This is a genomic window from Candidatus Endomicrobiellum agilis (assembly GCF_020328115.1).
Classification (GTDB): Bacteria; Elusimicrobiota; Endomicrobiia; order Endomicrobiales; family Endomicrobiaceae; genus Endomicrobiellum; species Endomicrobiellum agilis.
Genome location: NZ_JAIXMW010000006.1, coordinates 115,343 through 159,282 on the forward strand (window position 1 = coordinate 115,343; position 43,940 = coordinate 159,282).

Sequence of the window (43,940 nt, forward strand, 5' to 3'; positions counted from 1 at the left end):
TTGGATTTCTTGCAGACGCCTTATATCCCCGAAAATTGCAGACACGTTTTCCATCAATACACAGTAAGGATTTCCGCCTCTGAAAGAAAGAAATTTATTGACTATTTGTCCAATAATGGCATAGGAAGCGGGATTTATTACAATACTGTATTATATAAGCAACCATTTTATAAACAGCTTGGATACAGAAGCGGATTGTGCAAGGAAGCGGAAAAAGCTGCAGGTGAGGTATTATCGCTTCCGGTTCATCCGTCTCTTTCAAAGTCCGATACTGATAAAATAATTGAGGTAATAAGGGGTTACAAAAAGTGAGTGTGAGGACTGCTGTGATTGGAGTGGGATCGTTGGGACAGCATCATGCAAGAATTTTAGGACGACACCCTAATTCGAAGCTTGAATTTGTTGTCGATACGGATGAAAAAAGATCTCGAAAAATCGCAAAAGCAAATAAAACGAGTCATTTGACGGATTTTAGTGTGCTTATAGGGAAAATTGATGCGGCAGTGATTGCGGTTCCGCCGTCGTATCATTATCAAGTGTCAAAGCCGCTTTTACAAAACGGCATACATTGTCTTGTCGAAAAACCTTTTACTTTAAGTGTTGAAGAATCTGAAGAACTTATAGAAATGGCAAGAGCTAAAAATTTAGTTTTGCAAGTAGGACACGTCGAGAGATTTAACCCTGCGATTGTTGCCGCTGTGCCATTTATAAGTGATCCAAAATTTATTGAGGTTAACAGGCTCGGTCCTTATGATCCCAAAAATAATTATATAGGCGTAGTGTTAGATTTGATGATACATGATTTGGATATTTTATTTTCTCTTGTAAAAGATAAAGTTATTTCTTTTGAAGCGCACGGGGCAAAAATATTTTCAGACACTGAAGATATTGCAAAAGTTAGGTTGAGATATGTAAACGGCTGTGTAGCGGACGTATCTGCAAGCAGGGTTTCAACGGAAAAATACAGAAAAATGAGAATCTTTCAGTCCAATAGTTATGTTTCTATAGATTGCGCGGGAAAAAGTCTTAAGGTTTATAAAAAAAAAGAGGGGAAGACAAAAATAACTTCTTTTTCTGACATAGATATTAAAAAACCTAAACTGCCGTCGAATGAACCGCTTTTTTATGAACTTGATAATTTCTTAAGCAATGTTATTGAAGGAAAAAAATCTGCTGTTTCGGGCGAACATGGGAGAGATGCTGTCGAACTGGCACTAGATATTCTGAAGAATATGGCGTTTTGATAAAAAGTGAAAAGTTGGTTGCAATAATGAATTTTGCGTCAGCTCTCAAAATAAATTTGCTCGTAATAAGGTAAAAATGGCAAATGATAAAATCTTTGTTTCTGCCGGAGATATTTCCGGCGAAATACACGCTTCAAATCTTGTAAAAGAAATAAAAAATATCAATCCTTCATGCCATATTTCAGCCGTAGGCGGCGACAATTTAAAATTAATTGCCGATGAATTTCTTGAAGATATAGTAAGCATAAATGCCTTTGGCTTTTTACTTGTGAAGCAGTTTTTTTATTTGAAGAGAGTCTTAAAAAAACTTGCGGATCATTTTAGTAAAAAGTGTCCCGATAAAGTTATACTTGTGGATTATTATGGGTTTCATATATTTGTCGCAAGACTTGCAAAGAAATTAAATATTCCTGTTTACTATTATATAAGTCCGCAGGTGTGGGCATCGCGCAGCGGAAGAATAAAAAAGCTTTCCAAAACAGTAAAAAAAATGCTTGTAATTTTTCCGTTTGAAGAAGAGCTATATAGAAATAACGGTGCTGATGTAGTCTTTGTCGGGAATCCTCTAATAGATAGAGTTTCGGAAAAGCGGAGTTTCAGGATATCAAATCCGACTGTTATAGGTTTATTTCCGGGAAGTCGTGCGAGTGTGGTTAAACGCCATGTGCCGATAGTACTTGAAACTGCGAAAATACTTAAAGAAAAAATAGGCGCAAAATTTGTAATGTTTAGCACTGGCAACAATATTGACTTCAATTTGCCTGAATATATTAGGCTTGAAAGTTCGGAAGATTTTGAAAAAAGAAAATCTGTAGATTTCGCAATTTGTCCGTCGGGGACCGTAAGTCTTGAAAATGCTTTAATGGGAATTCCGATGGTTGTGATGTATAAATTGGCATATTTTGACTATTTTTTTATGAGAGCAATAATGAAGATAAAATACATAACTATGGTAAACATTTTAGCCGGCAGAAAGATTGTCCCGGAATTTATACAATTTAATGCAAAACCGCAAAAAATTGCATTGTCAGTGTTAGAGCAGTTAAACGCGGGAAATTATATGCCGAAAGTTAGAGAACTGCTTGCTTTCAGAAAAATGCTGGGAACGCCGGGGGTGAGCAGGAGATCCGCTGAAATTATTTTAAAGAGCGCTTGTAAACAGTAGAATATCAATTTCAGATATTGGCAATTAAGTGCTACAATAAAAAAAGGCTATAGCAAATTTTGTAATTGAAGAATATTAGCAAAAAAACTCTTTAAAATACCTGCGATAAAAAGATGGAAATATGAAGAGATGGAACTCCAAAAAACTCTTTCTTTTGTTTAAGTAAAAACATGCAACGAATTAAAGGTGGTTATTGAAGAAAGTAATTCTGTAAGAAAATCAATACGATCATCAGAAATTTTTATTCAAATATATCCTTGTAAAACAGACTCTTTATCGTTTTTCATAAAAAAGTTTTGTATTATTTTCTTTATTTCAGTTTTTATATTGCTTTCTTGACTTTATTCGATTTAATGCAGGACGTGCAGACGTATTCGCGAGCTTTTTTGCCGTTAAGCATAATATTTAAATTCTGAAGATTGGGTCTAAAAAGCCTTTTTGAAGCTTTATTTGAATGACTAATTGTATTTCCCGATGCTGAACCTTTTCCGCAAACTACACATTTGTAAGACATTTTTTTGCGCTCCTTCGATAATACTAGTATTTTGGAATTATACATTATCAGATGTTTATAGTCAAATTGGTTTTGAATATTTAAAACCGTTGCCGAGACTCACAATGAGAGGAGGCTGATTTATTATAATAATATCGCTATGTTAAATTTAGACAGTGGAATACAATATTTGAAGGGAATCGGACCTAAACGTGCGCTATTGTTTGAAAAACTTGGTATAAAAACTGTTGATGATATGCTGACTTTTTTCCCTATTCAATATCAAGACAGAACAAAAATTGTTTCTATAATAGACATAAACGCCTATAATCAGTCGCAAAGCTGTATATTTGGCAGAATAGGGAAAATGTATGAGAAGCAACTTTCAAAGGGACTTTGTATTTTAAGCATAGAAATATTTGACGGCGTTTATTTGACGTATGCCCGTTTTTTCAGAAAGAAAAACTCTTATTTCGACATAGATGTTTTTGCTTCTATAAAGAAGGCTTTTAAATTCGGAACTTTCGCTTATATTTACGGCGGTGTAAAAGTGGAAATCGGCGGCAATTTTATAGATGTAGACGACTATGAAATCGTTAAAAATAAAAAAGACAACCCTTTATCATTTAACAGAATTATACCCGTATATCCGGCAGTTGAAGGATTAAATCAAAAATTTATAAGAGAAGCGGTTAAAAACGTTTTGGAGTTGTTTTGTAAATCATATCCTGACATATCAGGTTTGATACCAGATTTTGACGGTATTCCTAAATTAAACTCTTCGCTTGCGATTCAAAAAATTCATTATCCCGATAGCTTAGAGAATGCCGAAAATGCGAGGAGATCTTTTGCTTTACAGGAATTTTTTATTTTGGAATTAGCCTTTTCATTGTCGCGAAACAATATCGAAAAGAATCGTAAAATACAAAAATATGAAATACAAAAAACGCTACTTACGACTTTTAAGAACAATTTAAAATTTGAATTTACGAAAGACCAAAAAAAAGCAATAAATAATATTTTTTCTGATATGCAGAGCATGTATCCCATGAACAGAATGCTTATGGGAGATGTGGGTTCTGGGAAGACGATTGTGGCGTTGAGTGCAGTTTTGCTTGCAGTGGAAAATGGCTATCAGACAATGATTATCGCTCCAACTGAAATTTTAGCCGAACAGCATTATCTCACGGTGTCAAATATGCTTGCGGGTCTTGATGTTGAAATTGTTTTGGCAACTTCTTTTACATTGAGGAAAAAAAGCGAAAGAGAAAAAATATTGGCAGGATTTGAGAATGGCAACATAAAGATTGCAATCGGCACGCATTCGCTGATAGAAAACAAGATAAGATTTAAAAACTTGTCATTAGTGATAGTAGATGAGCAGCACAGATTTGGAGTTATGCAAAAATTTGCGGCGTTAAGTAAAGCGCGATCGCCTGATATTTTAATGATGACGTCGACGCCTATTCCAAGATCGCTTGCAATGACTGCGTACGGCGGAATGGATATTACTACAATTAGGCAATTACCGCCCGGAAGAATTCCTATAAAAACTTATTCTTCAAGTGAACAATTCGCTTATATAAATACGATAGAGGAACTTAGAAATGGAAATCAGGCATATGTTGTGTATCCTCTCGTAGAGGAATCAGACAAACTTGCTTTGAAGTCTGCGGTACGGGAATCAGAAAGATTATCGCAGACTTGGTTCAAAGATTTTAAAGTTGGTTTGTTGCACGGGAAAATGAAACCGTCAGAAAAAAATGAGATAATGCAGAAATTTAGAAACAAAGAATTTAATGTTTTAATATCTACGACTGTCATTGAGGTTGGAATAGATATTCCTGATGCCACGGTTATGATAATCCAAAATGCCGAAAGGTTTGGATTGTCGGAGATCCATCAGCTTAGGGGAAGAATAGGCAGAGGTTTTAAGCAGTCTTACGCCTATCTCATAGCTGATTTAGGAACTGAAAGTGTTCGCAAAAGACTTTCAGTTGTGACTTCCACAAACGACGGTTTTAAAATTGCGGAAGAAGACCTTAAGATGAGAGGTCCCGGAGAATTTATGGGGACGGGACAGCACGGTTTCCATAAATTTAAAGCAGGTGATTTAATAAAAGACGTCAATATTATTGAATTTACAAAAGATTTTGCCGTTAAAGTTGCAAAAAGCGACCCCTATCTTTCCAAAGATGAAAATGCTGTATTAAAAAAACTGCTGTACAAACGTTTCTCGAATAAGATGAAGCTTGTAAATGTAGGTTAGAATGATTATGAGCGTTTCTGTTTTTATGTATATATAATTGTGCATTAGACATAGAAGTTAAGTTAACTCTTAACATTGCTGTAAAAAAAGCGCAAAGAATGAAGCTTGTCCGGCAAATTTAAATTGTTAAGTGCTAGATTATGATATTTTAGCTGGTTTTTTAAGAATCGGATTTAGCGAGAGGTTCAATCATATAACAATATCTATGGAATTTATGTAGTTTTGTGCGATAGCATTATTTTTTTCAGAGTATGGGAAAATGACAATTATCTGCCAAAAAATGTTCGCTTTTTTTATAAGCTGTTCTTTGATTGCGTATTTTATTCCGTTTAGCTCATAAGTTCCTTCTAGAAGTATGCCTTTATTACCTTTAATTTCGTTGTCCATTGTTTTGTAGATAAAATTATTATCTTTAAACGTATTCACAATTGATTCTGTTCCGCTTTTGAGATTTACTTCGCGGTGATATTTTACATGTACAATAGTATATTCGATTTTTTTATATTTTGCTTTGTAAAAAGATATTTCATGAATCTTGTTGTTTGATGTGTTTTTTGCTAGATGTTCATTTTGGATGCTTTTTTTCATGGGTGGTGCTATTATAGCAATGTAAGCGTCGTCGAATTTCTGTAAAACGGGCGCATTCTTTTTTTCTTTTACTTTGTTTAAAATAAAAATTGCAAAGAAAACAACTACAAGAACTGTCAATATAACCAATAAAAATTTTTCTTTTTTCATTTTTGGTAATTCCTGTCGCTTTTTTTAGTATAATATACAACAAAAATTAAATAAATACAAAGGTAATTCATGCTTAAAAATGAAAATCTTTAACGGCGTAAACAGAGTGGATAGTGCCTTAGCTGTTTGGAATTTAAAGAAATAATCGTTTTTTTTGGGTATTGTTCCATTTTAATGGCAAAAATAGATGAGTAAAAATTGTAAAGTGGACATATGCCAAATAAAAGAAAATATGTGAAGAGACGTCCAAATTATGGAGATAAGAAATAATTGGCGATTTCTTTGACAGCTATAGTTTTAAGAAGTAATGCGCAACTCTTAATCTTAAATAGTAGCGGAGTCTGTATTTTACTGCAGTGATATCTGAAATATTAGATATATAGCGAAAGCTCTATTTTTTTGAGTGTTGACAAAGTGGCAATCAACATTTATAATCTAAAGAATTATTATGAATGGGTTAATTTTAAGTTTATCTGATTTTTTGAAAACGAATGCTGTTGAAATTAGAACGGATGAATATAAAGTCAACATAGGTTGCAAGTCCGATATTTACGTATCGTTTAGAGCTGTTAAAATATCTGATGATAAAATATATGTAAACGGAAAAATAAAGGGTTTGGTCTATCTTGAATGTTCCCGCTGCCTTTTTGTTTATGGACATTCTATGGAAATTGTCATAGATATTGTTGTGGATGTTGTCAACGGATATTTTAACGTCGGTGAAGAAGTGCGTCAGCTATTAGTGCTTGAAATACCGATGAAGCCGGTATGCAGTAGAGATTGTTTAGGGATATGTAAAGCTTGTGGTAAGCACAATAAAAAGAATGATTCATGCTCTTGTGACGACGGCGATGGCGAATTTATACGTGAAAGATGGAAAGAATTGTTAATAAAAGCAACTGGAGGGAGTGAAAATGCCAAATCCAAAAAGAAAACATACTCCTCATCGCAGGGATTGCAGGAGATCGGCAAACTCAAAACTTGATGTGCCGAGTTTGAGCAGGTGTTCAAATTGCGGTGTAGCAAAGTTGCCGCATAGAATATGTCCTGAATGTGGGTTTTATAATGGTAAACTTATTTCGCTTAAAAAGGCGGGAAAACCTGCTAAGACACAGCAAGAGGCTGATAAACAATGATAATTGCGCTTGATGCAATGGGCGGCGACTTTGCACCCGTTTCAACGGTTGAGGGCGCAATTTTTGCGGCTAGAGAATCTAGGCATAAAATTCTGCTTGTAGGTTCGGAAAAGATTATAGCAGAAGAACTCTTAAAACAGAGCAAACAATATAGTTTCGTATCACTTGATAATATAAAAATAGTAAATGCGACAGAATTTGTCACTATGGATGAACATCCTGCAAAAGCCATTCGTCAGAAAAAAGATTCTTCTTTATCTGTTTGCGCAAGACTTGTGGCAGAAGGTAAAGCTGATGCTTTTGTTTCTATGGGCAATTCCGGAGCTGCTATGTCTGCGGCGCTTTTCTATTTAAAAAGAATAGAAGGCGTTTTAAGACCCGCAATTTCAACGGCTTTTCCAAGCGTTAATGGATATTGCATAATTGCCGATATGGGCGCGAATGTGGATTGTGTTCCCGAATATCTTCTTCAGTTTGGAATAATGGCGAGTCTGTTTTGTGAAAAAGTTACCGGTGTAAAAAATCCTAGAATTGGTTTGGTTTCAATTGGGGAAGAGCCTACGAAAGGCAATGAACTTACTTTGGCGGCTTTTGATCTTCTTAGGAAAGCAGAGATAAACTTTATAGGGAATGTTGAGGGCGGAGATATTGTCAAAGACAAAGTTGACGTGGCTGTATGTGACGGATTTGTGGGAAACGTAATATTAAAATTCGGTGAGGGACTTACCGAAATGATGCTTAAACTTGTGAGAAAGGAAGTAAAGCAACATCCTATAACATGGGCGTCGCTTCCTTTTTTATGGCTTGCGATAAGAGATTTAAGGAAAAAAGTTGACTACAGCGAGTCAGGCGGAGCGCCACTTTTAGGCGTTGACGGCGTATGTATAATAGGACATGGAAAGTCAAACGGAAAAGCAGTAAAAAATGCTATTCTTGCTGGAGCAAGAGCAGCAGAACACAATCTTGCGGTTGAAATTAAAGAAGCTATAGCAAGGTATAATAACAAGGTCATGTAAATAAATGAATAAAAAAATCGGCACAAAAATTTTAGGTACAGGATCATATTTCCCTGAAAAAATTCTTACGAATGCGGACTTGGAGAAAATGATTGAGACTTCCGATGAATGGATACGCACAAGGACTGGAATTAAAGAAAGAAGGGTGTCAGAAAAGGACGAACCGACCTCGGAGCTTGCTTATAGAGCTTCAATTGAAGCTTTAAAATCCGCAAATATTTCACTTGAACAGATAGACTTGATACTTGTGGCAACAATTACTCCTGACATGTTATTTCCTTCAACTGCATGCTTCTTACACGAAAGACTGGGACTTGCTAATCCGGTGCCTGCGTTTGATTTATCCGCAGCGTGTAGCGGCTTTATCTACGGAATTTCAATGGCAAAGGCTTTTATCGAGTCTGGATTGTATAAAACGATTTTGTTAGTTGGCGCTGAAGAACTTACAAAATTTACAGATTGGACTGACAGAAATACGTGCGTTTTGTTTGGCGACGGGGCTGGGGCTATGATTTTGTCAGCTTCTTCGGAAGATAATGATATTTTATCTGTATTTCTCGGAGCCGATGGCTCGTATTCGGGTTTACTTGATTTGGCTGCGTGCGGGACAGCTTGTTATAAAAAAGCAAATATAAATGGACGCAAAATAAAGATGCAGGGTAGAGAGGTTTTTAAGGTTGCTGTGCCGAAAATGGCGCTTGCTGCCGAAAAGGCGCTTAATTTTTCGGGGAAAGAACTTAAAGATATAAAACTTTTTATTCCGCATCAGGCAAATATGAGAATAATTGAAGCAGTTGCCAAAAAATTGGGCATTTCTATGGACAGAGTTTTTGTAAATATTCATAAAACGGGAAATATTTCATCTGCGACAACAATTACGGCTTTAGACGAAGCCGTAAAAACCGGCAAATTGCAAAAAGGCGATCTTGCGGAACTGATAGCATTTGGCGGCGGGTTTACATGGGGTGCTGCAGTAATTAAAATGTAGAGTGAAATATGTGCGAAGTCGAAACTAACAGTTCAAACTGCTTTTTAAGAGGTGTGAGATGTCAAAAATAGCGTTGATGTTTCCCGGACAGGGAGCGCAAGCGGTCGGTATGGGGAGAGATCTTTATGATAAGTATCCCAAAGCCAAAGAGATAATAAATTTGGCAGGCGATGAGCTTAAAGAAATTATTTTTGAGGGACCTGAAGAAACTTTGAAGCTTACTAAATACGCACAGCCCGCAATATTTACAGTAAGCATGGCAGCTTTTGAAGTTTTTAAAGAATATTGTGATGTTTCAGTTAACGAGTTTGTTGCAGCAGGTCATTCTTTGGGTGAATATTCTGCTTTATGCGCGGCTGGATTTTTTAATTTTAAAACTGGCTTGGCCATGGTCAAAGCAAGAGGGGAATTTATTCAAAAAGCATCTGAAAAAACGCCCGGTGCGATGGCAGCAATTATAGGTATAGAAAAATCTGACGTTGAAAATGTGTGCAAACAGGCTTCAAGTACAGGCATTTGCGAAGCGGTTAATTTTAATTCTCCTAAACAAATTGTTATAGCCGGAACTGTGGCAGCTGTAAATAAAGCGCTTGAGCTTGCCGTGGCTGCGGGAGCAATAAAGACCGTTATTTTAAATGTTTCAGGACCTTTTCATTCTTCTCTTATGGCGTCGGCTTCAGATGATATGTCAAAAGAACTTGAGAAGTATGATTTTAATATGCCGTTTTTTGGCGTGTACGCAAACTGCGACGCCTTATTGATGATGGATGCTTCAACTGTGAAGGAAAGACTTGTAAAACAAATCAAAAGTCCCGTGAGATGGAATGAAATTATACAAAATATTATTGCAGCGGGTTGTGATAAGTTTGTGGAAATAGGTCCCGGAAAAGTTCTGTCCGGACTTTTAAGAAAGATAGACAGATCGAAAAAAGCATTAAGTTTAAATATAGAGGATTCAGCAAGTTTACGAAAAACATTGGAGGAACTAGGTAAATGAAACTTCAAGGTAAAACGGCAGTTATTACGGGTTCGGCGCAGGGTATAGGAAGGGCGATAGCGGATATTTTTGCATCGGAAAGATCACAGCTTATAATTTCCGATATAAATGAAGAATCGGCACAGAAAGCGGCCAGTGAGATAAAAGCAAAATATGGTGTTGAAACTATCGCAGTTGCCGGGAATGTTTCAAAATTAGAAGACTGCGAAACTTTGGTCAAAACGTCTCTTGACAAATTTTCTAAAATAGATATACTGATTAACAATGCGGGAATAACAAAGGATAATTTGGTTTTAAGAATGAGCGAAGCAGAATGGGATGCGGTTATAGCAGTTAATTTAAAAGGTGTATTTAATTGTATAAAGGCAGTAAGCAAGTCGATGCTTAAACAAAGATATGGCAGAATAGTGAATATAGCTTCTGTTGTAGGACAGATGGGAAATGCTGGGCAGATAAATTATTCCGCATCAAAAGGCGGTGTAATTGCAATTACAAAAACCTGTGCGAGAGAGTTTGCTTCAAGAAATATTTTGGTAAATGCTATTGCTCCCGGATTTATACGCACCGCAATGACGGATAAATTGACTGAAGGGCAAAGGCAGGCAATGACTTCGGTAATACCTCTTGTAAGACTTGGAGAAGTTTCCGATATAGCAAAAGCGGCGTTATTTTTGGCAAGCGATGATTCGTCTTATATAACGGGACACGTTTTAGCCGTCAACGGCGGAATGTATATGTAGCGGCGCAGTTTGGAGTTTTAGGAATTTGAAGAGTGAAATTGACGGTAGAAAGTAAGAAAGGATATTTGTTATCTACTCCATTTTTCATCATAACTTTTATGGTGGGAATAAAAAAATATTGTTCAGACTAAAATAATAAAATAATAAAGAAGTAAAGAACATCAAAGGGGGACGTACGAAAATGGCAGATTTTGAAGCTAGAGTGAAGGAAATTATTGTTGAGCAGTTAGGTGTAGATCCGGCTGAAGTTGTACTAAGCGCATCATTTGTTAATGACTTAGGTGCGGATTCTTTGGATACCGTAGAGCTTGTTATGGCTTTTGAAGAGGAATTTGGCATTGAAATCCCAGATGAAAAGGCAGAAAAAATTCAAACAGTGGAAAATGCAATAGATTATGTTAAAAAACACGCCGCAAAATAAGGCATTAAAATGAATAAAAGAATAGTTATCACCGGAATAGGTGTTGTTACTCCTATAGGTATCGGTAATACTGAATTTACAAAAGCTTTAAAAGAAGGTAAATCGGGTGTTTCTGCTATTGAATTATTTGACGCGAGCGCGTATAGCACAAGATTTGCGGCTAGTATTAAAAATTTTGATCCTGAAAAATTTATTGACAAAAAGAGATTAAAAAGAATGGCAAGGTTTACGCGACTTGGTGTCGCTGCGGCTAAAATTGCTGTTGAAGATTCAGGACTTGATACTTCTAAGGAAGATTTATCGAGAATTGGCGTTATAACTGGAACTGGAATCGGTGGCTTAGACATAATTGAAGAGGAAGAACAAGCTCTTTTGGCAAAAGGTCCCAGAAGAGTAAGTCCTTTCCTTATTCCTATGATAATCACGAATATGCTTCCTGGCGAAATAGCTATTAATTATGGCTTTACGGGTCCTAATTATGCAATTACAAGCGCATGCGCATCTTCTAATAATGCTATGGGCGATGCTTTAAGGCTGCTTCGTAGCGGCGATGCAGACGTAATAGTTACTGGCGGTTCGGAGGGAGCAATCGTTCCTTTAGGCGTTGCAGGTTTTTGTTCGATTAAAGCGCTTTCGCAGAGAAACGACGAACCACAAAAAGCGTCTAGACCTTTTGATAAAACCCGCGACGGTTTTGTCATAGGCGAAGGCGCCGGCATAATTGTGCTTGAGACTTTGGAACATGCGCTAAACAGAAGAGCAAGAATATACGCTGAATTTGCAGGATATGGAGCGTCTGATGACGCTTACCATATTACCGCTCCCGAACCTGAAGGCAGAGCTGCTGTTTTGGCTATGGAAAAAGCGATAATCGACGCCGGTATTTCTAAAGAAAAAGTTGACTATATCAATGCGCACGGTACGTCGACTATTTTGAATGATAAGACGGAAACTTTTGCCATAAAGAAAGTTTTTGGCGAAAGAGCGTATAAAGTGCCAGTTTCGTCGACAAAATCAATGATAGGACATCTTTTAGGCGGCGCGGCTGGTGTAGAACTTGCGGCTACGGTTCTTGCTATGCAGGAAGGTTTTATACCTCCTACGATAAACTATGAAATACCCGATCCGGAATGCGATTTAGATTATGTTCCAAATACCGCAAGAATCCAGCAGATCAACTGCGCTATTTCAAATTCTCTGGGTTTTGGTGGGCATAACGCGACCGTCGTAGTAAAAAGATATGTCGAATAAAAGTCGGGAGAAACTTCAAGAGATTATTGAGTACAGATTTAATGATATTGAAGTTTTAACGACGGCCTTGACGCATAGATCTTATGCGACTGAAACCAGCAGAAAAAATTGTAATGAACGTATGGAATTTCTAGGGGATAGTATTCTTTCAGCGGTTGTTGCAGAAGCCCTCTATTTGAGATACCCATATGAAAACGAAGGAAAATTGTCACAGCTTAAATCTCAAATTGTTTCAGCTCATAATTTAAGTGGTTGGGCTAGAGAGGTTGATTTAGGTGATTGTGTATATTTAGGTAAAAATGAAGATACAAAAGAAGCAAGGCAGAGAGAAAGTCTGTTATGTGATGTGTTTGAAGCTGTTACTGGAGCAATATATTTAGATGGTGGTTTTGAAAATGTAAAAAAGTTTGTTTTGAAATTTTTGGACAGTCGTAAAGAAATAATAATTACAGACTATAAAAGCAGACTTCAAGAAATCATACAATCGATTTATAAAGAACTTCCTGAATATAAAATAATAAAAGAATCCGGATATGATCATAGTAAAAAGTTTGAAGCTGCTGTGTACATAAAAAATAAGCTTTTAGGCAAAGGCATGGGAAATTCCAAAAAGGAAGCCCAACAGTTCGCTGCCAAGCAAGCAATGAAAAATATAGTAAAAACAGAGTGAAGTGAGGAGTAACCTGTAGAAACGTATTTTAAGTGAATTTTAAAGTGACAGTGAAAAAAGGAAATCAGAATATGTCATTTCTAAGCTTATTTCTTGAGTCTGTAGTTGACAGTTATTTTTTTTATTCTGTTTTTTCATGATATAAACTTGAAATAAGATTAAGAGGAGTTTTAATATGGTAATGGATTATAGGTTATCCGAAGAAGAACAGATGATGGTTGAAACTGCAAGAACAATTGCGGTTAAAAAAATGAAACCATTAAGGGAACATTATGACGAAAGAGAAGAATTTCCTTGGGAAATTGTAAAAGAATTTGCACAGGCTGATTTGTGTGGAGCATATATACCGGAAGAATACGGCGGTTTCGGCAAAGGCATTATGGGTCTCGTGCTTGTCGTCGAAGAATTGTGTAAAGTTGACGGAGCAATTGCTTTGTCGCTTGCCGCAACGGCGCTGGGAACTCTGCCTATTCTTATATCTGGCAGTGAAGAGCAGAAGAAAAAATATTTGCCTGATATTGCGTCTGGTAAAAAGTTGGCAGCTTTTGGTTTAACGGAAGCGGGAGCGGGTTCAGATGCGACCGGAATGGATACAACTGCTGTCAAAGACGGCGATTATTATGTGTTAAACGGAACAAAATGTTTTATAACTAACGGTGGAGATGCCGAAGTGTATACCATTTTTGCTAAAACAAATCCGGGCAGAGGCGCAAGAGGCATTTCATGCTTTATTGTGGAGAAAGGCACGCCGGGTTTTGAATTTGGCAAGAAAGAAAAAAAGATGGGTATCAGGGCGTCGTCTACAAGAGAACTTATATTCACTAATTGCAAGGTGCATAAAGATCAGTTGCTCGGGAAAGAAGGACATGGTTTGATGATAGCGCAAGCGACGTTAGATAATTCTCGTCCGGGTGTTGCTGCGCAAGCGCTTGGTATTGCGACGGGGGCTTTAGATGAAGCTGTTGAATATGCGAGAAAGAGAGTTCAGTTTGGGCAGTCTATAGCTTCTTTTCAGGCGATACAGCATATGCTTGCGGAAATGGCAACTGAAGTTGAAGCTGCAAGAGCATTGCTTTATGCTTCTGCAAGAATGATTGATTCTGGAATCGTCAAACGCACCAGCAAGGAATCGGCGATGGCAAAGCTTTTCTGTTCGGAAGTGGCAATGAAAGTTACCACAAATGCGGTGCAGATATTCGGTGGATACGGATATACGAGGGAATATCCCGTAGAAAAGATGATGAGAGACGCAAAAATCACGACGCTTTATGAAGGGACAAGCCAAATTCAGAAAAATGAGATAGCGCTTAACCTTATTAAAGAATCGGCGGCAAAGTCTAAATAGCTTTCTTTGTCTTTTAAGTTCATGCCCCTTTATCATAATATTATCGTAAGATTAATGTAAACAAGTTAAGAGGTTGGAATGAAAAGATTATTACCTGCTTTGTTAATGAATTCTTGTGCGCTTATTTTTAACGGGACGAAGCAGGATGTGTCTATAAAATCGATGTCGCAGAATAGTGAGATTTATGTTGTGGCGGTAACAATGTTAGCAAAGGTATGGTTCCTATCGCATTAGCTCGAGGAGATAACCATGCTGTTATAGTTAAAAAAGAAGGTTATGTAACTGAAAGCATTGATAGGAAGTATCGTTCGGGCAGGTTGGGTTATTTTTGACGTACTTTTCAATTGTGTTGCATTTTTGACATATATGACAACCGGAGCTTGGTGTAAATTTAATATGCCAAATATAACAGTAGATTTTGAAAGTAAAAAAATATTCGCATTGTTATCAGATTGGTGTTTATTAATTACGAATCCGCGATAGTTGCAGTTTTTAATTTGTGATCAAAGTGAGAATGATGGAGAAAAAAATGAATATAATTGTTTGTATTAAGCAGGTACCTAACACGATGAATGTGCAAATCGACCCGGAAACAGGACGACTTAAAAGAGATGGCGTGGAATCGATAATTAATCCTTTTGACGAATATGCTATAGAAGCGGCTGTGAGAGTTAAGGAGAAAATCGGTGGAAAAGTTATAGCTATTACTATGGGACCTCCGCAGGCTGAATCCGCTTTAAGAGAAGCTATTTCAAAAGGTGCAGATGAAGCTGTTTTGGTAAGCGACAGAGCTTTTGGCGGGGCGGATACTTTGGCAACGTCTTATGCTTTATCGTCGGCAATAAAATTTATTGGCAATTATGATATTGTTATTTGCGGAAGGCAGGCATCTGACGGTGATACTGGACAAGTCGGTCCAGGAATTGCGGAAATGCTCGATATACCGCATATAGCCTACGTTAAGAAAATAGAGTCGATTGATGATAAATCGATAAAAATTGAAAGAATGATGGAAGACGGATACGACCTAATAGAAAGTCCGATTCCTGTTCTTTTGACGGTTGTAAAAGAAATAAATACTCCCAGAGTTGCGTCTCTTAAAGGCAAAATGGCTGCGAAAAAAGCGGTTGTTAAAACTCTTACCGCTGCCGATATAGGAGCCGACACTAAGAGGACTGGTCTTAACGGATCTCCTACGCAGGTTATGAAAATATTTGTGCCGACGCAGAGAACCGGTGGCGAAAAATTCAGCGGTGAAGCGAAAGAAATTGCTGCTGCTTTGGTTAAAAGGTTGTCTGGTGTCGGGGTCATATAAAAACGGAGTAAATTGTGAAGAGCAGGGTTAAATGTAAAAATTTTTTGTGCATCATTACGGACGTGACTGCAGAACCTGCCTTTGTTTTTTAATAATTGATGCTGAATTGAGTTCGGAGTGACGTTTTGAGTCTATTTGGGAAAAGACGGCACAGAAACTTTGACAACATAAGTGCCGGTCGTTATGGTCGCAATCTAATCCGGAAACTGTTTTTTTATTGTTGAAGGTATTCTGACATCCTGCGTTAAACTTTTATTTGGGGAGTTATTTTAAATGGCAAATAGTATAAAAGTATTGACTGACAAATGTATGGGATGCAAGGTATGTGAAGACGTATGTCCTTTCGGCGCGATTTCAATGGTTGAAAGACAGGAGCATCCTAAAAAATTAAAACTTGCGGTTATTGATTTAAATAAATGTGCATATTGCGGCTCTTGCGTCCAGTCTTGCAAATTTAATGCTATAGAACTTAAAAAAGAATCGCTGCAGTCCGGAGTTGATAAAAGTCTATATAAAGGCGTGTGGGTTTATGCCGAACAGAGACGCTGCGAAATATCGGGCGTTGTGTATGAACTTTTAAATGAGGGAAAGAGACTTGCAGAGAAGCTAGGAACTACTTTAAGTGCGGTTTTAGTAGGCAGTAATATTAAGTCAAAAGCTCAGGAACTGATTGACAGAGGTGCAGATAAGGTTTATGTTTGCGATGATTCTATTTTTGCCGAATTTCAAGATGATCCTTATACCAGCGTTTTAACACAGCTTATAGAGAAAGAGAAACCTGAAATTGTTTTGATGGGTGCTACGAATATGGGATGTTCATTTGCTTCAAGAGTTGCGACAAGAATTCGTACGGGGCTTACGGCGGATTGCGTTTCTTTAGAAGTAGATCCTAAGACGAGAAATCTCCAGCAGACAAGACCTGCTTTCGGCGGAAACATTATGGCGACCATTTTGACACCGGAGCATCGTCCGCAAATGGCTACTGTAAGGCATAAAGTTTTTAAGGAAGCGAAAATAGAACAGGGAAGAAAGGGCGAGATTATTGAATATAAAGTTAATGTGCAGACTTTGCTGAACAGAACAAAGTTCTTGAGTTCTATAAAAGATACAAGTGCCGTCGTCAATCTTGATGCGGCAAACATTATTATAGCCGCCGGAAGGGGACTGGGTAAGCGGGAAGGTTTTAAGCTTATTGAAGAACTTGCGGATCTCTTAGGAGCGGCAATAGGGGCATCAAGAGCTGCGGTTGATTCGGAATGGATACCTTATTCTCATCAGATAGGACAGACAGGGAAAACAGTTGCTCCGAAAGTTTATATTGCCTGCGGAATTTCAGGACAAATCCAGCACATGATAGGCATGAGTTCGTCCGACATTATTATCGCAATAAATAAAGATGCATCGTGTCCTATGATGCAGTCCGCAACTTATGCTTTGGAAGGCGATATATACGAAATTATTCCGTGTATAATAAGAGAGATAAAGTCTTTCAAAGGCGGTTAAAAAAGGCGCGTTCGCGCTGAAGAAGCCTTTAAGAAGATAATAGAATTGTGTTTTGTAGTTAAAGGAAACGTAAAATGTCAGAAACAAAAACAGAAGGTATTGAAACTTCAGAAAAAGATGTCGGTTCAACGACATTGATTGATAGTCTCGAAACCTTGAATGTGCTTATTGATCGCGTGAAAAAAGCTCAGGAAATATATTCGACTTTCAATCAAGAGCAAGTTGACGCGATATTTAAAGCTGCGGCAATTGCAGCAAACCGTGCGAGAATCCCTCTTGCAAAAATGGCTGTTGAAGAAACAGGTATGGGAATTGTTGAAGATAAAGTTATTAAAAACCATTTTGCTTCCGAATATATTTATAATAAGCACAAAAATGCTAAAACCTGCGGAATTATCAGCGAAGATAAAGCGAACGGAATAAAAGTTTTTGCCGAACCTGTTGGTGTTATAGCCGGTATTATTCCGACTACGAATCCTACTTCTACGGCAATTTTTAAAGCTTTGATTGCTTTAAAAACGAGAAATGCTGTAATTTTTTCGCCTCATCCGAAAGCTAAAAAATCTACGGTAGCAGCAGCTAAAATTGTTCTCGACGCGGCGATTAAAGCTGGTGCTCCGGCAGATATAATTGGATGGATTGACGTTCCATCGTTGGAATTAACTAATTTGCTTATGACGCATAAAGATATAGCCACTATCCTTGCCACAGGCGGACCGAGAATGGTTAAAGCTGCTTATTCCTCAGGGAAGCCTGCTCTTGGCGTTGGCGCGGGCAATACCCCCGCTATTATCGATGAGACCGCTGATATTAAGATGGCAGTTTCTTCAATTCTTATGTCAAAAACTTTTGATAACGGCGTGGTTTGTTCGTCTGAGCAGTCAATTATAATCGTGAAAGATGTTTACGATGAAGTTGTTAAAGAGTTAAAATTTCGCGGGGCGTATATTTTAAACGAACAGGAAAAAGAAAAAATAGCAAAAATAATAATTATCAAAGGCAACTTGAATGCGGCAGTTGTCGGACAGTCTGCCTACAAGATCGCTTGTATGGCGGGAGTTGAAGTTCCTTTAGATGCAAAAGTTCTTGCGGGTGAAGTTTCTGAAATTAGTTTGGAAGAGGAATTTGCGCAAGAAAAATTATCGCCGGTAATAGCGATATACAAAGCTGGGAGCTTTGAAGATGCGCTTGATAAGGCTTATCGTCTTGTGGAGTTGGGCGGAGCGGGACATACGTCTGTGCTTTATACCGATGAAAGAAAACAAACCAGAATTAACGCGTTCGGAAGTAAATTGCGTACCGGTCGTATTCTGATTAACACGCCGTCTTCGCAAGGCGCGATTGGCGATTTATACAACTTTAAACTGGAACCTTCGTTGACGCTCGGATGTGGTTCGTGGGGGGGGAATGCCGTGAGTGAAAATGTCGGTATAAAACACTTATTAAACTATAAAACGGTTGCGGAAAGACGAGAAAATATGCTGTGGTTTAGAGTTCCGTCGGAGATTTATTTTAAAAGAGGTGTTACGGATCTGGCGCTGCGCGAATTGCGAGGCAAAAAACGCGCGTTTATCGTTACGGACAGATTTCTGTTCAATTCCGGTATAATTCATAATATTACGAAAGTGTTGGAGGAAATTAATATTAATTACCAGATATTCTTTGATGTTAAACCGGATCCCACTATTTCTACAATAAATGAAGCGTTAGCGATAATTAGGACTTATGAGCCTGATTTGATTATTGCGTTTGGCGGAGGCTCTCCAATTGACGCTGCGAAAATGATATGGTTGATGTATGAGCATCCTGAAACCGATTTTAAAGATATTGAGATGCGATTTATGGATATCAGAAAAAGAATCTGTAAAATTCCCAAATTGGGAAATAAAGTGCAGCTGGTTGCAATTCCCACTACTTCCGGCACAGGTTCAGAAGTGACGCCGTTTGCGGTGGTTACTGATGATGAGACTCATGTCAAATACCCTATTGCAGATTATGCGCTAACTCCGAATATGGCGATTATTGACCCTGATTTTGTTGATTCTATGCCAAAAAGTTTGTGCGCGGCATCAGGTATTGACGCCTTAACTCATGCGATTGAGGCTTATGTGTCTACATTTGCTACAAACTTTACAAATCCGCCTGCTTTAGAAGCGGTGAAATTGCTGTTCAAGTATCTTCCGCGTTCTTATGCGAAAGGAAAAGAAGACCCGGTTGCAAAAGAAAAAGTTCATTATGCGTCAACTCTTGCGGGTATGGCTTTTGCAAATGCGTTTCTCGGTTTATGCCACTCGGCGGCTCACAAGCTTGGAGCGACGTTTGACCTGTCGCACGGAATTTCAAATGCTTTGTTTATCAATCAGGTAATCCGCTATAATGCGACAGATCGTCCCGGAAAACAAGCTGTATTCCCGCAATACAAGTTCCCTAATGCTAAGGCAAAATACGGGCAGATTGCTGACGAATTAAATCTTGGTGGCAAAGACGACGACGAAAAAGTAAATTTGTTAATTAGCGCAATAACAGAACTCAAAAGAAGTATTCAAATCCCGCTTTCAATAAAAGATGTGGGGATATCGGAAAAAGATTTTTATGATAAATTGGACAAACTTGCAGAACAGTCGTTTGATGACCAGTGTACCGGAGCAAATCCCGTATATCCATTAATATGCGATATTAAAAATATTTTTATTAAGGCTTATAACGGAGAAGTTTAAATAATTTTCGGGAAATAGCTGTTTTTTTGTATATAAGCGCGGCTTAGTGCCGGTCGTCCGAAGCTGGCGTAAAGTGACTCTCTGTTAAGTCGTTGCCATTCTAGGAAGTGACAGTAGTGACTTTGAAACGATTGTCTATCGGCGTGATAGATAAAGCGTAATCTCAAACGGATGCGGCTAAAACGATATTCATAAACCTAAGCAACAACTTTGCGTTCTTCAAGCTTTTTTTCTTTTGCTCTACAGTGTGAATGAAGCTAACATTGTGTATACACATAATAAAAGGTTATCGTAACACCGAGAGATAGTTGTTGTCATCGCGTTTGCATGGGAAATCATGTCCGACTGCGTTACTGTAACGCTGAAAATGATAGCCGTTATCGTCAGCGAACAGCTCAAAAACGTTTTCCGCGCCGACTCAGTGCGCAATCATTGTTCTCCTCCCGATGTTTGAGGACAGAGTTGATGTCGAATTCTTTATACATTTACAAAAAAACATTGTCATAAAACCGCTCTTTTTATGTTAACCTCAGATTCGGGATATTTTCAAGAGTGTACTCCTTTTCTTGTTCTAATTATTATTTCGCTGTGAAAAATAAGCGTTCGTTTTTCATCGGAGTAGCGACAAAAATTATAATTTTAACCAATATAAAGATAAAAAAGATTCTCCGCAAGAGAAACAAGCGGTAATCTAAATCAAATTTGCAGCAATAAACTGAGTAGCGAATAAATGATCACCGCCTTTCCTATTTAGCCATAATTTTCAATTGTGGTGATTATACCGTTTCTCCAACTTTCTCCTTTATTGTCTTGTCCATAGCTTCTTAACCGTTTGTTCAAACAAATGTATATATTGCAGTTGTTTGTTCCGCTGTTGCGGCGGCAGTTTATTTTTGCTTTAAAAACGCCATACTTCTTTGGTTGTTATTCTCATCCCCGCTTTATGTGTTTCTTCTCTATCTTTTCAAGAAATATCAAAATTTTCCTGAAGTCTTTTAATCATCAAAACATTTTATGGCATTCAAGATAATTTTGCTGCTTTTGTCTTAATGTTTTACCAATCGCTCAAGCCCTTTTCTACTCGCATTTTCTTTTGCATACTTGTGCGCAACCGCTATTTTCTACAAATTTCTGAAATTCAATATGATTTCTCTAGACTTGTTGTGTCGTGATGCAAGTCTATTGTGTATCATTTGCTGTTTGATACTTATCTCTTCTCTGCGCGTGGTTTTATCAATATTATTCAAATTTTTTTCTAAACTTCGCACCATATCTTTGCTTCAGTCTGTTTTCATTAAATAGTCCAGCAGTGTCTCTTTTACGTTCCAAGCGCTGCTATTTTATATTTACCTCTAAATTTTGAGTATTGAGTTGATTTATAGTAGTAAGGAGAGGCGAAAAAATGATAAAATGGGCTATGACAAAAGAGGGAGTATTTTCTAAATTTGGTTTAAAACTGTCGTTGAAAAAATATCCGCCGATAACGAATAAAATGTCAAATGCTCATTGGTGATTTTGCGTTAGGATAATTTTAACGAATTTCAGATTATAAAAAGAAAACTAAGAAAATGAACAACAATAATCAAGAGATACATTTAAAAAAAGAGGTTTTAGAAAGAATTATAAGAGCGTTTTTTTCGCGTGATTTTAAAGAAAACGTGCGGCTTATTCCTTTTGATATGCGACCGAAAGGCAGTAAGGTTTTATACAGGTGTTGTATTTATAAAGAACGCGCAGTCCTGAAAGACCGTGTTATAGCTGGCTTGGGCTTTGCAATAGAGGACGATGATAAAGCGATTGACCTGTCAAATTATGCGCAAGAAGCTCTTGAGCGCAAAAAACCTGAAGAAAATCCTCTTGCGGTCGTCGAAGCTGCCTGCAAAGGTTGTGTTCCCCGCAGAATTTACGTAACGGACTTATGCCAGGGCTGTGTGGCGAATCTCTGTTCTAAGTCTTGTAAATTCGGTGCGATAAGCATAATTGGCGGAAAGTCGGTAATTGATAGCAGTAAATGTAAAAATTGTAGAATGTGTATTACAGCCTGTCCGTATAATGCTATTGTAAAAATAACCGTTCCTTGCGAAGATGCATGTCCCGTCGACGCAATCAAAAAAAATGAAAATGGTACTGCGCAAATAGATTACAAAACCTGTATATATTGTGGTAAGTGTATAATGAGTTGTCCGTTTGGTGCTGTTCACGAAAAAAGTCAGATAATTGACGTTTTAAAAAATATTGTTTTCTGCAAAAGAGTTATTGCATTGCTTGCTCCATCAATTGTTGGACAGTTTACGGGGAATATTTATCAGTTAAAATCCGCAATAATAAAAGCCGGCTTTTCAGATGCGTATGAAGTTGCGCAGGGCGCGGACGCAACCACAATAAATGAAGCAAGGGAGTTCAAAGAGAGAATAAAATCCGGCGAGACTTTTATAACAACTTCCTGCTGTGCGAGTTATTATCAACTTATAAAAAAACATTTGCCCGAAGCAAAACCGTTTTTTTCAAATACTAATACGCCTCTTTACTATATTGCGAAGAAAGTTAAGAGCGAACACAAAGATGCTATAGTTGTTTTTATAAGTCCTTGTGTTTCAAAGAAAAAAGAGGCGCAGGAAAACGGCAATGTTGATTATGTAATAAACTATGAAGAGCTGATGGCGTTGTTTAACGTGAAAGATATTGAAGTTCAGGACTGTAAAGAAGAAAAATTTGATATTGAAAGTTCAAGACAGGGACGCGGTTTTGGCGTTACAGGCGGGGTCGTAAGCGCTGTGTCGAAACTTCTTGAAGGGAAAGATTTGGCAAGACCGTATGTAATTAACGGTTTGAATAAAGAAACAATCAAACAGTTGAAAAGAATTGTTAAAGATAAAAAATGCGCAGAAGGAAACCTAATCGAAGTGATGGGTTGCGAAGGAGGCTGTGTCGGCGGTAATGCAACGGTTTGCGCTTCAAAAGTTGCTGGGGAGGCTATAAAAGTTTTTTTGGAAAAGAGCGAAGATATAGTTGAAAAATGAAGATTTGCCTTAGGAATACGGCTTTAAGTAAGGTAATTTGTAGCCGATTGCCCTTACAAAGACTGGTTAGCTATATATGATTGAACGAGGAGCGGATGTTAAAAGTTTTGGTTACGGGTGCAAATGGTTTTGTAGGAAGTCATGTTGTTGAGAGGTTGCTTGAAGCGAAATGCAGCGTTGTGTGTGCCGTAAGAAAGACATCGAATTTGAGGTGGATAGAAAATCTACCTATAGAATATAGATATGGCGATTTAGGCGATAAAGAATTTTCAGAGATAAGTGTTAAAAATGTTGATGTTGTTGTTCACTGTGCGGGAGTTGTGCGCGCGTCCAGAAAAGACGAATATTTCAAGGGGAACGTTGAAAACACTAAAAATCTATGCAAGGCAGTTCTAAAATTAAATCCAGCTTTAAAAAAGTTTATATTTATTTCTTCGCAAGCCGCTATGGGACCGTCAATATCTGCAAGTGTTAAAAATTTTACGAATAAAGAAAATCCGGTTTCGGATTACGGTTTGAGCAAACTTGCAGCGGAGTCGGAGATTAAAAGAATGCTCTGTGGAAAAGTTCCATACACAGTTTTAAGACCCGCCGTTGTTTATGGTCCGAGAGACAAAGATATTTTTATATTTTTTAATTTGATATACAAACACCTCAGACCTGTGACAATTACAAAAAGATTGTTACAACTTGTCTATGTGAAAGATGTGGCCAATGCCGTGACGGCGTGTTTAAGAAACAAAAAAACTGATAATAATACTTATTACCTTGCGAATTCCGCTGCATATACATGGTCGGAAATAGGCAAAATTATATCGTCTTCTATCGGTGTGAAAACAATTCCTCTCCCTATTGCGGATTTTATTTTTAAATTTGTAGGAATAGTGGCGGAGTCTTTATCTTATATAACTAAAAAGCCTGCGGTGTTAAACAGGCAGAAAATTGCGGAAATGCTTCAGAAGTATTGGATTGCGGTCACCAAACCTGCCGAAAATGATTTAAATATTAGGTTTATTTCTCTTGAAGTTGCTTCTGAAATAACATATAATTGGTACTTGAACAATAAATTTTTCTGAAACTGTTTTTGCGAGATGAAAAATTTTAAGCGAACGCTGATATTTTCAAAAAGTGTTTTAGTTTGCGTGCTGCAAATAATCTTAAAAAAGCAGGATAATTGCTCATATTTTTAGAAAACTGAGTCGGCAGAACATAATGCAGTTTTAATTTTAAGCGGATTGATTATGCTTTAACTATGGACGATTGCTGTTTATCTTTTGCCGCAATAGCAGAAGCCGTCCGCCGCCAGATTTTAAAAGACAGTTTGAGTAGAAGGGAAGGGATTAATTATGTTGAGTCGACGGAATTTTTAAATGCGGATAGTGATATTGTAAGTTTCCGAGAAATTTCAAGACTTGCGGGGAAGTGCGAAACGGTGTTGTTTGTTGGCGAAATACGTTCTTATGCCGTGATGGGTAAAGTCGGTGAAGTAGTCGAAAAGCGTTTCGACTATGGAATAATATTGATATCTCTAAGGCTATGGCTTTTAAACTCTGGTTTGCACCGGCGGTTAAATAAAGCTGGAATTATCAACTATTAAAAATATAACGCGGGGGCTGTAATTTTTTTACGATACAAAACTTCTATATATTCTATGCTTTAAGTAAGATGAAGTTGTTTTTTTACAAGTTATACTTTTAAGCTTTGGAAATGGTTTGGTCGCTTTAAAATAAAATGCTGAGGGTATTTTTCAGCGAAAGCGTGTTTACTTTTCCCGCTGGCTCCCACAATTCCAGAAAAATAGGCGATAATAAGAACGAGCTATGGCGATTGTTCATTCCGTCGGTGACTGGTTCTATTCTTGAAAATTTAAAAAAAATTATAGAATAAATTGACGCAGCAGTTTAAATATATAAGAGGAAAATTGCTGAGTGCATAAAAATAAGATGAAAATAGTTAAAGTAGATGTTCGAAAACAGTTCAAACAGTTTGTCCGATTCCCTTGGAAAATTTATTCAAAAGACAGCCCATGGGTAGCGCCTTTAATTTCAGATGCCGCAAATATACTTTCTGAAGGTAAAAACTCTTTTTGGATGCACGCGAAAAAGCAGCTTTTTTTGGCTTATGATGATAATGGCAACGTCGTCGGCAGAATTGCGGCAATAATAGATTACAACTATATAACTTTTCAGGGCGATAAGCGAGGCTTTTTTGGTTTTTTTGAATGTCATGATGATATTGAAACGGCAAGATCTCTTTTCTCCGCGGCGGAAAATTGGCTTAAAGAGCAGAATATATACAAGATGATGGGACCTATGAATCCGTCGACGAATGATGAGTGTGGATTTTTGTCGGAGGGATTCGATATACCGCCGAGTCTTGCGATGGCTTACACTCCGAAGTATTATTTACGTCTTGCTGAACAGTGCGGTCTTAAAAAAATAAAAGAGCTTTACGCTTATGATATGGACATTACGAAAGATTCAAGAATTATCAGACTTGAGAGAGCTGTCATTTTGGCGAAAAAGAGACTTCCGACGTTAGAAATAAGAACTATGCGAAAAGATTCGTTTGAAGAGGATTTGAAGATTGCGATGTCAATATATAATCGTGCGTGGGAAAAAAACTGGGGCTTTGTACCTTGGACAAATGAAGAATTTGCTGAGCTTGCCTTAAAATTAAAAAAGTTTATAAAACCGCAAATGATAATAATAGCTACGGTAGGGGGGACGCCTGTAGGGATACTTATTTCTTTTCCTGATTACAATTATGTGTTAAAAAAACTTAACGGCAGACTTTTTCCCTTTGGAATTTTTAAATTCTTATATTACAAAAATAAAATAGACAATTTGAGACTTATGGTTATGGGCGTTATAAAAGAATATAGAAATAAAGGCATTGAAGCCATTATGTATGAAAAAGGTTTAAAAAATGCTCTTGAAATGGGCTATAAACACTGTGAACTTTCATGGATACTTGACGACAATATAATGACGCAGCGTAGTGCGGAAATGATGAAAGCCAGAATTTATAAAAGGTATTTGATATACGGTAATTAGAGTTTTTTTAAGTATGTTTGTGTGTATTGCTCCGCTGATCTTTTTAGAAAACTTCGACTGTTTTAGAAGTTGCGCGTTTATATGTCCAAACCGGATATGACCGGCAAGATTATATAAAAATATGTGATTAGAGAGCGGTTGTGTTCAAACATATCGCGCGATTTTACGGGTTTTTATCGATATCCGATGTCTCAATTTGATATATGATGTTGTCGCGTGAATTATTGAATTATTATATCCGGACAGCGTCGTTTGGAAAACGGGAATGAGGAAATGTGAAGTATGTTAAAAGAAAAAAGTTGTCTATGCAAAAATTGGGGTAAAGCGTGTTTGGTCTCTGCTGTTGCCTGTTCGGTTTTTGTTCTTATTAAGGTTTTTTGTAAAGATAAGGATTGTGATGATTATCAGAAAAAATTGAGACAGGATTATGAAGAACTTTCATCTGAAGAATATTGAGTATAAGTTCTGAAGTTTAGAAAGCGAAGAATCTGAATCGTCTGCGTCTGTGGGGAAATAATATAATGCACTTAAAGAAAGTGGAATTGTGCGGTTTTAAATCGTTTGCCGACAAGACGGTGTTAGATTTTGAACCTGGTATTTCTGGTATTGTAGGTCCTAACGGTTGCGGCAAGTCCAATATATCGGATTCTATACGCTGGTGTCTTGGGGAGCAGAAAGCGAAGTCAATGAGAAGTTCCAATATGCAGGAAGTGATATTTGGCGGTACGCAGACGAGAGCTACTACCGGAATGGCTGAAGTTTCCCTTACTTTTGACAATTCGCAGAATGTTTTGCCTATAAATTATTCTGAAGTTACTGTGACGCGGAGATTGTTCAGAAGCGGCGAGAGCGAATATTTCATAAACAAAACGCAGTGTAGGCTTAAGGATGTAAGAGATATGTTTTTAGATACCGGTATAGGACATGACGGCTATTCAATAATCGAACAGGGAAAAGTTGACTTTTTGACTACGGCAAAACCTGAAGACAGAAGAGAAATGTTTGAAGAAGCCGCCGGAATAGCAAAATATAAAGCGAGAAGAGAAGAAACTTTAAGGAAACTTGAAAAAATTGATGTTGATATGTCTCGTTTATCGGATGCTCTTATAATCCACAACCAGCAGATAACGGCTTTGGATTCGGCTGCGAAAAAAGCAAAGCAATATAAAGAATGCCGTGAAAACCTTGCAAAATACGAAACCATTTCTTTAGTGCGGCAAATAACCTGCGACATCAGCGAAATAGAAAGAATAAAGAGAGAGCTGAATCCTAAAATAGAAAAGTTTGAATCAGATAATGCTTTTATGATGCGGCTTGATGCTGAAATTCAAGAAATGCATCTTGTTTTGGACACAAAAAATGAACAGTATGTGAATATAAATAGAGATTTAAGCGAAGTAAAAACGCAGATAGGTATTGCCGACCAAGTAATACAGAATGCGGCGCAGCGCGAAACCGAAATAAAGACCGAGCAGGAAAGACTTGAACGGGAGCTTATAACGAACCGCGATAAAGTTGTTCAGATGGAAGAGCAGCTTAAAACTTTAAACGCCGGCGACGATTCTTTGTCTGTGGAAGCTGCCCGTCTTGAGGATGTTTATAGAGAGAAAGAACGGCAATATAATTTGATAAAAGCGGAACTTTTAGAATTCGAGTCAAAAGAAAATACGATTCGCTCAAAAATTTCAGAACTTAAGTCGGAAAAAGAGCGGCAGCTTAATTCAAAAACGGGACTTGCCGAAGCAAAAATACATTTAGATGCAGACGCGACTTCTTTAGAGAGAATAATAACGAGACTTGAAAATGATATCGAACCGGCGAATCTGGAGGTTGCAAATATTGAAACCGAACTTGTCGCCGCCAACGAATCGTTGCGTTCGTTCGGAGCCAAAAGAGAAGAAATAAACAAAATTGTTTCAGAAAATGAAGAGAAAATAAAAACTCTGGAAAACAGTTTATCGCAATATAAAGAAACTCTTGCTTCTGATGAGGCTCGCGTAACTACTTTAAAAGAATTTGATCAGCAGGATCCTGTGAGATCATCTATAAGAGCGGTATTAAGTTTGGGAGATATTGCAAAAGGTCCCGTGAGCAGTTTAATTGACGCCGATGACGATAAAATTGAACTTATAGCATCGGCTTTAGGCGAAAAGTTAAATTATCTTGTGTGTGAGACTTCAGAAAAAGCAGAACGAGCCGTTAAATTTTTGGAAGACAACGGTTTGAGCAGACTTTCTTTTATAGTTGCCGAAAAAATTTCCGATTCTCGTCAAACGCCCAATATAAGACTTCCTCTTGAATATACCGAACTTATAGAATATTTGAGGTATAATCCTGAAGATGAAAAAATAATCCGCTTTTTATGTTCTAATACTCTTATATCTGGAAATAAAATTTACGGAGAGGTCGTAGTTCAAGGCGGTGGAAAAATATCTTTTGAAAAACCTGTATTGATTGAAGAGCAGATAAAAAAACTTCATGAAGAGTCTGACGAGATTAAACGCAGCGTTTCTTCTATTCAATCTGAGATAGAGCGAATAAACGAATATCAAATAAATTCCCGTCTTGAAAAGGAAAGATTAGGTTTTGACATAATAAAGATAAAAACGCAGATCGAAGAAAAACACGTTCGGATTGGAGAAAAGAAAAACAGTATAAAAAATATTGCCGCTGAAATGAACAGACACAAAGAAGAAATAAATTCACAAAAAACGAAACTTGCGTCTTTTAATGAAAAAATGTCTGCTTTTGAAACAAAAATTGCTAATTATAAAGATGAAGAAAATAAACTTTACGAAGAATTGAAAGTTGTTGAGAACGATATACTTTCGGCGAGAAAAGAAGAAGAACTCGTCACCCCTCTGATGATGAACGCCAGAAGCGATTGGGATAAAAAAGTTGCCGAAGTGGAAAACAGGCAGAAAGGGCGGCAGTATGTCTTTGATAATATTGCCAACATCAGCCGGCAGGTGCGGTATGCCGAAAGTAAAATAAAAGAAAACGGTGAAAAGCTTTCAGAATTGCTTGCTTCTCAAGAAAAGGAAACAGTAAAAATACAACGGTTATACGAGCGGCAAGCGCAGAAAGAAACCGAGATGCGGATTTCTTTGACGGATAAGCGGACATTGCAGGACGCGCTGGACGCAAAGACAAACGAATGGCGTGATTTACGCGGTAAAGTTGACGGTTTAAGCGACCAGATAAACGCCGTGCAGGTTGATGTAAAGAATTTTGAGTATCAGAAAAATGATTTAAAAAAGAGACTTGCCGAAACGTATGGCAAAAACTATGAAGAGATTAAGAATGACTTTGACGGCGTTGAAGCAAACAGCGAAGAAATTGCGAAAATAAAGAGGAAAATGGAATCTTTAGGCGCTGTAAACCTTGCGGCGCAGGAAGAATATGACGTTTTGGAACAAAGATATAATTTCCTTTTGACGCAGCAACAGGATTTGTTGAAAGCTAAAGATGATTTGCACCAAGTTATAAAAAAAATCAATCAGGCTACTGTAGAAAACTTTAAAGAGACTTTTGGCGTTGTAAGGGTAAATTTTAAACAACTTTACAGAAAACTTTTTGGCGGCGGCGAAGCGGACCTGATGCTTACTGATGAAAATAATCTGCTTGAGAGTGGCGTTGATATTTATGCTCAACCTCCGGGAAAGAAACTGCGGAATGTTTCGCTTTGCTCCGGCGGCGAAAAAGCTTTAACCGCTGTTGCTCTGCTTTTCGCTTTCTTTATGGCTAAACCTTCGCCTTTTTGTATTTTAGACGAAGTTGACGCCCCGCTAGATGACGCAAACGTAGGCAGATACAATACTATGGTCAAAGAGTTTTCTGCTAAAACGCAGTTTTTGGTTGTAACGCATAATAAGCGTACTATGGAGATGATGGATATTCTTTACGGCGTAACGATGGAAGAACACGGTGTTTCAAAAATAATATCTGTAAAAATGAATAAGCAAGACGATGCAATCGCATAGCGAATCTGTTGTTTTTTATCTTAATATTTGAACGTTTGTCGTTTTCTTTATTTTTCATCGTTTGTTATTATAGAGCTAAACAAAAGAGATTTAAGGTTTTGAAATATCGGGTTTTTTCAGGAATTTGTAGGGAGAAGCTGCTTTATTCTTTTAAAATGTAATAGATGAAAGCCGATACTGTGAAAGAAATTTTATTTTGGGAATTTTATGCCGATGACGAAAATAAGTCTCATAAAATGTGACGATTACAATAAGGTAAATAATGCTGTCAAGGAAGCGGTTAATCTCCTAGGCGGCGTATCTGCTTTTATAAAGCCGTCGGAGAAAATTCTTATCAAACCCAATCTTTTAGCCCCTAAAGATCCGTCCAAAGCTGTGACAACGCATCCTGAAATTGTAAGAGCTATTATAAAACTTGTAAAAGAAGTAGGAGCCGTTCCTGTGGTTGGCGACAGTCCGGGCGGCGATGTAAGAGACATAAAAAATTTATGGAAAGTGACACAGATGGAAAAAGTTTGCAGCGAAGAAAAAGTTGAACTCATGAGTTTTGAAGCTGCAGGTTCAAAAAAATTTGATATTAACGATAAAAATATACGAAGGGTTAATTTCTCAAATGTCGCTTTGGATTGTGATGGAATAATCAGTTTGCCGAAATTAAAAACACATACGTTAATGAGTTTTTCTGCGGGTATAAAAAATCTTTATGGATTAGTTCCGGGTCTTATGAAAGTGGAATATCATAAGTATGCGTCTAAAAACAAAGATTTTGCGGATTTACTTACAAACATTTATTTGTTTTTCAAAAGTAAAATAAGATTTACTCTTGTCGACGGTATTCTTTCTATGGAAGGAAACGGTCCGAGCGCCGGCGAGGTGAGAAAAACGGATTTAATTGCCGCTTCTTGCGATGCTGCCGTTCTTGATGCGTATTTGTTAGATATGTTAGGTTACGACATATCGAACAGCGACATATTAAAAAATTTAAAGATGACAAAAAGTGTTTTCAGCACGGTTGAAATTTTAGGCGAAAAACGAGGAAGCTTTAATTTAAAGGAATTTAAGTTCCCGTCCGTGAGAAAGTTGGATTTGTTTCCAAAATTTATAATACGCATTTTTGGGAAATTCTTATGGATAAAAGCAGCCGTGAATGAAAAAATATGTATGAGATGTATGCTTTGCATCAGGTCGTGTCCCGCAGGAGCGATACGTCCTGGGATTAATCAATATCCGCATGTTGACGCGAAAAAATGCATAAGCTGTTTTTGTTGTCACGAAATGTGTCCGCATAAAGCCATTATTTTCAAGAAGAGTATATTTGCAAAGATTTTTATGAAAGACCGTTGAAAAAACGTTCGTATATATAAAGACCGAGTTGTAGAATTGTACAAAAATTGCGTATTAAAAATATCCGCGTTTGTCTTGCGTTTGTCGCGCGGAACTCTTCTCAATTTTTGAGACAAGCGATTGCACGAATATAATTTTATATTATTCTTTTCAGAAAAGGCTAGCTGGAAAATATCGTTTTATCTTTTTCCCGAAGGAAGTAAAAAGGGACTGTAATTAATATGCGTTTCATCTAGCTGTATTGAAGTTGTGGGAGGACTTTTGGCAATGGACATATATAAATTGAAGAACAAATCTTTTGAACATACAAAAAGAGAACTACAAAAGCAATGAAAGCAATAAAAAAAGCGGATAAAAATGAAGAGAATGTTTATTTTGATAGTTATATTTTCGTTGCTTTCTTTGAGTTGTGGACAAAAGCAGCGGCACGATAATTTTCAGGAGAAAGAGGAAGTAAAGAAAGAGGAAGTAAAAATTTATTCAGAAGAAGAAATTAGCCATTTGTGCAGTTTATTCCCTAAAGAGGAAGAGACTGCTATTGAGTGACCATCCGTAATCACAGTCATCGTTCTAGTGACGGCAGATATTGATTGGCTGATTAAAAGGTGTTGCCCTTATTTGTAAATATGATAAGGAGAAGATAAAGAAGAACTGAGTCTTAGAAATATAACGAGCGGGACCATAGATATAAATAATGTTAAGATGTTTTAGAAATGTTAATCTTAATTTAAGTGATAGTTATATTTTTAACGGAACAGGCTATATCCTTTCTCCCAAAGAGCTTTTTTACGCCATAGTATCTGGCCAGTAGGGAAAGAAACGCTAAAATAATCGACGCCGTATGGGTATGCGCGCAATAAAAGACTTGAAGAAGTAATTTGACAAAACGCTGAACAATGATTTTGGTTCCATCGCGGGCGAGACGCCCGTCCTAAAATGATTTGCTTGACAGACAGACGAGGATATTGATATAATTATCAAGAGAGTATGAACAAAAGAATATAAACAAGACGCGGGGTGGAGCAGTCCGGTAGCTCGTCAGGCTCATAACCTGAAGGCCGCAGGTTCAAATCCTGCCCCCGCAATTTGGTATAAAAATAAAACGTCTTTGTTTATAATTTTTCTCATTGTTCCACTTCTTTACTTTTTACGATACCTTTCTTTTTTTCGTTGTATTTTTAGTGCCTAAAGCGTCTGTTTCAATTCTGCCAACTTACTATCTCATATTATTTTTTCTTCTTCTTCTTATACTTATCAGGATTATCAAGTTTCAGTTTCTGCGAGTTTTCTATTAGTTTTTTTTTGTTCCTTGTCCAAATTGTCCATCAAAGACTTCTATTCATAATATTCTGCGTGTGCATTCTTATATCTTGCTCTACATTCTTTAATATTTGTATCCTATGGGTCGCCTGCGGGTTTATCTTTATATTGAGCAGTTTTTTCTAATAAACATTGAATAGTATGAAATTTCCCTATCAACCATTCAAGATGAGTACCGGGCTACAGACTGACGACGCAATAGTTGTTTTTCTTGTTTCTCCCGGCTTCTTGCCTCTTTTTCACGTTTTGCTTGTTTTGTGTCACTGTCACAGACGCGGGCTTGTTTTTATTAATATCTACTTTTTTGACAGATGATAACTTTCTTTCAAATTTATCTTTTAAATAATAAAGTCCAAAATTACAAACAAACAAATATATTGGGCGGCATATCAGCTCAAAGCTGTAAGCTCGGCGCTGACAAGATGATTATCGGCACCAATCGCAGAATTCTTAGCAGGCAAATTAGCTGTAGCCTCTGTCAGTTGAGGTTTGTCATTATGAAGGTTATTATCAGTAGGTAAATCAGCGGATAAATCTTTATGAACAATCTGCTCTTTTGGCTGCCAGCCAGACACCCAAAATATACACAAATATGCACATATATTTTTTTCATTCTATTTTCTTTTTACAAATCAGGCTCAGATATATAAATAAATTCAATGCGCTTTATAAGGTTTTTATAGTAAACATTGCAAATAGTTCTTTTAAGAGGTCTTACAGGCTTTTCCTTATAAATAAAATATCCATTGCGGGAAAGACCTGCAAGGCTGCTTCATACCGGCAGGATATTCATAAAATTCACAAATCCTATAACCAAGCTCGGCATATTTAGAAAGATTAATTCGGCGCTTAAAAGAACGCAGCTCACTAGCAGCGTGATAATATGTTCTGCTCCTGCCTTCATACAACCTATAACCGCTATAAGGTATAACAAGCAAAGCAACATAAGCAACAAAATTCAAAACACAATTTGCAACTGAGTTACCTGTATTGACCATAGGAAAATACCAATGCCAAGAAATCCAAGAGGAAGGCTTACCATTATCGGGCAGGTGCGGATTAGTTTCATTCTGCGAAGGCGCTGGAATTTGATGTTGATGGCAGTGGCAGTGTCGGCGTCGGCGTCGGCGTTGAAGCGTCTGCGCTTCCTTTATTATCAACGACAGTATTCACAGTGCTTCTATTATTAAGCAGCTTACCACAGCCGGACATCAGATATATACACAAACATACACATATAATTTTTTCATTCTATTTCCTAAACATTCCTATTTTTTTCCTCAATCAAATTTTCAGAGATTTCAAGAGTTTTATCTCTTTTGACGAATTGGGTTTGCAAAGATATACAAATTCAAAAAATATGCCCTCAAAGGTATTAAAAACAGGTATTTCTTTTTCATTTTTTTTATCCTTTCTGTTTTTATTATACACCTACGCTCCTCCTGCTGATTCTGAGTTCTGGTCTGTGTTCTCGGACGGGTTCTGTCGTTCGGTCGGTTGCTCATCTTCAGGAAATTCTACGACCTTCTTTCGGAGTCCTGTCTGGTAAAGGTAGTTCTTTTTTGCCTTTATCTGGTTAGATACAACTTTTGCCTGCGCTTTGCGGCTTTCCGTCTGCGTCTTTCCTATGTCGTTTTGTTCCATGATGTGAGGTTATGTCTTTTCTGTTCTGCATTGGCTTTTTGGTGTTGGAAAGGGTGCCGGCTTTGGTGTGGATGTGGGTGTAATTGAAGGCTCGGAGATTGGAATACTTACTTTGCTAACAGCGTCAAAATTCGCAGTGTTCCCGCCATTGTGAAGTCTGTCACAGCCAGACGCCAAGAATATACACAAACATGTGCATATAATTTTCTTCATTTTTTTTAGTTGACTTCAATCCTGTAGATTGAACTTATTATATTTTCGCACATCACAATTAACTCTCTCGGAGGCTCGTCAAACTTATCGCATAACCGCCTTATCAGCGACTGTGCGGAGCGGAAATGTAAATATTGCGTGTTTCTTTTAAAATATCTTCAGCGATGCTCTCGGCGTTTTCTGTCATTCTATTTCCTCTTTAAACACTCGTCTGAACCTCTCTTTTTTTTCTTTTGCGAGCGTGTAATAAAAAGCAGTCTGCATGAATGCGTTATCGTTTACAAATGTCCTATCTTCAACCTCGTAAACTTTCGCTTTATCGGGACATGAGCTGTACACTCCCTCGCCGAGATGATAATGCAGTTTATCGTTTTCATCAATACCGACTAATCTAAATTTCATTATATGTCCATGTCCCGCAGAAAATCTAAAAACCTCCAAAAACTCCATTTACTTGTTATGCGATTTGTTGTGCGGTAACCGGCTTTATTAAAGCTATGTTTATAATAGCCTTCTGCGTCATAAACATCTGTGCTATATGTTACGCAACCAGAAATAAATCCAGAAATTAAACTTACAATTATTATTCTTTTCATTTTTTCAGATTAACCTCAGTCTTGTAAACTGAACTTATTATATCTTTGCACATATCAATCAGGTCTCTGGGAGGCTCGTCAAACCTATCGCATAACCGCCTTATTAACGACTGTGCGGAAATGTAGATATTGCGTGTTTCCTTTAAAATGTCTTCACTAACGCTCTCAACGTTTTCGGGCATTATAGGCTCCTATCTATCATAATAGGACTTCGGTACTTCAATTCTGAATATCTTTCTTAACAAAGTTTTCAGAAGGTTCAGCATTAACGAATTAGGTTTATAATAGTAAGTAGGTAATACAAATCCAGAAGTTCCTTCTTTTACACTAACAGGGATTTCTTCAATAAATTTATTTGTATCAAAATCAAAAAAATGACCTTCACTAAAATAACATTCTTTACAACCTTCAGGCATATCTTTAACAGAAGGAATTTCATCTAATAAATCCTCAAGAAAAGGCTTAATATCTATATCTGCAAATCTATAAAGCGGCTTATAAACGCCATAATAACCGCCACAACATACGACAATAACGGACAGAATGACAACAACAGAATAACCGACATATTTCCCAACTGAGCTGCCTGTATCAGCACTATCAGACGGCTGAGCAGTCTTACTCGGCTCAGGTGTTGGAGCGGGAGTGTTTGAAGGTACAGAAGCGGAAGCATTTGGAGTATTTGACGGAAGCGAATGCGGTGCTTTATCTTCAACAACAGTATTCACAGGTCTTCCATGATTAAGCAGCTTATCACAGCCAGACATCAGACATATACATAAACATACAGATATAATTTTTTTCATTTTCATATTGCACCTTTTATATCTTTATCAAATATAGATATCATTCTATACACACTATCCCTATTTCTGTTTTTTCTTGCTCGTGTTTTGGAAATTTTGTTTCTACTTCTTCAGCATTTTTATCAGGTATAGGCCGCTTATAAGTATTCCATTATCTCTGTCTTTACTTGTGTATCTTTTTGCGGTTGGCAAAACGGCATTGGATAATCGCCACACGCCATTTTCGTCTTTGACCCACTTTAACGGCGGCGGCATTGGTTCGTCTGTATATTCAAGCGGTTTTTTGTACCAATTGTACCTTGCAGATATTGGCATGTACGGACGCGGTGCAGTGCAGTTAATAAAACACGGGCGTATGTAGCCAATTTCTTACACTTGGGCAATAAACTTCGGCGATGAAGATACCCCCAAAATAAAGCGAATATAACAACTATAAAAGAGAACTCTGCCGCCGTAAATAAATCCACAGTTTTTATATTGGCTCGGCTTGCATTAAAATTTAACTACAGATATACTACACATCTTTTGAGGTATCTAGTCAATGTCAGGAAATGGAGGGGCTTCAGCGGTGGCTGAGGTTCGAGAGAGATTTTACTCGAAGGCTCGTACGTATAGGCTCTCGGCTTGGATAACTTTGCCCCCGAAAAGTCTAGGCATTCCCTGCCCTCGCTTTCGCAGCTGTGCCTTCTGACTAGCTTATGGTCTCTAAGTCCTAGCTTGCGGCACTTCAGGTCAAAGCGGATTTCCTTATCTTTTGCGGTTATTGCCGCCCATGTGCCACGAGGGACCGGGCATACTTCTCCGGGCATGTCCGTATCGTCTTTCGCCCATTGAATCCACTCGCTCCGCTCGAACATAAGTGGGTCGTCGAGCTTGTCATATTTCCTGCCTGCGTAGCTGTGTCTCCTAGTTATGCGGTTTGGCGTCAGCGGAGGGTTATACAGCCCCACCATAACCTCTCTAAGTTCGTCTCTCGCCTGCACCAGCGCCTCTTCTAGTCGTTCTGACCAACACCTCATTTGGCGGTGTCTCCAAATTAAGAACTGGCTCTGGTGCTGGTGGTGGTAGCTCTGGTGGCGGTGGCGGGTTCCACCAGTACTCATTGACATACGGCCGACTGCTATATACCACGGTCGGTGTGACAGGCCTTGACAGCCACTCAGCCGTCTTATACTCATCAAATTCAGGGTCGTTCTTCGGTTCTGGTAGCCAACTATACACTCCGGGACCATTAAGGCAGAGCCAATAGTAACCATGCTTCAAGCTTGCCTTGAAATCCGCCCAATATACATCCGACCAGAAACCGAGCCGACTGATTCGGTCTCTTAGAAGCTCTTTGTTTTCTTGTACGAATCCCCAGAGAAATGCCAATGCCGCAGTGGTGATAATGACCTTTGCCCACGGGATTTTTAGCTTGGTTTCTTCCACAGGCTCGGGCAGTGCGGGCAGGTCTGTAATGTTTGGTCTTGGTGCTGATGTCGGCAAGGGAATATTTGAAGGTACAGAAACGGAAGTATTATTTAATAAGGACTGTGGTGCAGGACGTCTACCGCATCCTGAGACTAAAATTGCTATTAAAAACACAGCTATTAGCTTTTTCACACCTATCCTATCCTATCCTATCCTATCCTATCCTATCCTATCCTATCCTATCGGGACGGCAGGAATAACAAGTTTCTTTATATTATTTTCTTTAGTGGGGTTGGAACTGCCTAAATTCTTCTTTGATTATTGGACTTGGTCACTAATATCAGTCGAGCGCAATTTGTAATATTTAATTCGGCGAGATTGGCAATAATGAAAAATGCCACTCAAGAGAACAACAAAACCAGAAACTGCAGCTCCTCTTTTAAGCCATTTTTTAGTCCATTGGTGGTCAGCTTGCGACTTCTCATTTTGAGTTTCTAACACACTATTTAGAGCTTCTAACTTCCCAATTTTACTTGTTTCAGCTCTATGCAACTTCTGCTAACCCAGATTATGTTCATAACACTCATCACGCTGACGTTGGCAATCATCACACCAAATATCTCAATCAGCAAAAGTACTTTGAGTAAAGAATACCAGACAGAGCAAAATTACAATATTTCTTTTCATTCTAATAGTCTCTTCTTTGATTTCATTTTGCTCGTATGTCAGAGAGATGTGTTCTAGGATTCAGCTGACGAACATAGCTGCTAACCATGCTCTTATACTGAATTTCGCTAGTGTAATACACTTACACCAATAAGAGTTCTTATAAGACGTATCATTGGGAAACAGATAACCATATACAAAAGACGCCACCCAAAGAGCAAACCCTGTCTGCAAGTAGACAGCAACAACAAAATCTAATAGAGGAACATTGCTACCAAGATTCAAAACAAAAGCACATACACCAGCTGTTCTAATTACGCTATTAAAGAAGGCGTCCCTATCAACCCTAATATCCTCATCGGAGTCTGAATCGAGCGGACTCATACTATTGTAGTGGCTCAAATAGTGGTAGCAGCTCAGGCTCAGATAATTGAGGTATAGCAGACTTACCACAGCCAGGGACTAAAATTGCTATTAAGGACACAGCTATTAACCTTATCACTCCTGCCCTATGCGAACAGGCAGGAGTGATAACAAATTTCTTAATGAGGTTGGAACTGCTTAAATCCTTCTTTGATTATTGGGCTTGGCCACCAATAAGAGGAAAACTGTTTAGAGGTGCTTTATTTTTTACTACCGCTACTAGAAGACTTATCAGAACCCTTTTTACAACAGCAACAGCAACCACATTTACAAAATATGAAAAGAGCAATAAGAGCAACAGCTATACCGGTACCGATTTTAGTTTTTGAGTATTCAGAGGATTCAGGGATTGAGAACTGTTCCTCAGGTAATGGTAACGACGTTGGCGATGGTGTAGGCGTTGGGCTTGTCGATGGCGATGGTGATGGTGATGGTGATGGTCTCAGCTGGTTAGCATTTTTGTTATCAGCTTTGTCAGGTTGAGATTTGTTAGGCTGTTTGCCACAGCCTGAGATTAAGACTATACATAATAATAACGATACTAATTTTTTCATATCTATTCCTCCGGAAGTAATAACGAAATCTAAAATCCTTTTTATCTTTTTACACCGCGCGGGTCTCTTTTATTTCTAATCTTCGGACATCTGGGCAATTATCATTTTGAGCCTTTGTATTTCTGCAAGTTGCTTACTGCAGATTTCTTTCCATTTCGCAACGGCTTCATAATAGTGCGTGAACCAATAGCAGTACATATCCGCCGCAAAATTGTACCTACGAATAAGCCCTGCGGTAAGCAAGGCTAAAAACAAAAATGATACAGTTAAGTATCCTGAATACAAATAGATTTTTGGTTGTGCGCAAGGGCATTCTGGTGCTTTTGGGCATGTGCAGTCAGGTGCTTTTTGTAACGGCTCTGCTTGTACCGAATCAGAGACATCTGCAACAGCGTCCGACGTGGATAGTTGACGAGGCGGAGCAACACAACCCGATATAAGTAATAACGTTAAAATAGTCGATATTGCTTTTTCCACACCACACCTATCCTATCCTATCCTATCCTATGCGGACAGGCGGGAGATTATACAAAATTGCTTTTTTCTAGCCTCACGCTCGGCTGAGACCATGATAATCAATTATTAAAAAACCGAAGGTCGCCTTTTTTTCCAAAACCTGAGACCGATTTATGTCGCAACTGTATTTTAGCCAAAAAGTTGCAAAAAAGTCAAATTTTGGTTTGGTCGTACCCAAAAAAGGGAGTAAAAAAAAGCGTGTGATTTGCGGTGCCTCTAATGCAAATTAGAGGCAACACAATTCAAAAATGCATACCTTTTTTTGCCTCTTGTCAACACACGCCAGCGATGTCCTTGTTATAACTAGATAGCGTCACTCTGGGTTGTCCCATAAGCGCGCGTACGGGGCGTGTGGTTCATGGTCTTCTTCTTCTGGGTGTTCTGCGGGTATGTCAAGTAGCTCGTCTGGGTGGTGCGGGTCTTGCTGTAGTCCACTACGGACAAGCCGCTCCCAACCTCTTATGAGCATACCCAGAAGAAAGTCTCGGAATCCCTGTTCTTGTGCCACGAATTTAAAGAATGTGGCTACTACTAGAAAGACTCCCAGTCTGAGACAGCTCTCAGTGCTGAACACTCGCTTGATTATGCTCGGACTTGGTACGTCGGCTAATGACTCGTCTGTTCTCGTTGGTGGTATCGTCGGCAGTGGCGCGGGTGTTGTCTGCGGTTTTGGTGTTGGCGATACGTAGGACGTTGGTGTGGGTACTGGTATTTCTGCTTTCTTGGTGTTGGTGGAGGGCTTGGGCAGTGGCTCGACATGCTTGATTGCGTGTTTCGAACAGGACGACAGTGCTAGTACAATGACGACAGTTGCGATAATTAAGTAAGTGAGTATGCGAGAATATGACTCGGTATAAGGACTCCTTTTCATCATGCCCCCCATTAAAACGATGACTATCTTGTACCTATATATGTGGTCGTTTTTCCATTCGTTCATTTTATCCACAGAAGCCCACAGACGAAAGCAATGAAGCAAGCACCCACAAACAATATCAAGCGATTTTATAGCAATCTTCATCTATTTCAAACTTTGGTTTCAGGAATATTTTTGAGTCTTTCATTTTGCCTAGCTGCGACATATGACAGAACATACAATTCAGTGCATTAAGGTAGTCTATGCACATTTGTTGATTTTTGATGCATACTTCTCGTTCTTTGTTATCTAACATGCCTGGAATAACATGTCGCCATAAATCTTTTTGCTATGCAGAGCAACATCTGCGTACGCTCGTATCTTTGTTACGCGCTGACTTATATCATTACATTTTTTTATCAGCGTAGCCAAGTCATCGGGCGACTTGTTGTTTGTTTCGTGCAACAATTCAACCAGCGTTTCCATGTGTGCGGTAATTTCGTCGGTCTTGTCCGACACCTTTTGCATCTGTACTTCAGTTAAGCTGTAAACCTTACTTATTATGTCTTCGCACATATCAATCAGGTCTCTGGGAGGCTCTTCAAACCTATCGCATAACCGCCTTATTAACGACTGTGCGGAAATGTAGATGTTGCGTGTTTCCTTTAAAATGTCTTCAGTAACGCTCTCAACGTTTTCGGGCATTCTAGGCTCCTATTGGTTAGGTGCAGGCTCAGGCTTAGGCTTAGGCTTATAATAAAGCGGAAACCCAGGAGACAAACAAGCCTCACACAAAAAATCAGGCATTCCTTCAATCGGTAGCCTCGTTTCAAAATCAAAATAAGACCAATGACAAATTGTCTTCTTTACCTTCTTAAAAAAACGCCAAAAATAAGAAGTGGAGGAAGAATAACCATAATAACAACGTTTATAACCTTGTGACTCCAATTGCTCAGAAGTATTCACAAGAATATCCACATACTTAGCCTTAGGAACAACATTAACATCTCTAAAAATTTCAGGGCTTACACGTCTATATATCACCACACAAGTAATAACAGCAAGAGCAACAACACAAAGAACAATCTTCCCAACTGAGCTACCTGTATCAACATTACCAGACGCAGGCAGAGCAGACTTACTCGGCTCAGGAGTTGGAGCGGAAGCATTTGAAGTATCTGACGTCAGCGAATGCGTCGGAACGCCTTCGCTTCCTTTATCCTCAACAGCAGTATTCACAGGTCTTCCATGCCTAAACGGCTTACCACAGCCAGACATCAGGCATATACATAAGCATACAGATATTATTTTTTTCATTTCAATATTGCACCTTTTAAAGCATGAAAATCATGAGAGCAAATAACCGAAAGCATTAGGATAAGCAAGAAATCGGAAAAGTTCAAGAAGACACTGAATATTGCAAATACGCATAATCGTTAAAGGATTTTTTGTTACAAGTCCGTATAACGATAAACATGTATCTGCAGCTAAAGCGGCTAAACTTAATTTTGCCTTAGACAAAAAAGAGGGAATTGTAAGATACGCATGTACAGGAAAACTAAAAGCGGAAACCATCTTTAACATCATAAAAAACATACTCGCACAATGCGAAGAACACAGTCCCGAAATTAAAAGGAAAACCGCATTTGCAAAAGCGGATGACAAAGCATGCAAACAATACAAGTCAGCATTTTTTTCACTACCACAAAATTCATCTGCAGGATTTAAGTCAGACTTATCAGAAGCGGGAGCATTCGAGGACTGAGGTTTAAGAGCGGGTGACTTTGCTGGGTTAGTCGATGGTGTTGGAACGGGCAAATTTGCAGGGTCGGACGACAGAGGTGTATGTTTGACTACTCTGCTGGTATCATCAAGATTTTCAGCGTTTCCGCCGCTTTGGAGCCTGCCACAGCCAAACGACGAACATATACATATACATATACATATACATATAATTTTTTCATTTTTATATTGCACTTTTTACATCATGGCAAGATATGAAGAAAATGAGGATACGTAACAAATCGGACAAGCTCATAATTATCTCGTAAATCTTAGGGTTATGATATTTGTGATACACCTGCCACGCGTCAAAAATATCGCACAGCAGGCGCAACTGTATGTCAATAATTTCAAAATCTTTTTTTTGTCACTTTTTTGTGTACTTTGCAAGTTCCTTTTCATAGTATCTAACTTTTGGTTCTAAGGATGATACATGGTTATTTAGCTTCGTAATCTCGTCTTTTAGAGCAAATATCGTATTTTTCTGAGTAGAAATAGTATTTTCGTAACTGACAATTGTTGAGCGGTCTTTATTTTGACGTTGTTCCATTTCCAGAAAACGTTTGTTCATCTCATTAATCTGTTCTTGCTTGGATTGCATAATGTTAAGCACATTTTGATTATCACTCTGCATTTGTGCTTTAAGACTTCTTATTTCTAGGTTTAGCAGGATATTTTCTGTTTCTTTATCTTGCACCTGACTTTCCAGCATTGCGCACTTGTTCTCAAGATGAAACAGTTCTGAGTTCCTTTCGTCCAAAACTCTCTGATTGTACTTGTTAAATTGGTGTCACTACCTCTTTTTTTTTAAATGCTTCGGGGTATTTCTCCTTATATCCTGCTATAGTTATTCTTTTATGTTTTCTGTCAACCTCTGTAATTACTGTTTCGGGAACAGAAGAAATATCTGAAGCTTCTATAGTTTCTGCTTTAGGCAGTTCAAACTCCTCGTATTCGCTGTCGCTTATTTCATCACTCTCGGAATAGCTATTTTCGTCCCATCTCTTTTTTTTGTCTTTGTCCGGTTTTATCTGAAAAGAGCTTGGTTCTATTTTTGGCGGAGTTTCCTTTTTCCTTTTTCCTGTTTTTTTCGGAATGCTTTCCTTATGTTTAGATTGTAAAAATTCGTCTTTCTTTTCCTCTGCCGGTTTCTCTGGCGGCTTCTTTTTCTTTGAATCGCCAGTCTTCTCTTCAGGGGGGGCTTTTTTAAACTTGTCTTTTACGTAACCCCAAAAATCCTTAGTAAATACGTCGTACTTATATCCCACGGCACAAAGCACAATTGCAGCAACAGTAACAGCTGTAATAGCTATCCAATGCTCTTTTGCAAATTCATAGGCCGCTTTCGGAAAACTTTTTGAGGTTTCCAAAACTTCGGATACTCCTTTGCCTTCTTTTTCCGCAGTATCCAATTTCTTGTTTTCTTTGCTGGTTGCTATCTGCTGTTTTTCAACGTTTGGCATAGGTTTTGTTTGAGGCTGTTTACCGCAACCCGCCGTCAGCGATATACATATACATATACATATACATATAATCTTTTTCATTTATGCGTCCTTAAATTAATCTCTGTCATAATAACAGCGATATCATTCTTTTCATTTTTTTGTATAATTTAGTAACAAGAACATTCTTCTGCTTACAAAAATAAAGAGCATAGAGCATAGCCGCAAAGCGTACAGGGCAATTTTATCCCATAGAGTTGCCCTGTTTTTTATTATCATTTTATTTCGTTCTCCTTGTACTCAA

The 43,940-nt window shown here is 38.0% G+C and carries 44 protein-coding genes and 1 tRNA gene (1 of these 45 cut by a window edge); 29 read left to right on the top strand and 16 right to left on the bottom strand.

The window, feature by feature from the left end; translation table 11 throughout:
• From LE179_RS04805 to lpxB, 3 genes are all read left to right on the top strand, one after another.
• A protein-coding gene (locus LE179_RS04805; RefSeq protein WP_374129237.1) for a DegT/DnrJ/EryC1/StrS family aminotransferase crosses the window boundary here: on the top strand, window positions 1-312 show its final stretch. Its footprint begins 783 nt before the window's first position; the window shows 312 of its 1,095 coding nt (coding positions 784-1,095); the start codon falls outside the window, past its left edge; the stop codon is at window positions 310-312.
• Window positions 309-1,244, top strand: a complete 936-nt coding sequence (locus tag LE179_RS04810; protein ID WP_374129238.1) for a Gfo/Idh/MocA family protein — start codon at window positions 309-311, stop codon at window positions 1,242-1,244. The genes LE179_RS04805 and LE179_RS04810 overlap by 4 nt, the downstream gene beginning before the upstream one ends.
• A gap of 76 nt (window positions 1,245-1,320) precedes the next feature.
• Complete coding sequence (gene lpxB, locus LE179_RS04815) at window positions 1,321-2,409, top strand: lipid-A-disaccharide synthase (protein WP_374129239.1); 1,089 nt, start codon at window positions 1,321-1,323, stop codon at window positions 2,407-2,409.
• A 322-nt stretch (window positions 2,410-2,731) separates the two neighbouring features.
• Here lpxB and rpmB read toward each other — a convergent pair whose 3' ends face one another.
• On the bottom strand, window positions 2,732-2,923 hold the full coding sequence (gene rpmB / locus LE179_RS04820; RefSeq protein ID WP_374129240.1) for a 50S ribosomal protein L28: 192 nt from the start codon (window positions 2,921-2,923) through the stop codon (window positions 2,732-2,734).
• Window positions 2,924-3,062: 139 nt separating this feature from the next.
• On the opposite strand from rpmB, the gene recG reads away from it, so the two are divergent.
• Window positions 3,063-5,171, top strand: coding sequence for an ATP-dependent DNA helicase RecG (gene recG, locus LE179_RS04825; RefSeq protein ID WP_374129241.1), 2,109 nt, complete (start codon window positions 3,063-3,065; stop codon window positions 5,169-5,171).
• 189 nt (window positions 5,172-5,360) lie between these two features.
• On the opposite strand, the gene LE179_RS04830 is transcribed toward recG, so the two are convergent.
• Complete coding sequence (locus LE179_RS04830) at window positions 5,361-5,909, bottom strand: hypothetical protein (RefSeq protein WP_374129242.1); 549 nt, start codon at window positions 5,907-5,909, stop codon at window positions 5,361-5,363.
• Between the two features lie 448 nt (window positions 5,910-6,357).
• Here LE179_RS04830 and LE179_RS04835 point away from each other — a divergent pair, with 448 nt between their 5' ends.
• The 23 genes from LE179_RS04835 (at window position 6,358) to LE179_RS04945 (ending at window position 32,496) form a co-directional block, all read left to right on the top strand.
• A complete protein-coding gene (locus LE179_RS04835) occupies window positions 6,358-6,894 on the top strand; it encodes a DUF177 domain-containing protein (protein ID WP_374129243.1) in 537 nt (178 codons plus the stop codon).
• Window positions 6,824-7,045 carry a 50S ribosomal protein L32 gene (rpmF, locus tag LE179_RS04840; protein WP_374129244.1) on the top strand — a complete coding sequence of 74 codons (222 nt, stop codon included), beginning with the start codon at window positions 6,824-6,826 and terminating at the stop codon, window positions 7,043-7,045. Before LE179_RS04835 ends, rpmF begins: the two co-directional genes overlap by 71 nt.
• Window positions 7,042-8,061 carry a phosphate acyltransferase PlsX gene (gene plsX, locus LE179_RS04845; RefSeq protein ID WP_374129245.1) on the top strand — a complete coding sequence of 340 codons (1,020 nt, stop codon included), beginning with the start codon at window positions 7,042-7,044 and terminating at the stop codon, window positions 8,059-8,061. Before rpmF ends, plsX begins: the two co-directional genes overlap by 4 nt.
• A gap of 4 nt (window positions 8,062-8,065) precedes the next feature.
• On the top strand, window positions 8,066-9,049 hold the full coding sequence (locus LE179_RS04850; RefSeq protein ID WP_374129246.1) for a beta-ketoacyl-ACP synthase III: 984 nt from the start codon (window positions 8,066-8,068) through the stop codon (window positions 9,047-9,049).
• A 58-nt stretch (window positions 9,050-9,107) separates the two neighbouring features.
• Window positions 9,108-10,046, top strand: coding sequence for an ACP S-malonyltransferase (fabD, locus tag LE179_RS04855; protein ID WP_374129247.1), 939 nt, complete (start codon window positions 9,108-9,110; stop codon window positions 10,044-10,046).
• Window positions 10,043-10,786 carry a 3-oxoacyl-[acyl-carrier-protein] reductase gene (gene fabG / locus LE179_RS04860; RefSeq protein WP_374129248.1) on the top strand — a complete coding sequence of 248 codons (744 nt, stop codon included), beginning with the start codon at window positions 10,043-10,045 and terminating at the stop codon, window positions 10,784-10,786. The genes fabD and fabG overlap by 4 nt, the downstream gene beginning before the upstream one ends.
• A gap of 181 nt (window positions 10,787-10,967) precedes the next feature.
• Entirely contained in the window at window positions 10,968-11,207 is a 240-nt protein-coding gene (gene acpP, locus LE179_RS04865; protein ID WP_374129249.1) for an acyl carrier protein, read from the top strand.
• Window positions 11,208-11,216: 9 nt separating this feature from the next.
• Window positions 11,217-12,458 carry a beta-ketoacyl-ACP synthase II gene (gene fabF, locus LE179_RS04870; protein ID WP_374129250.1) on the top strand — a complete coding sequence of 414 codons (1,242 nt, stop codon included), beginning with the start codon at window positions 11,217-11,219 and terminating at the stop codon, window positions 12,456-12,458.
• On the top strand, window positions 12,448-13,128 hold the full coding sequence (gene rnc / locus LE179_RS04875) for a ribonuclease III (RefSeq protein WP_374129251.1): 681 nt from the start codon (window positions 12,448-12,450) through the stop codon (window positions 13,126-13,128). The genes fabF and rnc overlap by 11 nt, the downstream gene beginning before the upstream one ends.
• Before the next feature lie 181 nt (window positions 13,129-13,309).
• Window positions 13,310-14,473, top strand: a complete 1,164-nt coding sequence (locus LE179_RS04880) for an acyl-CoA dehydrogenase family protein (protein WP_374129281.1) — start codon at window positions 13,310-13,312, stop codon at window positions 14,471-14,473.
• 78 nt (window positions 14,474-14,551) lie between these two features.
• Window positions 14,552-14,707, top strand: coding sequence for a hypothetical protein (locus LE179_RS04885; RefSeq protein ID WP_374129252.1), 156 nt, complete (start codon window positions 14,552-14,554; stop codon window positions 14,705-14,707).
• 295 nt (window positions 14,708-15,002) lie between these two features.
• The gene (locus LE179_RS04890) at window positions 15,003-15,788 is read left to right on the top strand and encodes an electron transfer flavoprotein subunit beta (RefSeq protein WP_374129253.1); all 786 of its coding nucleotides are present in this window, start codon (window positions 15,003-15,005) and stop codon (window positions 15,786-15,788) included.
• 273 nt (window positions 15,789-16,061) lie between these two features.
• Window positions 16,062-17,291: an FAD-binding protein gene (locus tag LE179_RS04895; RefSeq protein ID WP_374129254.1), complete on the top strand. Its 1,230-nt coding sequence runs from the start codon at window positions 16,062-16,064 to the stop codon at window positions 17,289-17,291.
• 74 nt (window positions 17,292-17,365) lie between these two features.
• Window positions 17,366-20,008, top strand: coding sequence for a bifunctional acetaldehyde-CoA/alcohol dehydrogenase (gene adhE, locus LE179_RS04900; RefSeq protein ID WP_374129255.1), 2,643 nt, complete (start codon window positions 17,366-17,368; stop codon window positions 20,006-20,008).
• 1,568 nt (window positions 20,009-21,576) lie between these two features.
• Window positions 21,577-23,028, top strand: a complete 1,452-nt coding sequence (locus LE179_RS04905; protein WP_374129256.1) for a monomeric [FeFe] hydrogenase — start codon at window positions 21,577-21,579, stop codon at window positions 23,026-23,028.
• 95 nt (window positions 23,029-23,123) lie between these two features.
• Window positions 23,124-24,104, top strand: coding sequence for an NAD-dependent epimerase/dehydratase family protein (locus LE179_RS04910; RefSeq protein ID WP_374129257.1), 981 nt, complete (start codon window positions 23,124-23,126; stop codon window positions 24,102-24,104).
• 176 nt (window positions 24,105-24,280) lie between these two features.
• On the top strand, window positions 24,281-24,625 hold the full coding sequence (locus LE179_RS04915) for a hypothetical protein (protein ID WP_374129258.1): 345 nt from the start codon (window positions 24,281-24,283) through the stop codon (window positions 24,623-24,625).
• A 346-nt stretch (window positions 24,626-24,971) separates the two neighbouring features.
• A complete protein-coding gene (locus tag LE179_RS04920) occupies window positions 24,972-26,084 on the top strand; it encodes a hypothetical protein (protein ID WP_374129259.1) in 1,113 nt (370 codons plus the stop codon).
• Window positions 26,085-26,366: 282 nt separating this feature from the next.
• Complete coding sequence (locus tag LE179_RS04925) at window positions 26,367-26,540, top strand: hypothetical protein (RefSeq protein WP_374129260.1); 174 nt, start codon at window positions 26,367-26,369, stop codon at window positions 26,538-26,540.
• Window positions 26,541-26,605: 65 nt separating this feature from the next.
• Window positions 26,606-30,067, top strand: a complete 3,462-nt coding sequence (gene smc, locus LE179_RS04930; protein WP_374129261.1) for a chromosome segregation protein SMC — start codon at window positions 26,606-26,608, stop codon at window positions 30,065-30,067.
• Window positions 30,068-30,274: 207 nt separating this feature from the next.
• Entirely contained in the window at window positions 30,275-31,411 is a 1,137-nt protein-coding gene (locus tag LE179_RS04935; protein ID WP_374129262.1) for a DUF362 domain-containing protein, read from the top strand.
• 357 nt (window positions 31,412-31,768) lie between these two features.
• A complete protein-coding gene (locus tag LE179_RS04940) occupies window positions 31,769-31,957 on the top strand; it encodes a hypothetical protein (RefSeq protein WP_374129263.1) in 189 nt (62 codons plus the stop codon).
• Window positions 31,958-32,422: 465 nt separating this feature from the next.
• Window positions 32,423-32,496 (top strand) — tRNA-Met (locus tag LE179_RS04945).
• A 963-nt stretch (window positions 32,497-33,459) separates the two neighbouring features.
• Here the strand turns inward: LE179_RS04945 and LE179_RS04950 are convergent.
• The 7 genes from LE179_RS04950 to LE179_RS04980 all read right to left on the bottom strand — a co-directional run bounded on the left by LE179_RS04950 (window position 33,460) and on the right by LE179_RS04980 (window position 37,009).
• On the bottom strand, window positions 33,460-33,891 hold the full coding sequence (locus LE179_RS04950; RefSeq protein WP_374129264.1) for a hypothetical protein: 432 nt from the start codon (window positions 33,889-33,891) through the stop codon (window positions 33,460-33,462).
• Window positions 33,892-34,015: 124 nt separating this feature from the next.
• Entirely contained in the window at window positions 34,016-34,162 is a 147-nt protein-coding gene (locus LE179_RS04955) for a hypothetical protein (RefSeq protein ID WP_374129265.1), read from the bottom strand.
• Window positions 34,163-34,375 carry a hypothetical protein gene (locus LE179_RS04960; protein WP_374129266.1) on the bottom strand — a complete coding sequence of 71 codons (213 nt, stop codon included), beginning with the start codon at window positions 34,373-34,375 and terminating at the stop codon, window positions 34,163-34,165. It abuts the gene before it with no gap.
• A gap of 396 nt (window positions 34,376-34,771) precedes the next feature.
• Window positions 34,772-34,990 (bottom strand): hypothetical protein, encoded by a 219-nt coding sequence (locus LE179_RS04965; protein WP_374129267.1) that lies wholly within the window; start codon window positions 34,988-34,990, stop codon window positions 34,772-34,774.
• Window positions 34,991-35,180: 190 nt separating this feature from the next.
• Complete coding sequence (locus LE179_RS04970; RefSeq protein ID WP_374129268.1) at window positions 35,181-35,366, bottom strand: hypothetical protein; 186 nt, start codon at window positions 35,364-35,366, stop codon at window positions 35,181-35,183.
• 9 nt (window positions 35,367-35,375) lie between these two features.
• Entirely contained in the window at window positions 35,376-35,990 is a 615-nt protein-coding gene (locus tag LE179_RS04975; protein WP_374129269.1) for a hypothetical protein, read from the bottom strand.
• A gap of 503 nt (window positions 35,991-36,493) precedes the next feature.
• Window positions 36,494-37,009 carry a hypothetical protein gene (locus LE179_RS04980; protein WP_374129270.1) on the bottom strand — a complete coding sequence of 172 codons (516 nt, stop codon included), beginning with the start codon at window positions 37,007-37,009 and terminating at the stop codon, window positions 36,494-36,496.
• 437 nt (window positions 37,010-37,446) lie between these two features.
• Here LE179_RS04980 and LE179_RS04985 point away from each other — a divergent pair, with 437 nt between their 5' ends.
• Entirely contained in the window at window positions 37,447-37,761 is a 315-nt protein-coding gene (locus LE179_RS04985) for a hypothetical protein (RefSeq protein ID WP_374129271.1), read from the top strand.
• Between the two features lie 928 nt (window positions 37,762-38,689).
• Here LE179_RS04985 and LE179_RS04990 read toward each other — a convergent pair.
• Window positions 38,690-39,043: a hypothetical protein gene (locus LE179_RS04990; RefSeq protein ID WP_374129272.1), complete on the bottom strand. Its 354-nt coding sequence runs from the start codon at window positions 39,041-39,043 to the stop codon at window positions 38,690-38,692.
• A 75-nt stretch (window positions 39,044-39,118) separates the two neighbouring features.
• A complete protein-coding gene (locus tag LE179_RS04995) occupies window positions 39,119-39,520 on the bottom strand; it encodes a hypothetical protein (protein WP_374129273.1) in 402 nt (133 codons plus the stop codon).
• Window positions 39,521-40,080: 560 nt separating this feature from the next.
• Here LE179_RS04995 and LE179_RS05000 point away from each other — a divergent pair.
• Entirely contained in the window at window positions 40,081-40,248 is a 168-nt protein-coding gene (locus tag LE179_RS05000; protein WP_374129274.1) for a hypothetical protein, read from the top strand.
• Between the two features lie 473 nt (window positions 40,249-40,721).
• Here LE179_RS05000 and LE179_RS05005 read toward each other — a convergent pair whose 3' ends face one another.
• The 5 genes from LE179_RS05005 to LE179_RS05025 all read right to left on the bottom strand — a co-directional run bounded on the left by LE179_RS05005 (window position 40,722) and on the right by LE179_RS05025 (window position 43,738).
• Window positions 40,722-41,117, bottom strand: a complete 396-nt coding sequence (locus tag LE179_RS05005; RefSeq protein WP_374129275.1) for a hypothetical protein — start codon at window positions 41,115-41,117, stop codon at window positions 40,722-40,724.
• Window positions 41,118-41,126: 9 nt separating this feature from the next.
• Complete coding sequence (locus LE179_RS05010; RefSeq protein WP_374129276.1) at window positions 41,127-41,729, bottom strand: hypothetical protein; 603 nt, start codon at window positions 41,727-41,729, stop codon at window positions 41,127-41,129.
• Between the two features lie 30 nt (window positions 41,730-41,759).
• On the bottom strand, window positions 41,760-42,389 hold the full coding sequence (locus LE179_RS05015; RefSeq protein WP_374129277.1) for a hypothetical protein: 630 nt from the start codon (window positions 42,387-42,389) through the stop codon (window positions 41,760-41,762).
• A 172-nt stretch (window positions 42,390-42,561) separates the two neighbouring features.
• Window positions 42,562-42,891 (bottom strand): hypothetical protein, encoded by a 330-nt coding sequence (locus tag LE179_RS05020; protein WP_374129278.1) that lies wholly within the window; start codon window positions 42,889-42,891, stop codon window positions 42,562-42,564.
• An 82-nt stretch (window positions 42,892-42,973) separates the two neighbouring features.
• On the bottom strand, window positions 42,974-43,738 hold the full coding sequence (locus LE179_RS05025; protein ID WP_374129279.1) for a hypothetical protein: 765 nt from the start codon (window positions 43,736-43,738) through the stop codon (window positions 42,974-42,976).
• Between the last annotated feature and the right edge of the window lie 202 nt (window positions 43,739-43,940).

Excerpts from the sequence above, each read along its gene's own strand:
- LE179_RS04980 (WP_374129270.1), bottom strand. The coding sequence starts at position 37,009 with ATGAGGTGTTGGTCAGAACGACTAGAAGAGGCGCTGGTGCAGGCGAGA.
- LE179_RS04985 (WP_374129271.1), top strand. The coding sequence starts at position 37,447 with ATGTTTGGTCTTGGTGCTGATGTCGGCAAGGGAATATTTGAAGGTACA.
- recG (WP_374129241.1), top strand. The coding sequence starts at position 3,063 with ATGTTAAATTTAGACAGTGGAATACAATATTTGAAGGGAATCGGACCT.
- LE179_RS04925 (WP_374129260.1), top strand. The coding sequence starts at position 26,367 with ATGTTAAAAGAAAAAAGTTGTCTATGCAAAAATTGGGGTAAAGCGTGT.
- LE179_RS05025 (WP_374129279.1), bottom strand. The coding sequence starts at position 43,738 with ATGAAAAAGATTATATGTATATGTATATGTATATGTATATCGCTGACG.
- LE179_RS04910 (WP_374129257.1), top strand. The coding sequence starts at position 23,124 with ATGTTAAAAGTTTTGGTTACGGGTGCAAATGGTTTTGTAGGAAGTCAT.
- LE179_RS04920 (WP_374129259.1), top strand. The coding sequence starts at position 24,972 with ATGAAAATAGTTAAAGTAGATGTTCGAAAACAGTTCAAACAGTTTGTC.
- fabG (WP_374129248.1), top strand. The coding sequence starts at position 10,043 with ATGAAACTTCAAGGTAAAACGGCAGTTATTACGGGTTCGGCGCAGGGT.
- acpP (WP_374129249.1), top strand. The coding sequence starts at position 10,968 with ATGGCAGATTTTGAAGCTAGAGTGAAGGAAATTATTGTTGAGCAGTTA.
- plsX (WP_374129245.1), top strand. The coding sequence starts at position 7,042 with ATGATAATTGCGCTTGATGCAATGGGCGGCGACTTTGCACCCGTTTCA.
- rnc (WP_374129251.1), top strand. The coding sequence starts at position 12,448 with ATGTCGAATAAAAGTCGGGAGAAACTTCAAGAGATTATTGAGTACAGA.
- LE179_RS04895 (WP_374129254.1), top strand. The coding sequence starts at position 16,062 with ATGGCAAATAGTATAAAAGTATTGACTGACAAATGTATGGGATGCAAG.
- LE179_RS04835 (WP_374129243.1), top strand. The coding sequence starts at position 6,358 with ATGAATGGGTTAATTTTAAGTTTATCTGATTTTTTGAAAACGAATGCT.
- LE179_RS04940 (WP_374129263.1), top strand. The coding sequence starts at position 31,769 with ATGAAGAGAATGTTTATTTTGATAGTTATATTTTCGTTGCTTTCTTTG.
- LE179_RS05010 (WP_374129276.1), bottom strand. The coding sequence starts at position 41,729 with ATGAAAAAAATAATATCTGTATGCTTATGTATATGCCTGATGTCTGGC.
- LE179_RS04970 (WP_374129268.1), bottom strand. The coding sequence starts at position 35,366 with ATGCCCGAAAACGTTGAGAGCGTTAGTGAAGACATTTTAAAGGAAACA.
- LE179_RS04890 (WP_374129253.1), top strand. The coding sequence starts at position 15,003 with ATGAATATAATTGTTTGTATTAAGCAGGTACCTAACACGATGAATGTG.
- rpmF (WP_374129244.1), top strand. The coding sequence starts at position 6,824 with ATGCCAAATCCAAAAAGAAAACATACTCCTCATCGCAGGGATTGCAGG.
- LE179_RS05005 (WP_374129275.1), bottom strand. The coding sequence starts at position 41,117 with ATGCCCGAAAACGTTGAGAGCGTTACTGAAGACATTTTAAAGGAAACA.
- LE179_RS04885 (WP_374129252.1), top strand. The coding sequence starts at position 14,552 with ATGAAAAGATTATTACCTGCTTTGTTAATGAATTCTTGTGCGCTTATT.
- smc (WP_374129261.1), top strand. The coding sequence starts at position 26,606 with ATGCACTTAAAGAAAGTGGAATTGTGCGGTTTTAAATCGTTTGCCGAC.
- LE179_RS04880 (WP_374129281.1), top strand. The coding sequence starts at position 13,310 with ATGGATTATAGGTTATCCGAAGAAGAACAGATGATGGTTGAAACTGCA.
- LE179_RS04905 (WP_374129256.1), top strand. The coding sequence starts at position 21,577 with ATGAACAACAATAATCAAGAGATACATTTAAAAAAAGAGGTTTTAGAA.
- fabF (WP_374129250.1), top strand. The coding sequence starts at position 11,217 with ATGAATAAAAGAATAGTTATCACCGGAATAGGTGTTGTTACTCCTATA.
- LE179_RS04965 (WP_374129267.1), bottom strand. The coding sequence starts at position 34,990 with ATGAAATTTAGATTAGTCGGTATTGATGAAAACGATAAACTGCATTAT.
- LE179_RS04960 (WP_374129266.1), bottom strand. The coding sequence starts at position 34,375 with ATGGAACAAAACGACATAGGAAAGACGCAGACGGAAAGCCGCAAAGCG.
- LE179_RS04935 (WP_374129262.1), top strand. The coding sequence starts at position 30,275 with ATGCCGATGACGAAAATAAGTCTCATAAAATGTGACGATTACAATAAG.
- LE179_RS04915 (WP_374129258.1), top strand. The coding sequence starts at position 24,281 with ATGGACGATTGCTGTTTATCTTTTGCCGCAATAGCAGAAGCCGTCCGC.
- LE179_RS04975 (WP_374129269.1), bottom strand. The coding sequence starts at position 35,990 with ATGAAAAAAATTATATCTGTATGTTTATGTATATGTCTGATGTCTGGC.
- lpxB (WP_374129239.1), top strand. The coding sequence starts at position 1,321 with ATGGCAAATGATAAAATCTTTGTTTCTGCCGGAGATATTTCCGGCGAA.
- adhE (WP_374129255.1), top strand. The coding sequence starts at position 17,366 with ATGTCAGAAACAAAAACAGAAGGTATTGAAACTTCAGAAAAAGATGTC.
- LE179_RS04850 (WP_374129246.1), top strand. The coding sequence starts at position 8,066 with ATGAATAAAAAAATCGGCACAAAAATTTTAGGTACAGGATCATATTTC.
- LE179_RS04990 (WP_374129272.1), bottom strand. The coding sequence starts at position 39,043 with ATGAAAAAATTAGTATCGTTATTATTATGTATAGTCTTAATCTCAGGC.
- fabD (WP_374129247.1), top strand. The coding sequence starts at position 9,108 with ATGTCAAAAATAGCGTTGATGTTTCCCGGACAGGGAGCGCAAGCGGTC.
- rpmB (WP_374129240.1), bottom strand. The coding sequence starts at position 2,923 with ATGTCTTACAAATGTGTAGTTTGCGGAAAAGGTTCAGCATCGGGAAAT.
- LE179_RS04830 (WP_374129242.1), bottom strand. The coding sequence starts at position 5,909 with ATGAAAAAAGAAAAATTTTTATTGGTTATATTGACAGTTCTTGTAGTT.